Source organism: Burkholderia sp. MSMB2157WGS, from assembly GCF_001532755.1.
Classification (GTDB): Bacteria; Pseudomonadota; Gammaproteobacteria; order Burkholderiales; family Burkholderiaceae; genus Burkholderia.
The window spans coordinates 629,815-687,485 of sequence record NZ_LPJG01000030.1 but is presented as its reverse complement, the minus strand read 5'-3'; the positions used below and the strand labels follow the sequence as shown (position 1 = coordinate 687,485).

At 67.1% G+C, this 57,671-nt stretch carries 49 protein-coding genes (1 of these 49 running past the window's edge); 35 read left to right on the top strand and 14 right to left on the bottom strand.

Annotation, left to right across the window (positions count from 1 at the left end):
- From gsiC to WT53_RS21595, 5 genes are all read left to right on the top strand, one after another.
- Window positions 1-670, top strand: the 3' portion of a protein-coding gene (gene gsiC, locus WT53_RS21615; RefSeq protein ID WP_034205011.1) for a glutathione ABC transporter permease GsiC. Its footprint begins 251 nt before the window's first position; only the last 670 of its 921 coding nucleotides appear in the window; the start codon falls outside the window, past its left edge; its stop codon occupies window positions 668-670.
- Window positions 671-677: 7 nt separating this feature from the next.
- A complete protein-coding gene (gsiD, locus tag WT53_RS21610; RefSeq protein ID WP_034205010.1) occupies window positions 678-1,571 on the top strand; it encodes a glutathione ABC transporter permease GsiD in 894 nt (297 codons plus the stop codon).
- A complete protein-coding gene (locus WT53_RS21605; protein WP_034205009.1) occupies window positions 1,571-2,653 on the top strand; it encodes a P1 family peptidase in 1,083 nt (360 codons plus the stop codon). The genes gsiD and WT53_RS21605 overlap by 1 nt, the downstream gene beginning before the upstream one ends.
- A complete protein-coding gene (locus WT53_RS21600) occupies window positions 2,650-3,477 on the top strand; it encodes a M55 family metallopeptidase (RefSeq protein ID WP_034205008.1) in 828 nt (275 codons plus the stop codon). Before WT53_RS21605 ends, WT53_RS21600 begins: the two co-directional genes overlap by 4 nt.
- 97 nt (window positions 3,478-3,574) lie before the next feature.
- Entirely contained in the window at window positions 3,575-4,354 is a 780-nt protein-coding gene (locus tag WT53_RS21595) for a helix-turn-helix domain-containing protein (RefSeq protein ID WP_034205007.1), read from the top strand.
- Between the two features lie 460 nt (window positions 4,355-4,814).
- Here the strand turns inward: WT53_RS21595 and pcaG are convergent, their stop codons facing one another.
- The 3 genes from pcaG to WT53_RS21575 all read right to left on the bottom strand — a co-directional run bounded on the left by pcaG (window position 4,815) and on the right by WT53_RS21575 (window position 6,974).
- Window positions 4,815-5,408 carry a protocatechuate 3,4-dioxygenase subunit alpha gene (pcaG, locus tag WT53_RS21585; protein ID WP_034205006.1) on the bottom strand — a complete coding sequence of 198 codons (594 nt, stop codon included), beginning with the start codon at window positions 5,406-5,408 and terminating at the stop codon, window positions 4,815-4,817.
- A gap of 3 nt (window positions 5,409-5,411) precedes the next feature.
- Window positions 5,412-6,119, bottom strand: a complete 708-nt coding sequence (pcaH, locus tag WT53_RS21580; RefSeq protein ID WP_034205005.1) for a protocatechuate 3,4-dioxygenase subunit beta — start codon at window positions 6,117-6,119, stop codon at window positions 5,412-5,414.
- A 279-nt stretch (window positions 6,120-6,398) separates the two neighbouring features.
- On the bottom strand, window positions 6,399-6,974 hold the full coding sequence (locus tag WT53_RS21575) for a YiiX/YebB-like N1pC/P60 family cysteine hydrolase (protein ID WP_034205004.1): 576 nt from the start codon (window positions 6,972-6,974) through the stop codon (window positions 6,399-6,401).
- Window positions 6,975-7,094: 120 nt separating this feature from the next.
- Here WT53_RS21575 and WT53_RS21570 point away from each other — a divergent pair, with 120 nt between their 5' ends.
- The 4 genes from WT53_RS21570 to WT53_RS21555 all read left to right on the top strand — a co-directional run bounded on the left by WT53_RS21570 (window position 7,095) and on the right by WT53_RS21555 (window position 9,754).
- Window positions 7,095-7,832: a helix-turn-helix domain-containing protein gene (locus WT53_RS21570; RefSeq protein ID WP_034205003.1), complete on the top strand. Its 738-nt coding sequence runs from the start codon at window positions 7,095-7,097 to the stop codon at window positions 7,830-7,832.
- Window positions 7,833-7,909: 77 nt separating this feature from the next.
- A complete protein-coding gene (pcaQ, locus tag WT53_RS21565; protein WP_034205002.1) occupies window positions 7,910-8,896 on the top strand; it encodes a pca operon transcription factor PcaQ in 987 nt (328 codons plus the stop codon).
- A gap of 127 nt (window positions 8,897-9,023) precedes the next feature.
- The gene (locus WT53_RS21560; protein WP_034206211.1) at window positions 9,024-9,383 is read left to right on the top strand and encodes a type II toxin-antitoxin system RelE/ParE family toxin; all 360 of its coding nucleotides are present in this window, start codon (window positions 9,024-9,026) and stop codon (window positions 9,381-9,383) included.
- Between the two features lie 74 nt (window positions 9,384-9,457).
- Window positions 9,458-9,754 carry an XRE family transcriptional regulator gene (locus WT53_RS21555; RefSeq protein WP_012338300.1) on the top strand — a complete coding sequence of 99 codons (297 nt, stop codon included), beginning with the start codon at window positions 9,458-9,460 and terminating at the stop codon, window positions 9,752-9,754.
- 96 nt (window positions 9,755-9,850) lie between these two features.
- On the opposite strand, the gene WT53_RS21550 is transcribed toward WT53_RS21555, so the two are convergent.
- The 3 genes from WT53_RS21550 to WT53_RS21540 form a co-directional block, all read right to left on the bottom strand.
- Window positions 9,851-11,125 (bottom strand): APC family permease, encoded by a 1,275-nt coding sequence (locus tag WT53_RS21550; protein ID WP_034205001.1) that lies wholly within the window; start codon window positions 11,123-11,125, stop codon window positions 9,851-9,853.
- Window positions 11,126-11,265: 140 nt separating this feature from the next.
- The gene (locus WT53_RS21545) at window positions 11,266-15,768 is read right to left on the bottom strand and encodes a DEAD/DEAH box helicase (protein ID WP_034205000.1); all 4,503 of its coding nucleotides are present in this window, start codon (window positions 15,766-15,768) and stop codon (window positions 11,266-11,268) included.
- Window positions 15,769-15,969: 201 nt separating this feature from the next.
- Window positions 15,970-16,494, bottom strand: coding sequence for a metal-dependent hydrolase (locus WT53_RS21540; protein ID WP_034204999.1), 525 nt, complete (start codon window positions 16,492-16,494; stop codon window positions 15,970-15,972).
- A 396-nt stretch (window positions 16,495-16,890) separates the two neighbouring features.
- Here WT53_RS21540 and ggt point away from each other — a divergent pair, with 396 nt between their 5' ends.
- Window positions 16,891-18,612, top strand: coding sequence for a gamma-glutamyltransferase (gene ggt, locus WT53_RS21535; protein ID WP_060261377.1), 1,722 nt, complete (start codon window positions 16,891-16,893; stop codon window positions 18,610-18,612).
- Between the two features lie 90 nt (window positions 18,613-18,702).
- Here ggt and WT53_RS21530 read toward each other — a convergent pair whose 3' ends face one another.
- Complete coding sequence (locus tag WT53_RS21530) at window positions 18,703-19,626, bottom strand: alpha/beta fold hydrolase (protein ID WP_060261374.1); 924 nt, start codon at window positions 19,624-19,626, stop codon at window positions 18,703-18,705.
- 350 nt (window positions 19,627-19,976) lie between these two features.
- Here WT53_RS21530 and WT53_RS21525 point away from each other — a divergent pair, with 350 nt between their 5' ends.
- Window positions 19,977-20,426, top strand: coding sequence for a helix-turn-helix domain-containing protein (locus WT53_RS21525; RefSeq protein WP_060261370.1), 450 nt, complete (start codon window positions 19,977-19,979; stop codon window positions 20,424-20,426).
- Window positions 20,427-20,610: 184 nt separating this feature from the next.
- Here WT53_RS21525 and WT53_RS21520 read toward each other — a convergent pair whose 3' ends face one another.
- Entirely contained in the window at window positions 20,611-22,026 is a 1,416-nt protein-coding gene (locus tag WT53_RS21520; RefSeq protein WP_060261367.1) for a TolC family protein, read from the bottom strand.
- Window positions 22,027-22,304: 278 nt separating this feature from the next.
- Here WT53_RS21520 and WT53_RS33610 point away from each other — a divergent pair, with 278 nt between their 5' ends.
- From WT53_RS33610 to ppk2, 7 genes are all read left to right on the top strand, one after another.
- Window positions 22,305-22,481 (top strand): hypothetical protein, encoded by a 177-nt coding sequence (locus tag WT53_RS33610; protein ID WP_006479216.1) that lies wholly within the window; start codon window positions 22,305-22,307, stop codon window positions 22,479-22,481.
- A 224-nt stretch (window positions 22,482-22,705) separates the two neighbouring features.
- Entirely contained in the window at window positions 22,706-22,891 is a 186-nt protein-coding gene (locus WT53_RS21515; RefSeq protein WP_034204995.1) for a hypothetical protein, read from the top strand.
- A gap of 142 nt (window positions 22,892-23,033) precedes the next feature.
- Window positions 23,034-25,154, top strand: a complete 2,121-nt coding sequence (locus WT53_RS21510) for a peptidase domain-containing ABC transporter (protein WP_060261364.1) — start codon at window positions 23,034-23,036, stop codon at window positions 25,152-25,154.
- The gene (locus tag WT53_RS21505; protein ID WP_060262108.1) at window positions 25,151-26,155 is read left to right on the top strand and encodes a hypothetical protein; all 1,005 of its coding nucleotides are present in this window, start codon (window positions 25,151-25,153) and stop codon (window positions 26,153-26,155) included. The genes WT53_RS21510 and WT53_RS21505 overlap by 4 nt, the downstream gene beginning before the upstream one ends.
- Before the next feature lie 12 nt (window positions 26,156-26,167).
- On the top strand, window positions 26,168-27,463 hold the full coding sequence (locus WT53_RS21500; protein ID WP_059783727.1) for an HlyD family secretion protein: 1,296 nt from the start codon (window positions 26,168-26,170) through the stop codon (window positions 27,461-27,463).
- A gap of 4 nt (window positions 27,464-27,467) precedes the next feature.
- The gene (locus WT53_RS21495; protein WP_060261360.1) at window positions 27,468-28,862 is read left to right on the top strand and encodes an OmpW family protein; all 1,395 of its coding nucleotides are present in this window, start codon (window positions 27,468-27,470) and stop codon (window positions 28,860-28,862) included.
- Window positions 28,863-28,949: 87 nt separating this feature from the next.
- Entirely contained in the window at window positions 28,950-29,900 is a 951-nt protein-coding gene (ppk2, locus tag WT53_RS21490; RefSeq protein ID WP_034204991.1) for a polyphosphate kinase 2, read from the top strand.
- A 269-nt stretch (window positions 29,901-30,169) separates the two neighbouring features.
- On the opposite strand, the gene WT53_RS21485 is transcribed toward ppk2, so the two are convergent.
- Complete coding sequence (locus WT53_RS21485; RefSeq protein ID WP_034204990.1) at window positions 30,170-30,757, bottom strand: YigZ family protein; 588 nt, start codon at window positions 30,755-30,757, stop codon at window positions 30,170-30,172.
- A gap of 356 nt (window positions 30,758-31,113) precedes the next feature.
- Here WT53_RS21485 and WT53_RS21480 point away from each other — a divergent pair, with 356 nt between their 5' ends.
- Window positions 31,114-31,911, top strand: a complete 798-nt coding sequence (locus WT53_RS21480; protein ID WP_156447897.1) for a hypothetical protein — start codon at window positions 31,114-31,116, stop codon at window positions 31,909-31,911.
- Complete coding sequence (locus WT53_RS21475) at window positions 31,887-32,339, top strand: hypothetical protein (protein WP_060261355.1); 453 nt, start codon at window positions 31,887-31,889, stop codon at window positions 32,337-32,339. The genes WT53_RS21480 and WT53_RS21475 overlap by 25 nt, the downstream gene beginning before the upstream one ends.
- Window positions 32,340-32,595: 256 nt before the next feature.
- Here the strand turns inward: WT53_RS21475 and WT53_RS21470 are convergent, their stop codons facing one another.
- Window positions 32,596-33,453: a LysR family transcriptional regulator gene (locus WT53_RS21470; protein WP_060262105.1), complete on the bottom strand. Its 858-nt coding sequence runs from the start codon at window positions 33,451-33,453 to the stop codon at window positions 32,596-32,598.
- A 130-nt stretch (window positions 33,454-33,583) separates the two neighbouring features.
- Between WT53_RS21470 and WT53_RS21465 the strand changes: the two genes are divergently transcribed.
- Both WT53_RS21465 and WT53_RS34185 read left to right on the top strand, forming a co-directional pair.
- A complete protein-coding gene (locus WT53_RS21465; protein ID WP_179949043.1) occupies window positions 33,584-34,162 on the top strand; it encodes a DUF4865 family protein in 579 nt (192 codons plus the stop codon).
- Window positions 34,162-34,284, top strand: a complete 123-nt coding sequence (locus WT53_RS34185; RefSeq protein ID WP_257127856.1) for a hypothetical protein — start codon at window positions 34,162-34,164, stop codon at window positions 34,282-34,284. The genes WT53_RS21465 and WT53_RS34185 overlap by 1 nt, the downstream gene beginning before the upstream one ends.
- Window positions 34,285-34,367: 83 nt before the next feature.
- Here WT53_RS34185 and WT53_RS21460 read toward each other — a convergent pair whose 3' ends face one another.
- Both WT53_RS21460 and WT53_RS21455 read right to left on the bottom strand, forming a co-directional pair.
- A complete protein-coding gene (locus WT53_RS21460) occupies window positions 34,368-36,569 on the bottom strand; it encodes a glycoside hydrolase family 3 C-terminal domain-containing protein (RefSeq protein ID WP_059785044.1) in 2,202 nt (733 codons plus the stop codon).
- Window positions 36,570-37,052: 483 nt separating this feature from the next.
- Window positions 37,053-38,159 (bottom strand): polysaccharide biosynthesis/export family protein, encoded by a 1,107-nt coding sequence (locus tag WT53_RS21455; protein WP_257127855.1) that lies wholly within the window; start codon window positions 38,157-38,159, stop codon window positions 37,053-37,055.
- Between the two features lie 520 nt (window positions 38,160-38,679).
- Between WT53_RS21455 and WT53_RS21450 the strand changes: the two genes are divergently transcribed.
- The 13 genes from WT53_RS21450 to WT53_RS21390 all read left to right on the top strand — a co-directional run bounded on the left by WT53_RS21450 (window position 38,680) and on the right by WT53_RS21390 (window position 55,329).
- Window positions 38,680-39,726: a dehydrogenase gene (locus WT53_RS21450; protein WP_034206207.1), complete on the top strand. Its 1,047-nt coding sequence runs from the start codon at window positions 38,680-38,682 to the stop codon at window positions 39,724-39,726.
- Window positions 39,723-40,304 carry a D-sedoheptulose 7-phosphate isomerase gene (locus WT53_RS21445; RefSeq protein ID WP_059783715.1) on the top strand — a complete coding sequence of 194 codons (582 nt, stop codon included), beginning with the start codon at window positions 39,723-39,725 and terminating at the stop codon, window positions 40,302-40,304. Before WT53_RS21450 ends, WT53_RS21445 begins: the two co-directional genes overlap by 4 nt.
- Window positions 40,301-41,032 (top strand): nucleotidyltransferase family protein, encoded by a 732-nt coding sequence (locus WT53_RS21440; protein ID WP_236872761.1) that lies wholly within the window; start codon window positions 40,301-40,303, stop codon window positions 41,030-41,032. Before WT53_RS21445 ends, WT53_RS21440 begins: the two co-directional genes overlap by 4 nt.
- Window positions 41,022-41,594: a D-glycero-beta-D-manno-heptose 1,7-bisphosphate 7-phosphatase gene (gmhB, locus tag WT53_RS21435; protein ID WP_034204984.1), complete on the top strand. Its 573-nt coding sequence runs from the start codon at window positions 41,022-41,024 to the stop codon at window positions 41,592-41,594. The genes WT53_RS21440 and gmhB overlap by 11 nt, the downstream gene beginning before the upstream one ends.
- 227 nt (window positions 41,595-41,821) lie before the next feature.
- A complete protein-coding gene (locus WT53_RS21430) occupies window positions 41,822-44,044 on the top strand; it encodes a GNVR domain-containing protein (RefSeq protein ID WP_257127854.1) in 2,223 nt (740 codons plus the stop codon).
- A 44-nt stretch (window positions 44,045-44,088) separates the two neighbouring features.
- Entirely contained in the window at window positions 44,089-45,270 is a 1,182-nt protein-coding gene (locus tag WT53_RS21425; RefSeq protein WP_179949042.1) for a glycosyltransferase, read from the top strand.
- An 11-nt stretch (window positions 45,271-45,281) separates the two neighbouring features.
- Window positions 45,282-46,715 (top strand): DUF6418 domain-containing protein, encoded by a 1,434-nt coding sequence (locus WT53_RS21420; RefSeq protein ID WP_060261337.1) that lies wholly within the window; start codon window positions 45,282-45,284, stop codon window positions 46,713-46,715.
- A complete protein-coding gene (locus WT53_RS21415) occupies window positions 46,712-47,950 on the top strand; it encodes a hypothetical protein (RefSeq protein ID WP_060261333.1) in 1,239 nt (412 codons plus the stop codon). The genes WT53_RS21420 and WT53_RS21415 overlap by 4 nt, the downstream gene beginning before the upstream one ends.
- An 88-nt stretch (window positions 47,951-48,038) precedes the next feature.
- Window positions 48,039-49,247 carry a glycosyltransferase gene (locus tag WT53_RS21410; protein ID WP_179949041.1) on the top strand — a complete coding sequence of 403 codons (1,209 nt, stop codon included), beginning with the start codon at window positions 48,039-48,041 and terminating at the stop codon, window positions 49,245-49,247.
- A 200-nt stretch (window positions 49,248-49,447) separates the two neighbouring features.
- A complete protein-coding gene (locus WT53_RS21405) occupies window positions 49,448-51,259 on the top strand; it encodes an alpha/beta fold hydrolase (protein WP_082727515.1) in 1,812 nt (603 codons plus the stop codon).
- A gap of 105 nt (window positions 51,260-51,364) precedes the next feature.
- Window positions 51,365-52,558: an acyltransferase gene (locus WT53_RS21400; RefSeq protein WP_060261327.1), complete on the top strand. Its 1,194-nt coding sequence runs from the start codon at window positions 51,365-51,367 to the stop codon at window positions 52,556-52,558.
- A gap of 166 nt (window positions 52,559-52,724) precedes the next feature.
- Window positions 52,725-53,939: a glycosyltransferase gene (locus WT53_RS21395; RefSeq protein WP_082727514.1), complete on the top strand. Its 1,215-nt coding sequence runs from the start codon at window positions 52,725-52,727 to the stop codon at window positions 53,937-53,939.
- A 100-nt stretch (window positions 53,940-54,039) separates the two neighbouring features.
- Window positions 54,040-55,329 (top strand): hypothetical protein, encoded by a 1,290-nt coding sequence (locus tag WT53_RS21390; protein WP_060261322.1) that lies wholly within the window; start codon window positions 54,040-54,042, stop codon window positions 55,327-55,329.
- A 24-nt stretch (window positions 55,330-55,353) separates the two neighbouring features.
- Here WT53_RS21390 and WT53_RS21385 read toward each other — a convergent pair whose 3' ends face one another.
- Complete coding sequence (locus WT53_RS21385; protein WP_060261319.1) at window positions 55,354-56,919, bottom strand: mannose-1-phosphate guanylyltransferase/mannose-6-phosphate isomerase; 1,566 nt, start codon at window positions 56,917-56,919, stop codon at window positions 55,354-55,356.
- Window positions 56,916-57,494: a drug:proton antiporter gene (locus WT53_RS21380; protein ID WP_034206202.1), complete on the bottom strand. Its 579-nt coding sequence runs from the start codon at window positions 57,492-57,494 to the stop codon at window positions 56,916-56,918. The genes WT53_RS21385 and WT53_RS21380 overlap by 4 nt, the downstream gene beginning before the upstream one ends.
- Window positions 57,495-57,671 lie beyond the last annotated feature (177 nt).

Below are 57,671 nucleotides of genomic sequence, written 5' to 3'. Positions count from 1 at the left end.
GCGGCCGGTCTCGACCGAGATCGGCGAACGCTTCATGCCGACGCTGATGCTGACGCTCGTCAGCATGGTGTGGTCGACGCTGTTCGGGATGGCGATCGGGATTGCGTCGGCGGTCTGGCGCAATCGCTGGCCCGACCGTCTCGGGATGACGCTCGCGGTGTCGGGCATCTCGTTTCCCGCGTTCGCGCTCGGCATGCTGCTGATGGAAGTCTTCTCGGTGAAGCTCGGCTGGCTGCCGGTCGTGCCGGACGGCTCGTGGAAGAGCTACGTGCTGCCGTCGCTGACGCTCGGCGCCGCGGTCGCGGCCGTGATGGCGCGTTTCACGCGCGCGTCGTTCGTCGAGGTGCTGAACGAGGACTTCGTGCGCACCGCGCGCGCGAAGGGCGTGCACGAGCCGATGGTCGTGCTCAAGCACTGCCTGCGCAATGCGATGATCCCGGTCGTCACGATGATGGGGCTGCAGTTCGGCTTCCTGCTCGGCGGCTCGATCGTCGTCGAGGTCGTGTTCAACTGGCCGGGGCTCGGGCGCCTGCTCGTCGACGCGGTGACGATGCGCGACTACCCGGTGATCCAGGCGATCGTGCTGCTGTTCTCGCTGGAATTCATCCTGATCAACCTGACCGTCGACGTGCTGTACGCGGTCATCAACCCGACCATCCGGTTCAAGTGAGGCGCGAATGAACGCGACTGCCCAGCCCGCGGCGCCGGCCGCACCGACCGCGATCCGCACGCCGTGGCGCGAATTCTGGCGCAAGTTCCGCAAGCAGACCGTCGCGCTCGTCGCCGGCGGCTTCGTGCTGGCGCTCGTGGTGCTCGCCTTCGTCGGCCCGCACGTCGTGCCGTTCGATCCGGAGAACTATTTCGACTACGACGCGCTGAACGCGGGGCCGTCGGCCGTGCACTGGTTCGGCGTCGATTCGCTCGGCCGCGACATCTTCAGCCGGATCGTCGCGGGCACGCGCATTTCGCTCGCAGCCGGCTTCTTCTCGGTTGCGCTCGGCGCGGCGATCGGCACGTTGTTCGGGTTGCTCGCCGGCTATTACGAAGGCTGGTGGGACCGCATCACGATGCGCATCGCCGACGTGCTGTTCGCGTTCCCGGGCATCCTGCTCGCGATCGGCGTGGTCGCGATCCTCGGCAACGGGATGGTCAACGTGATCTGCGCGGTCGCGATCTTCAGCATCCCGGCGTTCGCGCGGCTCGTGCGCGGCAACACGCTGATGCTCAAGCACATGACCTATGTCGAGGCCGCGCGCAGCATCGGCGCGTCCGACTGGACGATCATCATGCGGCACATCCTGCCGGGCACCGTGTCGTCCGTCGTCGTCTACTTCACGATGCGCATCGGCACGTCGATCATCACCGCCGCGAGCCTGTCGTTCCTCGGGCTCGGCGCGCAACCGCCGACGCCGGAGTGGGGCGCGATGCTCAACGAGGCGCGCGCGGACATGGTGACGGCGCCGCACATCGCGGTGTTCCCGAGCCTCGCGATCTTCCTGACCGTGCTCGCGTTCAACCTGCTCGGCGACGGGCTGCGCGACGCGCTCGATCCGAAGCTGGAGCGCCGTTGATGCGCGCCGCACCGATGTGGGCGGCGACGCTGACGGCCGGGCCGCGCGGCACGATCGCCGACGTGCCGGGCGTGACGGTCGGCCATTGCACGCTCGATGCCGGCAACGTGCAGACGGGCGTGACCGTCGTGAAGCCGCATCCGGGCGACGTGTACCGCAGCAAGGTGCCGGCCGGGGCGGCCGTGATCAACGGTTTCGGCAAGAGCGTCGGGCTCGTGCAGGTCGACGAGCTCGGCACGCTCGATACGCCGATCGCGCTGACCAATACGTTCGGCGTCGGCGCGGTTGCCCACGCGCAGATCCGTGCGGCGATCGCGGCGAATCCGCAGGTCGGTCGCGACTGGCCGACCGTCAATCCGCTCGTGTTCGAGTGCAACGACGGTTACCTGAACGATCTCCAGGCATGCGCGGTCACCGCCGCGCATTACGACGACGCATGCCGCGCGGCGTCTCGCGACGTCGCACGCGGCGCGGTGGGCGCCGGGCGCGGGATGTCGTGCTTCGACCTGAAAGGCGGGATCGGCTCCGCGTCGCGCGTGGCTATCGCGGCCGGCCGGCCCTATACGGTCGGCGCGCTCGTGCTCGCGAATTTCGGCCGGCTGCCGATGCTGACGCTCGGCGGCGTGCTGCTCGGGCGCATCGTCGCGCAACGGCGCGCGGCCGAAGCCGCCCACGCGGCGGCGCCCGAGCAGGGCTCGATCATCCTGTTGCTGGCCACCGATGCGCCGCTCGACGCCCGGCAGTTGTCGCGGCTCGCGCGCCGCGCGGCGGCGGGGCTGGCCCGCACGGGCTCCGTCTACGGACATGGCAGCGGCGATATCGCGCTCGCCTTCTCGACCGCCTACACGATCGCGCACGACGCATCGACGATCGCGCTGCCGGCCCTCGTGGCCGATGCGGCGCTCGATCCGCTGTTCATGGCCGCGGCCGAAAGCGTCGAGCATGCGATCGCCGACGCGTTGCTGCAGGCCGTGACGGTCGCCGGGCGCGACGGCCACGTGCGGCCATCGCTGCGCGACGCGGTGCCCGATCTCGACCGGTTGTTCAACGAAGACAACGAAGGACGTTCGATCCCGTCATGAAGATCCTGATCTCGACCGACATCGAGGGTGTCGCCGGCGTATTTGCCGTCGAGCAAACGCGCGCCGGCAATCCGGAATACGAGCGGGCGCGCCGCTGGATGACCGCCGAGGCGAACGCGGCGATCGAAGGCGCATTCGCCGGCGGTGCGCAGGCCGTCTGGGTCAACGATTCGCACGGCGGCTTTCGCAACCTGCTGCCCGACGGGCTCGATGCGCGGGCGCGCGTCGTGCTCGGCAAGCCGCGTACGCTCGGGATGATGGCGGGCCTCGAACAGCAGCCCGACCTCGTATTCATGATCGGCTATCACGCGAAATCGCAGACGCGCGGCGTGCTCGCGCACACGATCAACAGCTTCGCGTTCACGCAGGTGTGGCTGAACGGCGTCGAGCTCGGCGAAGCCGGGCTGTACGGCGCGCTGGCGCATGAATACGGCGCGCACGTCGCACTCGCGACGGGCGACGACGTATTCGCCGAGGAAACGCAGCCGCTGTTCCCGGATGCGCGTTTCGAGACGGTCAAGACCGCCGGCGGCGCATCGAGCGGCGAGACGCTCACGCCGTCCGCGTCGTGCGCGCGCATCGCGACCGCCGCACGGGAGACGGTCGCGCACGCGCTGTCGTCCGGCCGGCGCGCGGGCGCCCATCGGCCCGCGCCGGCCGCTTGCACGCTGCGCGTGCAGACGGCCGCGCAGGCCGACCTGTTCTGCGTGCTGCCGTCGCTCGAGCGTGTCGATGCGGTGACGCTGCGTTTCGACGGGCCGTCGGTCGAGCACGCGGTGCGCACGCTGAACAGCCTGTCGGCGATGTCGTTCATGTTGCGGTGACGTGTGCCGCGCGATGCCGCCGGCGCATGGCCGGCCGGCCGATCGCGGCGGGGCGGACCGCCTTCGATAGCGAGTCATTGATGATGGAATTCGGGCCGTGAGAAATACGCTGCTAGATCCCTACGAACACATTCCCCGGAGCGTGGTCGTGCTCGCCAACGAATTCGCGGCGGGTACGACGTTTCCGGATCATGTGCACGTGCGCGGGCAATTCGCATTCGCGTCGCGCGGCACGATCAGCGTGTCCACGCCGCACGGCCGCTGGCTGGTGCCGCCGCAGCGCGCGTGCTGGGTGCCGGCCGGCGTGCGGCACGAATTGACGATGACGGGGCCGGTCACGATGCTCACCGCGTTCGTGTCCGCCGACGCCGCGCAGGCGGCCGGGCTGCCCACCCAGTGCGGCGTGTATGGCGTGTCGCCGCTGCTGCGGCAACTGATCGACGATGCGATCGACTTGCCGGCCATGTACGACGTCGACGGCCGCGCGGGCAAGCTGATGGATCTGCTGATCGCCGAAATCGCGACGATGCCGCGTCTGTCGCTGCATGCGCCGTTACCGGCCGATGCACGACTGGCGAAAGTCTGCCGGCATCTGTTCGCGGCGCCGTCGATCGCGGCCGATCTCGACCGGGTCGCGGCCGACGCGGGCGTGAGCCGGCGTACCTTCACGCGGCAGTTCCGTGCGCAGACGGGCGTGAGTTTCGCCGCCTGGCGCCAGCAGGTGTGCATGCTCGCGGCGATTGCGCGCCTGACCGACGGGCAGCCGGTGACGCGCGTCGCGCTCGATCTTGGCTACGCGAGTGCGAGCGCATTCACGTCGGCGTTTCGCCGCATTCTGGGCGACACGCCGAGCCGGTATCTGGAGATTCGTCGCTAGGCGCAGGGACGCCGCGCGGGTCACGCCGGTGCGCGGGCCGCGACGCCAAAAAAATACGCGTCCGCCAACTTCGACCGGACGCGTTCAAAGGCACTCTGTCTGACAAATGCGCGGACCGCTTGTCCGGCAGCGTCGCACGTGACGCCTGTCATTGTTGCTTCACAAGATTCAATTCTGCCGACTCGTTGCGGATAACGAAGAATACGCCGCATAACGCGCAAACGATATCGGGTCGACCCGACGATTGATGTGCTGTCGCAGCATGCGCTTCAATGGCGCGTTCGATATCGGAGCGGGAAGCCGATGACGGCAGGATCCGCAGCCGTCACCGGGTACGACGCGGCGCACCATCGAATGACGACGACGCGTGCCCCAAAACGCCGTGTGGCGCGATGCCTGCCGGTATCGCGCCACACGGTGGTACGGTTGCACACGAAGCCGGCGAGCGCCGGCGCATGCGTCAAACGTCGAAGAACACGGTTTCTTCCGGTCCCTGCATGCGGATGTCGAAGCGGTAGACGACCGGGCGGCCCGGCTGCGCGTCGCGTTTCGCGACGAGCGTCGCACGTCGCTCGGCCGGCACCGCGTTCAGCACGGGGTCGACCGCGTTCGCGGCGGCTTCGTCGTCGAAGTACACGCGCGTGAACGCGTGGGTGAGGATGCCGCGCATCATCACGGTCACGTTGATGTGCGGCGCCTCGTCGGCGGCGATGCGGCCCGGCTTCACCGTCTCGACGACGAAGCGCTGCTGCGGATCGGTGCCCGTGCCGACCCGCGCGAAGCCCGTGAAGCCGGATTTCGCGATGTCGTCGCGCGACGCGGGATAGCGGCCCGCGGCGTCCACTTGCGTGAATTCGAGCACCGCGTCGCCCACGACGTTGCCGTCGCCGTCGAACACCTGCCCGACCAGCAGCACATGCTCGCCTTCGGCGTGCGCGGCGGCGATCGTCGGCGTGAACAGGCTTTTCAGGTCGTAGTCGTATTGCTGCGGGCACAGGCCGTACGCGAAGTACGGGCCGACCGTTTGCGAAGGGGTTTGCTTCAGCGTCGTCATGGTTCAGCGCTCCATCGGGGTGGCGTCGCGGCCGCGCAGCACGATGTCGAATTCGTAGCCGAGCGCATAGCCTTCTTCGGTGATGTCCATCGAGAAGCGCGAGATCAGGCGATCGCGCGCGGTTTCGGGCGTGCCCTGGAAGATCGGGTCGTACGCGAGCAGCGGATCGCCGGGGAAGTACATCTGCGTGACCAGACGCGAGCCGAAGTAATCGCCGAACAGCGAGAAGTGGATGTGATTCGGGCGCCACGCGTTCGGGTGGTTGCCCCACGGATACGCGCCGGGCTTGATCGTCAGGAAGCGGTAGCGGCCTTCGTCGTCGGTCAGGCAGCGGCCCGCGCCGAGGAAGTTCGGATCGAGCGGTGCGTCGTGCTGGTCGACCTTGTGCACGTAGCGGCCGGCCGCGTTGGCCTGCCACACTTCGACGAGCGTGTTGCGCACGGGCTTGCCGCCTTCGTCGAGCACGCGGCCGGTGACGACGATCCGCTCGCCGAGCGGCTCGCCGTTCTTCACGGCGTTCTTCGTCAGGTCGTGGTCGAGTGCGCCGAGATCTTCCGCGCCGTAAACGGGTGCGTACTGGTCGCGCAGCTTCTCCTTCAGCGGGATCAGCGGACGGGTCGGGCCGCGCTTCACGGACGAACGGTACTCGGGGTGAACATAAGCCGGATGCGACGGCCAGTCGCGCGGCGTGAGGATCGTGGGGGAATCCATCGGGGCGTCTCCTGATAGGTGTATTTCGCGAAGTGGACGACACGACTTTAGCCAATCCGGAAAGTTATGAAAAATGACCTTTTTTCGCGAATTGCATAACCGTTCGTTATGTTCGTCCCGCCCATGAAAATTCCGCCGGACAGGAACCCTGTCCGGCGGAAAAAGCGATCGGGCTTCGCGTCGTCGGCGACGACCCCGTGCACGGCCCTCCAGCCAGCCCGTCGCTGTTTTTTGTCTTTCGTTCTCGTTGTTATTCGGACTCCCCGAGCGTGCCCGTCGTCACGGATGGCGTGGATCGAACACGATTCCGTCGAATTCGAGCGCCAGCGTGCCGCTGCGCAGCAGGGCCGACGGTGTCGACGCGTGGCCGGCGCCGAGCACGTCGTTCACGTACTGCGCGCAGAAGCCGCGCCGCGCGCGCAGGTTGAAGCGACTGCCGAGCAGCGCGTCGATTCGCCGTTCAGCCAGCGCATGGACGTGGCGCTGCGCGTCGACCGATGCTGCCGCGATGCGGCGCGCCAGCGCGATGCGTCCGCCGTCGGCACGGGCGACGAAGCGCGACAGCGGCGTGAGCTTCGTCCACGCGAACGCCGTGGCCTCGGCGAGCACCGGTTCGTCGCCCGACGTATCGACGACGATGCCGAAGCGGTTGGCCCAGACCCCCGCCGAGCCCGCCGAGCCGGTCGCGGCATCCGGCGCACCGGCCGGCTCGCGGATGAACACGAGATCGCCGACGTGCGCGCCGGCGGCCAGCGTGCGCACGGTGGCGAGCGGCATCGTGCGATCAGTGTCGCGTGCATCGCGCGGGGCGGCGTGGCGCGGTTCGCTGGCGGCTGTGTCGATTCGGGCGGTCACTTCGGCTCCGTCGTTGCGTGACAGGACGGAGCGGATTATGCAGACAAGTAACCTGAATTGCTGATATGGATGCGCGAGTAGCCTAATATCCGACCACGAGCATCATTTTTCGATACCGACATGACCGAGATCGCCCAACTCATCGAAACGCTGAAGCGCCAGTTGAAGGCGCAGGGAATGACTTATCGGGACGTCGCGCGTGCGCTCGACGTCTCCGAAACGAGCGTGAAGCGGTTGTTCGCGAGCGGCCGCTTCACGCTGGAGCGCGTCGCGGAGATCGCGCAACTGCTCGGCTATACGCTTGCCGAGCTCGTGCAGGAAGCGTCCGCGTCCGCGCCGCGCTTGCGCGTGCTGACCGAGCAGCAGGAGGCGCTGCTCGTGTCGGACGAGAAGCTGCTGCTGGTCGCCGTGTGCGCGATCAATTACTGGACCGTGCAGGACATCGTGTCGGCCTATCGCGTCACGCAGGCCGAGTGCGTGAAGTATCTCCTGATGCTCGACCGGATGAACGTGATCGCGCTGCTGCCCGGCGACCGGATTCGCGTACGCGTCGCGCGCGATTTCGACTGGCTGCCGGGCGGCCCGATCCGCCGCTACTTCCATGCGCACGTGCTCGACGACTTTCTCGGCAGCCGCTTCGACGGCCCGGGCGAGACGATGACGTTCCTGCAAGGGATGCTGACGGACGCGGCCGCCGCGGAGCTCGAACAAGAGCTGCGGCGGCTGAGCAGCAAGGCGGCGGCGCTGCATGCGGAGTCGTCGTCCGCGCCGCTCGGGCAGAAGCACGGCACGGCCTTGCTGATCGCGAAACGGATCTGGGAGCCGACGGGATTCCACGCGCTGCGGCGCCATGCATGACGCCGTGCCGAACGCTTGGGCCTTTCCGGAAAGTTATGCAAAATGGCGATTCATCGTCATTCGCATAACCGCCCGTTATGAATAACCGTATCGCCGACGGTCGCGTCAAATTCCGGCACCTGCAGTGTTTCCTCGCGGTCGCCCAACTGGGCGGCGTGCAGAAGGCGGCCGAAAGCCTGTCGATCACGCAGCCGGCCGTGTCGAAGACGATCGCCGAGCTGGAGGCGATCCTCGGCGTGAAGCTGTTCGAGCGCGGCCGGCACGGCGCACAGCCCACCCGCGAAGCGCAACTGTTCATGCCGCACGCGAATGCGTGCGTGCTGGCGCTGCGGCAGGGCGTCGGGCTGCTGGCGCGCGAGGGCGGGGCCGCTGCCGCGACGCTGGAAATGGGCATGCTGCCGACCGTCGCGGCTTCGCTCGCACCGGCGTTGATGAAGGCGTTGACCGCACGCTGGCCGCGCATCGTCGTGCGGATCGCGACGGCCGCGAACGCCGAGTTGCTCGAGCGTCTGAAATCCGGGGCGATCGAATGCGCGATCGGCCGGCTGTCGGAGCCGGAGCGGATGATCGGGCTCGCGTTCGAACAGCTGTACAACGAGCCGCTCGTCGCGGTCGTGCGCGCCGGGCATCCGCTGCTCGCGAGCGCGGCGCCGGCCGTCGAGCTGGCGCGCTACCCGGTCGTGCTCCCGCCGTTCGGCACGTTGATCCGTCAGTCCGCCGAGCAACTCCTCGGCGCATGCGGCGCGCCGCCGCTGGATTCGTTCATCGAGGTGCTGTCGATATCGGTCGCGCGCGCACTGGCGCTCGAGAACGACGCGGTCTGGTTCGTGCCGCTCTATGCAGCCGAATACGATCTGTCGGCCGGCGCGCTGGCGCGCCTGCCGCTGCCGTCGGCGGGCACCGACGAGCCGGTCGGGCTCGTGCTGCGTACCGATGCGCAGCCGTCGCCGGTCGCGCGGACGCTGATCGATGCGGTGCGCGACATCGCGCGATCGCGGTTCGGTGCGGCGCGCCCGCACCAGGCGCCGCGCGCGTCGCGCAAGCCCACTCGCGGCAAGCGGTGATCCACCGGGCCTGGCGGATGCGCCGGGTCCGATCTGCGTCTTGCCGAAGCATTGGCCATCCGGTCAGTAGCCGCCATCGGGGTGCTTGGCATATCGTACCGTTTTTGATACGATGGACGACAAGACGATGGCGAGACAGCAGATTCAGGTCACGCTCGGCGTGCGATTCTTCCGGACGGCCCGCGGCCACGAGCCGGTGCGCGAATGGCTCAATGCGCTCGGGCAAGCAGAGCGAAGGGCGATCGGCGAAGAGATCAAGACCGTTCAACTCGGCTGGCCGCTCGGCATGCCGCTGGTCCGGAAGATGGCGAAGGATCTGTGGGAGATTCGCGTGACGGTGCCGGGGCGAAGCGCGCGCGTGCTGTTCACGGTCGTCGGCGACACGATGGTGCTGCTGCACGGCTTCTTCAAGCAGTCGCGGGCCACGCCGTCGGACGATCTCGACGTCACCGTCGCGCGCCTGAAAGCGCTGACGCACGCCATCTGAATTCCCCGGTTGCGCCGGAACGCACCGTCTCCGACGGTCGGGCAGCCGGCAACGCCATGCACCTGGAGTACGACATGACGACCACGAACAATCCGCATATCGGCAGCGATTTCGACGCCTTCCTCGAAGCGGACGGCAATCTCGAAGCGGCCACCGCCACCGCGATCAAGCGCGTGATCGCGTGGCAGATCGGGCAGGAAATGAAGGCGCAGCACATCACGAAAACCGCGATGGCCGCGCGGATGAAGACGAGCCGCGCCGCACTCAACCGTCTGCTCGACGAAACCGACACGAGCCTCACGCTGGCGACGCTCGCGAGCGCGGCCGCCGCGCTCGGCAAACGGCTCAGCTTCGAGCTGGTGCCGGCCTGACGGGCGCGAACCCACGGCGCACGGCCGGATCGACGCGAGTGTTCGCGCGATCGGTGCGGCGAGTCGGCGGGCGTCGGCCCGCGGGCGCCTGCCGCGTCATCGGCGCGGGCCGGTGAGCTGCAGATAAAGCAGTGCGCCGCCCGCGAGCAGCAGCGGGCACAGGAAATACCATCCGGTCGTCACGAACAGCCCGGCGACTGCAATCAGCGAAATCCACGCGCAACGATATGCGATGCCGCCACGCGGCAGCAGCTTCAGCGCAGCCGCCGCGCCGAGCCCGTACACCATCACGAAACATCCGGACGTCACGAGCACGAGCGGCTTCGGCCCGACGTCCGACAGCGCCGTGGCGGCCAGCGCGATGGCCGCGAGCACCGCGATCACGCCGAGGCTGCGGCGCGGCACGCCGCCGACCTGGCTGCCTTGCGCGAGCCATGCTGGCAGTGCGCCGTCGCGCCCGAGCGCCGCGCCGAGCTTGGCCGCGCCGGCGAAATACGCGTTCATCGTGCCGAGCGTGAGCAGCAGCGCGGCGGCCGCCGCCAGCACCTGCGCATGGCCGCCGATGCCGCCCGCGATCAGTTCGGCGAGCGGCGCGCCCGATGCACCCGCGGAAGGCCCGAGCACCGTCACGCTCGCGGCGGCCACCGACAGATACAGGAACCCGACGACCACGACCGCGATGCCGGCCGAGCGCGGTATGTCGTGCGCGGGCCGGCGGAACTCGGCCGCGAGATGCGTGATCGCTTCCCAGCCGGCGAAGCTCCACACGAGCAACGCGGCGGCCTGGCCGACCGCGAGCCAGCCGTGCGGGGCGAACGGATGGAGGTTCGCGGCGCGGGCATGCGGCGCGGACGCAAGCACCGCGGCAAGCAGCAGCGCGACGAGCAGCGCCGACAACACCAGTTGCATGCGGCCCGACACGGTGACGCCGAACGCGTTCGCGGCCGACACGGTCGCGATCAGCGCGGCGGCCGTGACGACGACCGTCGTGTGTCCGCCGCCCGTGACGGCCGCGACGTATGCGCCGCCGAACATCGCGGCGGCCGGTGCGCCGGCCGGCACCGCGAAGTAGAAGCACCAGCCGACGATCGCCGCCGCCTTCGGGCCGAATGCGCGCCGCGCGTAGGTCGACACGCCGCCCGCATCGGGATAGCGGGCGCCGAGTGCGGCGAAGGTGGCCGCGAGCGGCCCGGACAGTACGACGAGCGCGGCCCATGCGAGTAGCGAGGCCGGCCCGGCGACTTCGGCGGCGAGCGCGGGCAGCGCGATCACGCCGGTGCCGAGCACCGCGCCGATATAGAGCGCGGCGCCCTGGAAAATGGTCAGCGAACCCGCGTGATGGGCAACGGGCGAATCGGCATGCGAAGGCATGAGCGGCAGTCTCCGGAAGTCTTGTCTTGTGTAGGCGACGCGCGCAAGCTCGCGCGGTCGATCGTCCGATGCTACCCGAACGATGGCGACCGCGCGGCCCGGCGATCAGTAGTCGTGTGCCGCGTGCGTGTCAGCCGATGTCAGCAGGACCGCGCGAGCCGCAGGCGCGCGTCCTCGCGCGCGGCGGCCGACAGCTCGGGCGCGTAATGAAACGTACCCGATACCAGCGATGCGACGGGCACGCCGTCGCGGAACAGCACGCGGTTGCCGGCCAGCGCCGGCACCTTGTCGCCGGGCAGCAGCGTGCCGGCGAGATTCAGCGGGTCGGCGCCCGTCACGCATACATACTGCCCATCGCCCGGTTGCCGGCGCAGTTCGCGCAGGATCGGGATGGCCTCGGGCAGCGCGAACTGCTCGCCCGCGAGCCCGGCGACGAAGCGACCGCCGCGAATCTCGCCGCGTGCTTCGAGGCGCTGCAGCACGCGCACGAGTTCGCGCCAGCTCGGCAGCCAGTCGGCTTCGCGTTCGAGCAACCGCCAGAACACGACGCCGTAGCGGCGCAGCAGCGTCCACACGATGTGTTCGAGTGCGTCGGGATCGGTCGTGGCGGGGCCGCGTTTCGGTGCGGGCGCGTCGTCGTCCGGCGGTGCCCGACGCTGCACGAGCGCCCAGCGGCCGGCGTCGTCCATTCCGCCGATCAGCGCGCCGCCGCGTCGTGTACGCGGTGCATAGGTCGCACTGCGCTTGACGGCCGGCTTCAGCAGCGCGCGCAGGCCCGCGTAACTGTCCGCGTTCACGAGGCCGGCCGACACGAGTTCGCCGAGCGCCTGTTCGAGTTCGACGGGCAGCATGTGCAGGTCGTCGAGCAATGCGTCGAAGAACATCGCGCCGTGCGCGGCGAGCGCGTCGCGCACCTGTGTGGCGCGTGCGGACAGCGCCGGCTGCGCATCGGGATCGCGCAGCGCCTGCCACGCGGAAAGATGGCGGCGCGGCAGCAGCACGATCGGCGTCGTCTTCACGGGCGTGCCGGCTGCGCGCGCCGGCGCGCCGATGCGGGTCCACACCAGCTTGCCCGAGCGGCACAGCTCGTCGAGGCCGCCCGCCGTGTAGTCGGTGAGCCGCGCGGGCAGCAGCGCGTCTTCCCAGGCGCTCGCCGCGGCCTCGTAGCCTTCGAGCTGTTCGACCACGGCTGCCAGCGCGTCGCGACCGGTGCCGCGCGTGTCGGGCGTCAGGTGCTGCCAGTGGAACAGGAAGCGCATGAAGTCGGCGCGTTCGACCGGCTCGATCTCGCGGCGCAGCCGCTTCACCGTATAGCGATGAATGCGCGCGAGCAGGTGACGTTCGCACCATTCGTCGGTCGTCGCGCCCGGCGTGAAGCGGCCGCGCATCACGTAGCCTTCGCGCTCCAGCGCCGCGAGCGCCGTCGCGATCGATGCGGGCGGCAGGCCGAGCGGCGCGGCGATCGCATCGACCGTGAGCGGCCCGAAGCCGGTGAGTCGCGCGCGGATCACGTCGACGAGCGCCGCATCGGTTTCCCACGGCTGCGCGCACGCGGCCGGCACCTTGAGCGCCGGTGTCGTGCGGGCGTCGGGATGCAGCGCGCGCACGCACACGAGCCGCTCGACCGGCACCCACAGCACGGCGCCGCCCGGCGTCGCGAGTCGCGTCGCGCGGCGGCGTTCCGCGAGTTCCGCGAGTCGCTCGGGCCAGCCAGCGTGCGCGTGCGCCTCGCTGTCGGCGACGCAGGCGAGCGTGAGCAGCGCATCGTGCATCTCGTCGGCGTCGCGCGCGAGCGGCCACGCTTCGTCGCGCACGGCGGCGATCGCATCGGCGTCGAGCGCGCCGAGATCGTCGGCCGATTCGGGATCGCTCCAGCGGCGCGACTGCACGGCCTGCGTGCGGCGCTCCTCCAGCGGCGCATCGTCGAGGAACGCGTAGGGCTTCGCGTTCAGGATCTCGGCGGCGAGCGGCGACGGCGCGGGCAAGTCGCGCGCGACGAGTTCGATCGCGCCGCTCTCGATCCGGCGCAGCAGCGCAAGCCAGCCGTCGGTGTCCATCGCGTCGTGCAGGCAATCGTCGAGCGTCTGGTCGACGAGCGGATGATGCGGAATCTCGCGTTCGCCGACGACGTTCTCGAGGCATGCGACCTGATCGGGGAACACCGTCGCGAGCAGATCGTCGCTCTTCATCCGCTGCAGTTGCGGCGCGGTGCGCCGGCCGCCGGTGAAACGCGGCAGCGCGAGCGCGGTGGTCGCGTTCCAGCGCCAGCGCACGCCGAACATCGGCGCGTCGAGCAGCGCCTGGATCAGCACGTGCTCGGCGCTGGCCGAACGCAGATAGCGCCACACTTCGTCGAGCGCGAAGCTGTGCGCGAGCGACAGCGACAGGATGATCGCGTCGTCGGTCGCGGCGGCCTGCAGCTCGAAGTTGAAGGTGCGACAGAAGCGCTTGCGCAGCGCGAGCCCCCATGCACGGTTGATCCGGCTGCCGAACGGCGAATGGATCACGAGCTGCGTGCCGCCCGATTCGTCGAAGAAACGCTCCATCACGAGCGTGTCCTGCGTCGGCAATGCGCCGAGCGCCGCGCGAGTGCGCGCGAGGTAGTCGGCGATCTGGCGCGCGGCGTCGGGCGACACGCGCAGATCGTCGACGAGCCAGCGCAACGCGGGCGCGAGGCGGCTTTCGGTGGGCGCGAGCGAGGTGGCGGCGGCAACGGTTCGCGAGTCGGCGACGACGCCGGTCTGGGCCGCTGGTTGGGCGTTGCCGTGCGTCTCGGTCTTGCCGGCCGCGTTGCCGGCCGCGCGCTTGCGTCCGCCGGCGTTCGCCTGCCGGTCGCCTTCCGCGAGCAGGCCGTCGATCCGTGCGCGCAGCCGCCCGACCGCCGCCGACAGCTCGTCGCTGCGTCCGAGCCCCTCGCCGAGCCAGAACGGAATGCTCGGCGATTGACCTTGCGCATCCTCGACGCGCACGCGGCCCGTTTCCACGCGGATGATCCGGTACGACTGGTTGCCGAGCTGGAACACGTCGCCGGCGAGGCTCTCGATCGCGAAATCCTCGTTGACGGTGCCGACCTGGATGCCCTGCGGTTCGAGCAGCACCGCGTAGTCGGCCATGTCGGGGATCGTGCCGCCGGAGGTGGTCGCGGTCATCATCGCGTTGCGGCGGCCGCGCACGGTGCCGCCGACCACGTCGCGGTGCAGGTACGCGCCGCGCACGCCGCGGCGGCTCGTGAATCCCTCGGCGAGCATCTTCATCACTTCGTCGAAGCGTTCGCGCGTCAGCCGCGCGTACGGCGCGGCGCGCGTGAAGCTCGCATACAGCGCGTCTTCGTGCCATTCCGTGCACGCGACTTCGGCGACGATCTGCTGCGCGAGCACGTCGAGCGGCGCTTCGGGAATCCGCAGCGCATCGAGTTCGCCGCGTTGCACGCAGTCGAGCAGCGCCGCGCATTCGACCAGCTCGTCGCGCGACAGCGGAAACAGCCGCCCCTTCGGCACGCCGCCGACATGGTGCCCCGAGCGGCCGACGCGCTGCAGGAACGGTGCGATGCCGCGCGGCGAGCCGACCTGGCAGACGAGATCGATGTCGCCGATGTCGATGCCGAGTTCGAGCGACGCGGTCGCGACGAGCAGCTTCAATTCGCCGCGTTTCAGGCGCTGCTCGGCGTCGAAGCGGTGCTCCTTCGCCAGACTGCCGTGATGCGCGGCGATCGCGTCCTTGCCGAGCCGGTCGGCGAGATGGCGCGCCATGCGCTCGGCGGTGCGCCGCGTGTTGACGAATACCAGCGTCGTGCGATGCGCGGCCGCGAGCCCGGCGATGCGGTCGTACACCTGTTCCCACACGTCGGTCGCCATCACCGGTTCGAGCGGCACGTTCGGCAGTTCGAGCGCGAGATCGCGCTCGCGGGTGTGGCCGGTGTCGACGATCGCGCAGTCGCGCGGCGCGTCGGCCGGCCCGCCGACGAGGAAGCGCGCGACCGCGTCGATCGGCTTTTGCGTGGCCGACAGCCCGATGCGCGGCAGCGCGTGCCCGGCCAGCGCGTCGAGGCGTTCGAGCGACAACGCGAGATGGCTGCCGCGCTTGGACGACGCCAGCGCATGGATTTCGTCGACGATGACCGAGCGCACGGTCGACAGCATCTGCCGTCCCGACGTGGACGACAGCAGCACGTACAGCGATTCGGGCGTCGTGACGAGGATGTGCGGCGCGCGCTTGCGCAGCGCCGCGCGCTCGGCCTGCGTCGTGTCGCCGGTGCGCACCGCGGTGCGAATCGCCGGCACCGGCAGGCCGAGTTGCGCGAGCGATTCGGCGATGCCGGCGAGCGGCGCGTCGAGGTTCACGTGGATGTCGTTCGACAGCGCCTTCAGCGGCGATACGTAGACGACCAGCGTCGCATCGGGCAGCGTGCCGTCGTGCGCGAGCGCATCGCGCACCAGATCGTCGAGCGCGCACAGGAAGGCGGTGAGCGTCTTGCCGGAGCCGGTCGGCGCGGCGACGAGCGTCGAGCGGCCGGCCTTGATGTGCGGCCACGCGAGCGCCTGCGCGCCGGTCGGCGCGGCGAACGTACGCCGGAACCACGCGGCGACGGCCGGGTGGAACACGTCGAGCGCGCGGGCGGCAGGGCGGGTAGCTGTGACGTCCATCGGAGCGTTGAAATGGGGTGCGAGCGTGCGGATTGATCGCACGCGAATCGAATCGTCAGTGTGCCAGACGTCACCGGTGCGTGCCGGCCATGCATGTCGACGATTCCCCCTCAGATGGGGGCCTGCCGTGCGCTTTCAATGGACGGAAAGTTGCGTGCACGTCGGCATGCCGACCGCGTGCCGATTTGTGTCGAATTGCAACTAGACGCGATGCAGCCAGCCGAGCCAGTGTTCGATCAGCGGCGCACGCGACCACAGCGATTGCGCGAGCCACAGCGTGCCGGCCCAGGCGGTAGCCACGACGATCAGATCGCAACGCCCGCTGTTCCACAGGTTGAGCGAGTGGCGCCGCCAGATCCACGGTACGCCGAGCGGGTTGGGCCAGTCGGCGAGCAGATGCATCACGCCGCCGCACGCGAAGCCGAACAGCGGCGCGGCCCACGGCGGATGCGGATGATGGATGAGCCCGTGCCATCCGAGCGCGAGCAGCGCGACCCAGCCGATGCCCCAGTGCGTGATGGTGCGATGCGTGATCCACAGGCGGCGCTTGCGGCTCCACCATGCGACTTCGAGCCAGTCGGGCGCGGTGCCGCCCGCGACGCCCGCCGCGAACGCGGCGAGCATGCCCGAGTGCCACGGGCCGGTTGCGCCGGTTTGCGCGACGAGGACGGCGGCGGCGACGCCGGCCGCGACGCCGGATGCATGATGCGCATTGTGTGATGCCATAGGAGCGAGACGAGAAAGCGTGAAGCGGCGCGTGCACGAAACGACGATGCGGCGCGCAAGCGGGGCGCTATCTTCGCAGATCGGCCTGGGTCGCGGGCAGGTCGTTCGCCGATTTTTTTGTGCCGGCGACGACGGCTGCCGCGCGGTTCGCAACTTTCGGTTTTGTGCATTGCGCGATGGCGCGCACCGTAGAGGAGGTCGACCGATCCCCGTGTGCGTCGCGGCGCAGCAACGTGAGCGCGCGTACACAACCGGCACGCTTTCGCCGCCGCCGTGTGTTCGACCCTTTTTGTCCCCCTATACTACGAAGCCGGCATATGGCCGTCGGCGCGCCAGCGGCCATCCACGGATCAGGTGCTCGTCGCGCCTGAAGGAGATCCACATGGGGGACATGCAATGACTACGCTGAATCGCTTCAAATCATCCGCCGCCGTGCTGGCGACGGTCGCCGGCATCGGTTTCCTGCCGAATGCGCCCGCCTACGCGAAAGGCCCGCAGCCCGCGGTCCTGACGAGCTCCGCGGTGGCGGTGGCCGACAAGTACAGCGCGGATGCGGCGGAGCGGATCTTCAAGGAAGGCGGCAACGCGATCGACGCGGCCGTCGCGATCGCGTTCACGCTCGCCGTCACGTACCCGGAGGCCGGCAACATCGGCGGCGGCGGCTTCATGACGATCTACAAGGACGGCAAGCCGTACTTCATCGACTACCGCGAGCGTGCGCCGCTCGCCGCGACGAAGGACATGTACCTCGACAAGGACGGCAACGTCGTCAAGGGCATGAGCCTGTACGGCCCGCGCGCGGTCGGCGTGCCGGGCACGGTGGCGGGCATGTGGGAAGCGCAGAAGCGTTTCGGCAAGCTGAAGTGGAAGCAGGTGCTCGCGCCGGCGATCCACTATGCGCGCGACGGCTTCGTCGTCGACGAGCAACTGGCGCAGCGCGGCGTCGACGCGTCGAAGGAGTTCGGCGGCAAGACCAACTTCGACAAGTACTTCTCCGGGCTGAAGGCCGGCGCGAACTTCAAGCAGCCCGATCTCGCCGACGTGCTGACGCGCATCGCGGACGGCGGCGCGGAAGGTTTCTACAAGGGCAAGACGGCCGAGCTGATCGCCGCGTCGATGAAGACCGGCGACGGCAACGGGCTGATCACGACCGAGGATCTCGCGCAGTACCGCGCGGTGTGGCGCCAGCCGGTGCAGGCGAAGTGGAACGGCTATGACGTGATCACCGCGCCGCCGCCGAGCTCCGGCGGCATCGGCCTCGTGCAGTTGCTGAAGATGAAGGCCGACCTGAAGCAGGACTTCGAGGGCGTGAAGCTCAATTCGCCGCAGTACGTCCACCTCGTCGCCGAAATCGAGAAACGCGTGTTCGCCGATCGGGCGCAGTATCTCGGCGATCCCGACTTCTACAAGGTGCCGATCGCGCAGCTGACCGACGATGCGTACATCGCGAAGCGCGCGGCCGAGGTCAACCCGAAGGAGCCGTCGGACACGAAGAGCGTGCAGCCGGGCCTCGGCACGACGATGCCGGAGAAGGCCGAAACGACGCACTTCTCGGTGGTCGACAAGTGGGGCAACGCGGTGTCGAACACGTACACGATCAACGGCTACTTCGGCTCGGGCGTGATCGCCGACGGCACCGGGATCGTGCTGAACGACGAGATGGACGATTTCTCCGCGAAGCCGGGCGTCGCGAACATGTTCGGCGTGGTCGGCAGCGACGCGAATGCGATCGAACCGAAGAAGCGCCCGCTGTCGTCGATGTCGCCGACGATCATGACGAAGGACGGCAAGGTGTCGCTCGTGATCGGCACGCCGGGCGGCTCGCGCATCTTCACGTCGATCTTCCAGGTGATCAACAACATCTACGACTTCAAGATGCCGTTGAAGGAAGCCGTCGGTGCGATGCGTTTCCATCACCAGCTGCTGCCGCCGAACACGATCTTCTGGGAGCCGTACCACCCGATCGAAGGCGAACTCGCGAAGCAGATCGAGGCGCGCGGCTATACGCTGAAGGGGCAGGATTTCAGCGGCGACATCCAGGTCATCAAGATCGACGGCAAGACGCCGGAGGCGATGGCCGATCCGCGCGGGCGGGGCGTGACGCGGATCATTCGTTGACGTCGACATGAAGCGATGCGTGCGCGTCGCCGACGGCGGTCGCGCGCGCCGTTCGGCAGCCGGTGTATCGATCCGGCTGCCGAATTTTTTTCAGCCGGTCGTGCGGATGAAGCCCGCGATCCGCGCGCCAATGGCATCGGGCGCATCCTCGAAGCAGTAGTGTCCGACACCCGCCAGCCGCTCGATCGGCGCGGATGGAAACAGGGCGGTAAAGAGCGGCAGGAAATGTTCGGCGCCGAGCGTTCGGTCGGCGTCTCCCCAGATCGCGAGCGCGGGTTTGCCGCGTATCGCGCGCAGCGCCGCCGCGTCGGGTTCCTCGAACCGGTGCATGCCGGCCGCGAACCCCCGAGCCCATCCGATTGCGCCGAGACAGTCGGCCGGTTGCGCGAACGGCGCGCCGTATGCGGCGATCCACGTATCGGTGATGATCGCGTGGTTCTCGAAGCCGTTCAGCTTCAGCGTGCTCAGGATATTGAAACCGAGCTGCCCGAGCACCGTTTCGAGCGTGTCGTCGGTCGCCGCGTGCATGATCCACCGGAACCACGGCGCATCGCGGCCATTCGCCGTCAGGCGCTCGACGAGATCGGATTGCCCGAACGGCGTCGGTCCGTTGGCCGATACGATGCGCCGAATTCGGTCCGGATGCCGCGCGGCGAGCCCCATGCCGACCGGGCCGCCGAAGTCGTGCATCACCAGCGTGATGCGATCGAGGTCGAGCGCGAGCACGAAACGCTCGAGATTGTCGATGTGATCCTGCAGCCAGTAGCTGCGGCCCCGCGGCGTCGCGCTTTTGCCGAAGCCCATGTGATCGGGCACGACGACGCGGTATGTCGGGCTCAGCGCCGTCACGAGGTGGCGGAACAGATATCCCCAGGTGGGTTCGCCATGCAGACACAGGACGATTTCACCGTCGCGCGGACCTTCGTCCACGTAGTGCATCCGGAAGCCGGATGCATCGTCGAAATGCGGGGCGAACGGAAAGGTGCCGTCGAACGTGGCATCGGACCGGATCATCGAATGCTCCTTCGGTAGTCGAGCAGAGTGGTTTCAAATTGAAACCTGATGGAAGCGTAGATCATGCGGTTTCAAGTTGCAACCGAGTAAATCGCGGGAGCGGTTGTCGGATGCGGGACGATGACGCGGGACGATGCGATGAAGTACCGAAATTTGCGGTTTTATTGGTTAGAAATCGTGAATCCGTGTACCAATCTGGAGTGGCGAGAACGTTCCGTTCACGTATCCCGAACAGTCGGTTCCTCGGCATTGATCTTTTTCTGACAAGGTTTTATATTGAAACTATTCATTTCAACGAGAACGACCGCCGTTCAGCCCGTATCCCGGGCACGGCATCGCCGTACGCACCGATGAACAGACGCACCACGCACGAAGATTCCCTTTGCGGTATCGCCCGCCCGCTGGACGCGATCGGCGACTGGTGGTCGCTGCTGATCGTCCGCGACGCGTTCGACGGGCTGCGCCGCTTCGGCGAATTCCAGAAGAATCTCGGCCTCGCGAAGAACATCCTGGCTGCCCGCCTGCGCAACCTGGTCGCGCACGGGATCATGGACGTCGTGCCGGCCGCCGACGGCGGCGCGCATCGCGAATACGTGCTGACCGAAAAAGGACGCGGGCTGTTTCCGCTGCTGGTCGCGCTGCGGCAGTGGGGCGAGGATTTCTTCTTCGAACCGGACGAGGCGCACGTGCTGTTGGTCGACCGGAAGACCGGGCTGCCGGTCAGGAAGCTGGAGTTGCGTTCTCAGGACGGCCGCGTGCTCGGCCCGGAGGACACGGTCGTGCTGCCGCCGCCCGACTGATGCATCTCGAATCGGCAGGTATCGCCGCTTCAGCCACGCATGCGGCTGCGCGCGGCTGAGGTAAGCGACGAGAGGGAGTCGCGATGTGCCGTCGTTGAACATCCGACCGGTCGGCACATCGACGTTGTTCTTGAAAGTTGTGCACGCAACGTTGCCCGGGATGCCGGTATGGATGAAATCGCGTTCAACTTCGATCGCTCGCCGCGTTGCTTTCGAGGAAACTATCCACCGCGATCAGCGATTGTTCGTCGAGCGTGCCGAGCACGCTTTTCAGCTTCAACTGCAACTTCAGCGCATCGAGATAGCTGTCGAACAGCTTCTGCCGGATGCCCGAGATGTCACGCCGCAGGTTCAGCGTTTCGTACGTCGTGCTGTAGCCGACCTGATGCGCCTTCATCGACGACTCGTACGCGAGCCGCGCGGCCTGCAGCGACTGCTGCAGCGCGCGAATGCGCTTGCCGGCCGACTCGAGCGCGGCCAACGCCTCGCGACGATCGGTGCCCAGTTGCTCCTCGACCTCGCGCAGCCGGTTGCGGTACTGCTCGGTCACGTGCTCGGCCTCGACCTGCCGGTAGTACACGCTGCCGCCGGAGAAGATCGGAATCGTCACCTGTACGCCGACCGCGCTTTGATGGAAATCCGAGCGATCGGTGAGCCCGCGCAGGTTCGGATTGAGTCCGCGCGAATACGACGCGAAAAGGTCGACGGTCGGCAAGTGTTCGGCACCGACACGCTTCGCGGCGAGCCGCGCGACCTGGACGTCGCGATAGGCCTGCCGGTACGCGGGGTTGTCCTGCGGCGCATAGTCGCCCGACGGAATGCGCGGGGACGACCCGCGCATCGCGAGCCGCGGCCAGCGAGAGAAGTCGATCGTCGAACCGAGCAACGTCTCGTAGCGGGCGCGCCGCGCATCCACGTCGCTCTGCGCGAGCGCTTCGTCGGATTGCGCGAGGCTGCGACGCGCCTCGATCTCGGCGGTATCGCCGATCGTCTTCATCCCGAGTTGCGCCATGCGCCGCGTATCGCTCTCGAGTCGCGTGAGCGCGCTGACTTCGTCGTCGGCCGATTGCAGTTTCTCGCGCGCGCTCAGCAGATCGAAGCATGCATTCGCGACCCGCAGGATCAGGTCCTGCTTCGCGACCTCGAGCTTCTGTTTCGCCGCTTCCTCGTACTCGGTCGCGCGCCGCATGTCGTACAGGTAGGGCACGTTGAACAGCGCCTGCGTGACCTGCGCGGAACCATATGCCGCGTTGCTCGAGCCGCTGACGTCGATGCCGAACAGGTTCGCGTGCGTGCCGTAGCGCCCCCACTCGAGCTGCGCGGCAGCCTGCGGCAGCATCTGCGCACGAGCCTCGGGAAATTTCTGACGGGCCGCATCGTATTCGCTGCGGGCCTGCAGGTAGCGCGGATCGTGCACGGACGCGTACTGGTAGGCGGTATCGAGGCAGAACGCACGGGCGTGTGCCGGCAGGCCGATTATCGTTACAGCGAACAATGTCATGGTTGCAAGCCGGGGATTCCACCTAGTCGAAAATCTTGATAGGGAAATACCCGCATCCGGTGTCGCCGACCCGCGATTCGTGCGCATCGTTTCAAACATGGCCGTCTCCGTCTCCTGTCCGTGCCGCAATGCATTGCGGCGGGATTTAAACGTATTGAAATTGGAATTCAAACAGCATGAATGCCTGATGATCGTCGTGCATCGGAAAACACGGCTGTAAGAGTGTGTCCTCCATTGAATTCCGATGCGCCCGCATGATAGCCTGATTTCGGCTGGTAATCGCAGTGATTATTGAATTAACGAGTCGCTCGGGATTAAAAGCCGTTTGTCTTTCAATGAAGGTTCTTTGCATCGTCTTTATTTTTTACGAGGAGAGAATGATGAAGGTCATGACGACGGAACAGGTCAGGAATGTGCATGGCGGCGGTGCGATCAGCTCGCTGGGTAGCCTCGCCGTCGACGCTGCGCCGGTGGTGACCGCGCTCGGCCAGTTCCTGCCGAGCCTCGGCAATTACCTGCAGAACCCGAAGACGTTCAATAACACCGGCAAGTAACCTCCGTGCGCGGGGAGGCGCCCCCCGCGTCAGATGCTGCGAAACAGAAGGACAAGAATCGATCGCCGCAGTGGAAGTAAGGAGACTTCGAAATGCATTATTTCGAAATCGGGCGATTATCGGAAGACTGGGGTGCCGGATTATCACGTAATAGAGTGAACGGCCATTTGGCTTGCGATTGGCTGACGGCTGTTGGTATTCCGAAAATATAAAGGCCACAACAAATGCGAGACATCACGGAAGAACAGGCCCGCCAGATTCGCGGCGGCGCGTCGCTTTACTCCAATTCGGCCGCCTATACGGTCGATCTCGTCAATCAGTCGATCGGGACCACGCTGCAGGGCCTGATGACCCAGTACCAGGCCCACGCCGTCGAACAGTTCCGGATGTCGCTCGGCTCGTCGCACTGAGCGGCCCGCCGAGCGGCCGGCAACACCGATCTTCCGTCGCAGCCGGACGCGCCGGCTGCGCCCATGCGTATCGCGCACGACCCGTCGCGGGCCCGCACCGGCTGGCCCGGGCGGCGCGTCGTCGCGCCCCGGGTGCCCGACCATGCTCTTCAATACGCGTAAAGTCCGTCCGGTCCTGCAGGACGAAGTGACGGAGTGCGGCCTGGCCTGCCTCGCGATGATCGCGTCATGGCACGGGCGCGACACGACGCTGCGTACGCTGCGCAACCGCTATCCGGTGCGGATCGACTCCGGCCTGTCGTTTTTCGACCTGATGGAGATCTCGAACGATCTCGGCCTGCGCGCACGCGGGCTGCAGTTCGATGCGGGCGAGCTCGACGCGCTCAAGACGCCGTGCATCCTGCACTGGGGGATGAACCACTATGTCGTGCTGACGAAGGTCGGCTACGGCAGCGTGCACATCGTCGACCCCGCGCTCGGCGAGATGAAGCTGCCGCTCGCGCAGGCGCTCACGCACATCACCGGCTATGCGCTCGAACTGAATCCGGACATCGGTTTCACGCGGGCCGGGCAGGCCGACCGGATCCGGTTGCGCGACTACCTCGAAGGACTGACCGGCATCCGCAAGAGCCTCGCGATCGGCATCGCGGGCGGCGTCGCCGCGCAGCTCCTGCTGCTGCTCGGCCCGTCGTACGTACAACTGACGATCGACGAGGCGCTGAAGAAGACCGACGTCGACATTCTGTACCTGCTGACGATCCTGTTCGCGATCGTGTTCCTGTTCGACACGCTCTACGCGAACCTCGTCGGCAACATCAAGAGCTACCTGCGCAACATCGTGTCGCAGCAGTTGTCGGCGAACATGGTCGGCCATCTCGCGCGGCTGCCGATCGGCTATTTCCTGTTTCACAACACCGGCGATTCGATCTCGCGCGTGTCGTCGGTGTCGGAGGTCGGGCGGTTTCTCGTCGACGGGCTGATCGGCGGGCTGCTGAACATCGTCACCTGCACGCTGACACTCGTGCTGATGCTGTATTACAGCCCCGTGCTGGCCGGTATCAGCCTCGCCGGGATGGTGCTGTTCGCGTTGAGCCGGCTCGCGATCCAGCCGCAACTGCAGGACGCGATGTCGCAGATCCTCACGCGCGGCGCCGAGGCCGATGCGCTGCTGATCGAGAACATCCGGTCCGCGCATTCGATCAAGCTGCTGTCGGCCGAGACCGCGCGCAGCAGCCTGTGGGTCAACGCGTTCACGCAGAAACTGCAGGCGATGCGCCAGCAGGAGCGGCTGCAACTGCTGTTCGATGCGATCTCGAAGGGAATCGTGCACGTCGAGCAACTCGTGATCGTCACGTACGGCGCGTGGCTCGTGATGCACGGGCAAAGCACGATCGGCGTGATCTACGCGTTCATCCAGTACAAGAACCTGTTCGCGGACAAGTTCACCGATGCGATCCAGCTCTACGTGCGGCGCAAGGTGCTGCAGGTGCACATGGATCGCGTCGCGGACGTGCTGCAGACCGAAACCGAGGAACCCGCGCCGGATGCGGTCGTGCGGCCGGTCGACGGGTTCGACGGCGCGCTGTCGATCCGCGCGCTGTCGTACACGCCGAAGGGCGGCCGTCGCCCGATCCTGAGCGATGTCGCACTCGACGTGCCGGCCGGCGGCAAGATCGCGATCGTCGGCCGTACCGGTAGTGGCAAGACGACGCTGCTGAACCTGATCTGCGGGCTCGTGCGGCCCGAGCCCGGCACGCTGTTCGTCGGCGGCGTCGATCTCGCGGAAGTGAACCTGCGGCAATACCGCAAGCATCTCGCCGCCGTCACGCAGTCCGACCAGCTGTTTCGCGGGACGATCCGCGACAACATCACGAACTTCGCGCCCGCGCCGCGGATCGGCGCGATGTACGACGCGGCGAAGCTCGCGTGCATCCACGACGAGATCGAGCGGCTCGACCATCGCTATGACACGCCGCTCGGCGATACGCAGAAATTCCTGTCGGCCGGCCAGATGCAGCGGTTGCTGATCGCGCGGGCGCTGTATTGCGAGCCGCGCCTGCTGATCCTCGACGAATTTTCGTCGAATCTCGACCAGGCGACCACGCACGAGATCTGCCGCAACGTGCTGACGCTGCCGTGCACGATCGTGCTCGTCACGCACGATGCGTCGATCCTGTCGATGGTCGACCGGGTCTACCGGATGCACGACGGCGTCCTGACCGACGCGACGGACGCATGGCGCGCGAGCGAGGAGGTGCGGTGATGCTCGGGCGACTCTTCCTGCTCAATCCGTTCTCGTATGCGTTCATGGTGCGTCGCGCGGTGCGCGCCGTCGCGCTGCGCACGTCGCCTGCGCGCGGGCTGCGACTGATGCGCTGGTGCTCGGGCGCGTGCCTGCGCTGCTTTCCGTGCATTCGCGAGTCGATCGAACGCGCGGTCGCTTACATGCTGGGCGCGCACCTGAACGACGATCCGCGGCGCGTGCGGGAAGTGTCGACCGCGATCGTGCGCGAGTTGTTCGAGGCCGAATTCGCGGGGCTCAAGCTGCGCACGCACAGCCTCGAATCGATGAAGACGATGATCGACGGGATGGCGTGCGAAGGCGACGACCAGTTGCGCGCGGCACTCGCACGCGGCGGCCCGCTGATGCTCGCGGGGCTGCATTTCGGCAACCTGATGCTGTTCGTCACGAAGCTGCGCTTCATGATTCCCGACGACCGCAAGCTGATGGTGATCCTGCACCGGGATGCGCCTGGCGCGTTCTTCGACGATGCGCTGCGGCTCGTCGCCGAGTACGGCGCCGGCGAAGTCGAATTCATCGACATCGAGGAGCGCGTGCACCTGCGGCGGTTGATCGCGAGCCTGCGGCGCGAGGCGCCGGTGTTCCTGCTGTTTTCCGACCTGCACGGCAAATTCGGCAAGACCAATCGCTGCCGGCTCGGCGGGCGTTGGGTGCGGATGGCCGGCGGCGGCGTGAAGCTCGCGGTCGAGCAGGGCATTCCGCTGCTCGTCGCGTATGCGACCGGCGTGCCGTTCCGCGATCGCTGCGCGGTGCATTTCACCGAGCTCGCGGCCAGCCCGCTCGTGCCGATGCTGGGTAGCGACGACGACGCGTCGCCCGTGCGCGCGACGCACCAGCGCATCGTCGACCGTCTCGATCAGGCGCTCGTGCGCCAGCCCGAGCAATGGCACTTCTGGGAACACTTCACGCCTTACCTGATGCCGACGCCGCTGCTCGATGCGGCCCCGCGGCGTCGCGCCTGACGAGCCCGCCCCATGCCGACCTGGAATTCCGCCCTCCGAGAACAGAAGCCGTCGCGCAAGCTCGCGCGCGGCACGACCTTCGGCACCGTGATTCACGGCGTCGTCGACGTGCCGGTGTCGATGCGGTTCTTCTGCTACCTGTCGCTGACGATGTTCGCGATGTTCGTGACAGCGCTCGTCGAACTGAGCTATGCGAATACCGAAAGCGTGTCGGGGATGCTGACGCCGCGCTCGGGGCTGATCGGCGTCGGTGCGCCGCCAGGGTGGGCGGTACGCGACGTCTACGTCGGCAAGGACCAGCACGTGAAAGCCGGCCAGCGGCTGCTCGCGGTGACGCGCGACACGAGCTTCGTCAGCCAGGCGAACAACGTGCAGGGAATGCGCGCGGCGCTCGACCGGCAGCGCGTCGAGGTGGCGCAGCAGATCGATGCGGCGCGGCTGGAATACCGGTCGTCGGTGCAGCAGATCAATCAGCAGATCGCCGCGCAGGGCGAGAGCCGCGGGCTGATCGACCGGCAGATCCAGGACCAGAAGCGCATCGTCGACGAGTACGGCGAACGGCGCGCACGCGTGAAGCAGTTGCTCGACGAACAGGTCGTGACGCTCGAACAGTACAACCAGGTCAACACGCAATACCTGCAGGCCGGGCAGGCGTACCAGGACCTGCTGCTGCGCCGGGCCGAACTCGCGAAGAACGCGATGAAGCTGCGCGGCGATCTCGACACGATGCAAAGCAAGTACGACGGCGCGAACGCGGAACTGAAGATCAAGCAGGAGGAGCTCAACGCGAAGGAATACAACATCGACGAGAACGTGAACCAGGTGCTGTACGCGCCGGCCGACGGGCAGATCGTGCGGCTCGACGTCGTGCAGGGCGGTGTGATCGACCCGCCCGGCACGCGCGTCGTCGAGATCCTGCCCGCGAAGGCGGACGGGTTGATTGCCGAGGTCTACATTCCGTCGTCGAAGGCCGGCTTCGTGAAGAAGGGCCAGGAGGTGAAGGTTGCGTACGCAAGCTATCCGGTAGAGAAATTCGGCACGTATCGCGGCAAGGTGTTGTCGATCTCGCCGGTCGCGTTCTCGGCGAAGGAGCTGAACCTGCCCGGCGATGCGGCCGTGCCGCAGACCTACTTCAAGACCTGGGTCGAACTCGCCGACCGCACGCCGTCGTTCGACGGCCGGCCGTTGTCGCTGCGGGCCGGGATGATGCTGAAGGCGGACATCGTGCTCGAGCGGCGCAGCCTGCTCGAATGGCTGTTCGAGCCGTTGTACCGGATCCGGCAGCGCCTGTTCGGCGTGCCGGCCTGAGTCGATGGCGAATCGCGACATCCGTCGCCGCCGCGCGCGGCCGGGCACCGTGCGTCCGCTGTCGCGCTGGCTCGGCGCGACGCTGTTCGCCTGCGCGGCGGCCGCGCAGGCCGCGCCGCCGCCCGACGGCGACGCCGCACCGCGCTGGCAGGCCGGCGCCGACGGGATCGGCTTCTGGCCGGGCGGCGATGCGGACGGCTTCGACGCGCGCGCCTGGACGACCGATCCCGGGCCGGCGCGCGGCGGACGTACCGAAGCTTCGGTCGACGGACGGCAAGCGAACACCATCCCGCTGACCGCCCGCAAGATCACGCTCGGGCAGCGAACCGGCGAAGCAGGGCGCGCCTGCGCGGCCGCAGGCGGCGAGGGCGCGGACGGCATCGGCTTCGACGAGGGCCGTGCCGGCGGCGGTTGCGATCCGGCCGCCACGCCCGATGCACCGGCGGACGACGCAGCGGCGCGCGGCGTCGTCCACGCCGACCGGATGCCGTACGAACTGCATCCGGTCGATCCGTCGCGGCTGCCCGATCTGCCGGCCGCGCAGGCGCCGCCTTTGCTCGAGCAACTGATGGGCGACGACCGCAACATGGTCGGGCTCGGCTGGCACTTCGTCGGTACGACCGGCCGCTCGACGCCCGTGACGACGCGCACCGACGCGCTCGGCCTGAACAGTTTCCAGAACGCGGGTTCGAGCCTGTCGCTCAGCAATACGAACACGCTGGCGTTCACGTTCACGCATTTTGTCTCGGAGCACTGGGCGGCCGAACTTGGCGCGGGCATTCCGCCGGTGCTGACGCTGCGCGGGCACGGCAGCATCGCGCTGCCGCTCGACCGCATCTTTGCCGGCGTCCACGGGCGCTTTCCGCTGATCGATCTCGGGAACACCCAAAGCAACCCGCTCGCGACCACGCGGGCCTGGCTCGGCTCGGTCGTGTTCAAGTACTACCTCGGCGAGCGCGACGACCGTTTTCGCCCGTTCGCGGGCCTCGGCGTCAGCTACACGCGCTTCACGAACACGAACCTGAACCCCGTGTTCCAGCGCAAGCTCGCGTCGCTCGGCGGGCTGCTCGCGGCCGGCGCGGACATCGGCAGCCTGCAGTCGCTGCTGCTCGATCCGACGTTGTTCCAGCGGATCTGGGATGCCGGCGGCGACCTGCTGCTGTCGGGGCGGACCAATGTGTCGGCGAAGGTGAAGAGCGTGTGGGAGCCGGTGTTCACCGTTGGCGCGAGCTACCAGATCACGCGTCGGTTCTGGGTCACCGGGATGGTGACCTACATCCCGCTGCGCACCAGGATCACGCTCGACATCAGCCAGCCGAACCGTACGCTTGCATCGAATACGTTCGATATTTCGGCGAACCCGGTGCTGGCCACCGTACTGCTGAACTTCCGCTTCTGACGGCGTAGCCGGCCATTTTCATGAATTTGACGCGCGACGCTGGGATAATGGTCGAGTTTGGCCGCGTCAATGATGGAAGGAGGCCCCATGGGCGACAACGATACCCGCACCGAGACCGACAACCGCACCGATACGCGCTCGATGGAGGCGCGCCAGCGCCGTTTCGAGGAGGATCTCGTCGATGCCTACGACGAAGAGCTCGAGATGGAACTCGACGACCGCCGTTTCGACAATGGTGAGGACCTGCTGTTCTCGCCCGAGCGTCGCGAGGCGCGCAAGGAGTATTTCCGCGAGCTGTTCCGCCTGCAGGGCGAGCTCGTGAAGCTGCAGGACTGGGTCGTGCATACCGGGCACCGGCTCGTCGTCATTTTCGAAGGGCGCGATGCGGCCGGCAAGGGCGGTGCAATCAAGCGCATCACGCAGCGCCTGAACCCGCGCGTGTGCCGGGTCGCTGCGCTGCCGGCGCCGAACAACCGCGAGCGCACGCAATGGTATTTCCAGCGCTATGTCGCGCATCTGCCGGCCGGCGGCGAGATCGTGCTGTTCGACCGCAGCTGGTACAACCGCGCGGGTGTCGAGCGCGTGATGAATTTCTGTACCGACGACGAGTACGAGGAGTTTTTCCGCTCGGTGCCCGAGTTCGAGAAGATGCTCGTGCGCAGCGGGATCCAGATCGTCAAGTACTGGTTCTCGATTACCGACCACGAGCAGGAACTGCGCTTCCAGAGCCGGATCGAGGATCCGCTGAAGCAATGGAAGCTGAGCCCGATGGACCTCGAAAGCCGCCGCCGCTGGGAGGCTTATACGGCCGCGAAGGAAGAGATGCTGCAACGCACGCATATTCCGGAGGCGCCGTGGTGGGTCGTGCAGGCCGTCGACAAGAAGCGCGCGCGGCTGAACTGCATTCACCATCTGCTCGGCCAGGTGCCGTATCACGAGGTGCCGCGCCCGACGATCGATCTGCCGCAGCGCGAGCATCACGAGGATTACATTCGTCGGCCGGTGCCCGACAGCATGATCGTGCCGGAGATTTATTGATCGGTTCGCGCCGGTCGATCGCGATGCGATGAAGCGCGCCGCTCGATGCGGCGCGTTTTTTTTCGGGCGGCCGGTCGACGGCGGGCGATTCGGTTCGACAGGTTTCACCGTCTTTCAGAATGTCGGACGGACAGCCTCGACGGCATGCCTGTAGGGGGGGCGTCGATATGCGGCGACGCCTTCGAAACGGGGCGATTCCGACGCCCTGGGGAAACGACGAGCGCCGAGCGCGCCGGGCGTGCGCCGCTCGGGGCTGTCGCCGCAACGGCTCAAATCTCCGGAAAACCCGAGCGCCCCTGCGTCAGATCGAACAGTTCGACTCTTGCCGCGGCTTCGGCGGTTTCGGGCAGCTTGATCACGAGCTTCACCGTCATCCCGTACGCGCTGTCCACCAGCGCGTAGCCGGCCTGTTCGATCCAGCGACGCACGCGCGCTTCTTCCGGGTAGCCGATCTCGATCGCGAGCCGTGTGTGCCGAATGCGCTCGACGCGCTCGGCATCGAGCAGCGCCGATGCGATCGCGTCCGTATACGCCCGCACCAGCCCGCCCGCACCGAGCTTCACGCCGCCGTAGTAACGCACGACCGCGCCGAGCACGCCGTCGAGGTCGTGATGGCGCAGCACTTCGAGGATCGGCCGGCCCGCGGTGCCCGACGGCTCGCCGTCGTCCGACATGCCCGACTGGCCGCCCGCCAGCAGCGCCCAGCACACGTGGGTGGCCGCCGGATGCTCGTCGCGCAAGCGTTGCAGTACCTGCATCGCGGCATCGCGATCCTCGACGGGAACGGCATACGCGATGAAGCGGCTCTTGCGGATGTCGAGTTCGCGGGTGTAGGCGGTGGCGAGCGAGTAACTCATGCGTCGCGACGCGGAAAGCGTAGGGAAATCAAGGCAATGATGGCTGGTGGATGCGTTTGGCGTTGGCCCCGGGGGCGGATGGACATCGTCTGCCGGTGCGCGGGGCGAAGACGCAATTTTACCGTGGCGCGCGTCGAGAGGACCGGGTTTGGCTGGCGACTTCGGTCTGGACGGCGGAGGCCGGCGCGCGACATGCGCTGCTTTCGCGCCCGAAACCGGATTGAAAAAGCGCCGGAGATGGTTCGGTATTGCGGATGTCTCGATAGCCGAATCGCCGATACAACCGCGCACTCGGAAGGAAATTCGCACGCTGATATCATGCGTTTTCTTTCGGAAACTGCGTCGAGCGATTGATCGTGACAGCGAAGAAGCCATTCAAAACGATTGCGATACGGGTCGTTCTCGTCGTCGTATTCGCCATGGCCGGCTATGGATGGTTCAAGTCGTCGAATCTGTCTTCGGCCGCCTTCCCGAGTCCACCGTCCCGATCCGAGGCAGAAGCATTTGCGCGTCAGGATGCATTGCGCTACACGGCCCGCGAAGTTTGCGACGATTATCGCCACTGGCCTGTCGTCTACGATTTCGATGCGCCGGTGTATACGGAAACGAAATATACGCTGGCGTTGATGGAGGCATTGGCTGGCGTGGGATTCGTCACCCGGACGGTCGTGAAGAACCCGCATGGCGGGCCGGTTCAGTTTTATCCGCACGAGAAGCGGATTTACGACATTGCTCCGCGAGCGAAGCCGTACGTGCGCGAACAGGCCGGAACGCCCGCTGCCGGCGGATCGCCAAAGGCGCTTTGCTTCGGCCGCTATGTATTCGATGGCTTCACTTCGGTCGAGGCGGATTTTTTCGTCGGCGATTCGTCGGACCGGTCGAAAATCAACGGGAGCGTCTACAAGGATCTTGACGGCGCGTACAGGACGGATGTCAGGTATTCGATACGGGCCGCGTCGAGTTTCGACGATTGGGCAAATGCCATCGATATGAAGTTGCACGGGCACACCATCCGTGACGAACATGAATATCGTCCGTATCGCAAGCTTGGGAATCTGATGTTCTTTGGCGGCTATGACGAATCCAACGGGCTGGAAAAATACGTGTCGCTGGAATACGGCGACGGTAAATGGAAGTTCGCGCCGAAATCCTGATCGAGATCGCAATGAACGACACCAGGTGGAAGTGGGTTTTCCGTATGCGGAAATGGATCGCGGTATCGTGTTCGGCGCTCGTGTCGATGGGCCCGATTCATGCTGACGCGTCCGGAGATCGATGCGGTTGGCTCGACCTGTCGCAGAGTACGATCAAGCGCGACGCGATCGAATTTCACGACAGCGAGCGGATCTGGCTCGTCAACCGGGATGCAGGGCAGTGGCCGCTCATTCGTCAGTCGGATATGTATCCGAACGGGGCGGCATCGTATGCGCATTCCGACGTGCGCGAAGAGGACCAATTGACCTGCGCGTGCATGGCGTTCGAGTCCGTCGACGGTGGCGTGGTCAGCAAAATGCGTCGGGCGCGCCTCATTCCGATCGAACGTTGCCTGAACGACCGGAATTTGTGGCAGCCGCCGGCGTAGTTTGCAGCGAATATCCGTTGGTACGAAACGCGTCAGGCAATTGTGTCCGGCGTCGAGCGGGCCGCCCGTCGAAGGGCTGAAAGCGTCGCGCCATTCCGGTCCGACGGCGGCAATATCCCGCAACGACGACTCGCCGCCGTCGCCTGCTCGATCAAGAACGCAAGCGCGGAGTCACGTTCGTTTACTGGTTCGTCCGGCGCATGCATGCCGTTTTCAGCGAGGAGTTCAAGCCGGTTCGTCGAACCCGCGCGCGGCATCAACGCACGCCAACCGACGACCGTAGCGCCGCGCCCAGCGTGCGCAGTGCCTGCCTGGCGCGTGCATCGGTCAAATTCGAGTGGAGCACCACCTCGCGCGCGGGCAGCGGCGGCAGCCCGTACCGCGTACCCACGTCGACGGTGCCGGCGGGCGCCACGCGATGCCCGAGCGCCGCGACGGCAAGCCCTGCGGACACCGCTGCGCCGATCGTCGCCACGCCGCCGCCGACAAAGACTTCCGTCCATGCGACACCGGCTTGGTCCAGCGCGTCGACCGCCATGCGGCGCACGCTGCATGGTTCGGCCTGCGTGGCGAGCCGCAGCGGTTGCGGCGGACGGTGCTCGAAATCGGCCGCCGCCATCCAGCCGAACGACTCCGACAGAATGGTTTCGCCGTCGAGCCGCCGGCTGTCGTGCTGCAGCGCGACGGCCGCATCGAGCTGGCCGCGATCGAACGCATCGAGTACGTCGCGCGACGCGGCGACGCGGATCTCCAGCACGAGCGCCGGCTCCGCTTCGCTCATCCGCCGCAGCAGCATCGGGAGATCGGCGCCGACGACATGGTGGCTGACGCCGATCACCAGCCGTCGCTGGCGCGTGCCGAATGCGCTGATCGCGCCGTGGTGAGCGGCCACCAGCTCACGCGCCGGTTCCAGGAACGCGGTGCCGTCGGCCGACAGGCGAACCTGCCGCGGCGTGCGCTCCAGCAGGCGGTGGCCGAGCCCGTCTTCCAGCCGCTTGATCTTCAGGCTCACCGCGGACTGCGTCGTGTCCAGCGCTTCCGCAGCCCGCGTGAAGCTCTTGAGATCGGCGGTCAGCACGAACGCCTGCACGGCTTCGATGTCGAGCGTTTTCATCGAACCCTCATTCATTTCCGAATCGAATCATTGAAATATTCTGCCATCGTCTTTTCAAATGATTCAAGGCCTTCTACGCTGCTTTCATGTCGTCCGGAATTCCGTCCGTTTCTTTCGCCAGGAGTCGATCATGCTGACCGCGTACTACGTGCACCGCCTGCCGGCGGACTACGACCTCGACATCATCCGCAATCGCGTGCGCGAGCGCGGCCGGCTGTGGGACGACACGCCTGACCTGCTGTTCAAGGGCTTCCTGCTGCGCGAGGCCGGTCGTCACGGCGCGACGGAAAACGGCTATGCGTCGTTTTACCTGTGGCGCAACGAACAGGCGTTCGCGCGGTTCGTGACGGACGGCCGCTTTCGGGTCGTGGCGGACAGCTTCGGCCGCGCGCCGATCGACACGCAGGTTGCGCTCGACGCGCGCAAGGGCAGTGCGTCGACGGGACGTTTCGCGCGTCTGGAAACGATCGAGATTCCGGCGGACGCCGATCTCGACGCGACGCTGGCGCGGGAGATCGCACGCAATCGCGACGCGGCGGCTCGGCAGGGCGTGGTTGCGGCGGTCGTCAGTGTCGATCCGCTGCGCTGGCGGCTGACGCGTGCGCTCGTGACGGAACGCGAACCGGACGACGGCGGCGCGGGCACGGTGTACCAGGTCCTGCATCTGGCGAAGCCGTTGCTCGACACGCTGGAAGCGGGCGGCGCGTGATGGCCGGCATCGCGTCGCGATTGCCGGCCGGCGTGGTGATTGCCGCGCATCTGGCGGGGGTGGTGGTGGGGATCGCCGCGATTGCGGCGCTGGCGACGGTGCTGGCGCTGTCGCTCAGGTGAGCGAACTCCAGCACGGTGACGATTGACGCGGGAGCGCCGCGCGTGCGATGCATGGCGCTCCCGGTCGCTTCATCGTCGCCCGGTCAGTGGCCCTGCAAGCGGATATCGCGCGACGACGCGCCGACGTACACGGTCCCGCCCGGGACGACCCGCCAGCCGTTGCGCGACGTATCCCAGACGCTCTGCATCCGCGGCGATACCGTCACACGCACACGCCGCGCTTCGCCCGGATTCAGCCGGATCTTTTCCCAGCCGACCAGCCGCTTCGGCGGCTCGTCCTTGTACGGCACGCCGAGATAGACCTGCGGCGTCTCCGCGCCGGCAACGCGTCCGTCGTTGCGCACGGTAAACGCCACGCTCAGCGAGCCGTCCCATTGCTTCGACACCGACAGACCCGAATACGCGAAGTGCGTATACGACAGGCCGTAGCCGAACTCGAACATCGGCTTGATGTTGCGCGCGTCATACCAGCGGTAGCCCATGTTCAGCTTTTCCGCGTACACCGGGTCGGTCTCGAACGTGCCGTTTTGCCCCCACGTCGGCGAATCCTGATCGCGCGCCGGGAACGTCACGGGCAGTTTGCCGGACGGGTTGACCGCACCGAACAGCACGTTCGCGATCGCCTTGCCGCCGGCTTCGCCCGGATACCACGCCTCGACGATGGCCGACACGTTGTCCTTCCACGGCATCAGCACCGGGTTGCCGCTCTGGACGACGACGATCGTATGCGGATTCGCGCGCGCGACGGCTTCGACGAGCGCATCCTGGTTCGACGGGTTCGCGAGGCTCAGGCTCTGCAGATCGCCGAAATCCTCGCCGGCCGGCTGCGCGACCACGACGATCGCGACGTCCGAGCGGCCCGCGAGCGCCGCGGCCTGGTCGATCTCCTGCTGCGTGTACGCGCGGAACGGCGACTGCTGGTCGCTGTTGCCCGCATACGTGACTTGCGCGGCCGGCGCCAACGCACGGATTGCGGCGACGATCGGCACGTCGACCTTGAGCCACGGATTGCGCCACCAGCTGCACCCGGTCGACGACCCGAACGTCAGGCCGCCGCAGCCTGCGAACGAACCCGATACGGGATCGCGCGTGTTGCCCGAACCGCCGCCGGACAGCACGGCCGCATCCGCATGGCCGCCGATCACGGCGATGCGCGACAGCGCCGACGCGACGAGCGGCAACTGGTTGCCGTCGTTCTTCAGCAGAACGATCGATTGCTCGGAGGCTGCCTGCGCGAACCGGTTGCCGGCCGCGAAATCGATCGTGCCGCCGCCTTTGGCCGGATCGTCCATCACGCCGACGCGGATCATCACGGCGAGCTTGCGGCGCACCATGTCGTCGAGGCGTGCGGTCGACACCGAGCCGTTTGCGATCGCCTGCTTGACGGCCGCAGGCGTCAGGTAGACGCTCGGCCCGACGTCCTCTTCTTCGTCGAGCCCGGCGTTGATCGCGGCGGCGGTGCTGTGCGTCGCGCCCCAGTCGGATTGCACCTGTCCCTGGAAGCCCCATTCGTTCTTCAGCACGTCGTTCAGCAGATGCGGGTTCTCGCACGCATAGGTGCCGTTCAGGCGGTTGTAGCTGCACATCACGCTGCCGGGCCGGCCGCGCTTCGCGGCGATCTCGAACGGCAACAGATACAGCTCGCGCAGCGTGCGTTCGTCGATCTGCGTATTGCCGCCCATCCGGCCGTGCTCCTGTTCGTTGCCCGCGTAGTGCTTGATCGTGGCGATGACCTTCTGTCGCTGCGTGGCGAGCGTGCGTTCGGCGAGCAGGTCGCCGGCCAGCAGCGGATCCTCGCCGAGATACTCGAACAGGCGGCCGCCGCGCGGCTCGCGCGCGAGGTTGGTGCCGCCGCCGAGGCCCATGCCGAATCCTTGCGCGCGCAACTGGATCGCGACCTGCTTGCCGAATTCGTACGACAGCCGGCGATCCCAGCTCGCGGCGACCGCGATCGTCGCCGGGAACGTCGTGCTGGCCTGCGACGTGCTGCCGGAGCCGGTCGCCGAATCGACCATGTTCAGATCGGGAATGCCGAGTCGCGGCACGCCCTGGATGTAGCCGGCGCCGCCGCCCGGCACCTTGGACATTTCGTATTGCGAATGAATGAATTGAAGTTTCTCGTCGAGCGTCATCTTGCGCACGAGCAGGTCGGCGCGCCGTTGCGCGGCGGCCGATGCGAACGCGTCGGTGGCGTCTCCCTGCGCATTGAAATCGGCGTCGCCGGCGTAGGCGGTGGTGCAGAGGGTCGCTGCCAGCACGACGGCCGGCCAGAGGGTGTCCCGCATGTTGCTCTCCATGATCGTATTGCCGGTTGTTCGGATGATGTCTGGAGCTGCGCGCGCCCGGTGGATTCGCACCGGACGCATTCGGCTGGCGATGCAGGGTGGTTGCGCGTCGGCATGCCAGGCCAGGCGGGGAATCGTTACGGCCGGTTGGGCTCGACCGGTCAATGCGGGCGGCGACGCGCTGGCCGCCCGACACTGTCGAATCGGATGTAGCGATTCTCTGCAACGACAAATGGTATGAATGTAGTTTGACTACAGCATCGGTGTTTCTACCGATACGTGCGATCTTTATTTCGTAGGGGCGCGCGGCGGGTCGGAAAGGCGGTCACCCTTCCCGATCGTCGGGATGAGGCGGGTAAGAAGTACTGAGTAGCAAGCGGTTTTGCGGCGTAGTGCGGCGGGATGGCGGTCGACTCGTTGCGTGCGCATCGAACGCGGGGAGGCGCGTCATGCGAACCCGCTCCCCGCGTGCGGCCGGCCCGGCTATTTCGTCACGAGTGCGCCGGTCAACCCCGCGCTGATCGCCGGCAGCAGCAGGTTCAGCACGCGACTCGCGCGGACGAGCCCGGTGTTGTCGACATACACGATGTCTTTCGACGCGAGCGGGAACTGGTTCGCGAGCAGCATCGACACCGGCGACTGCATGTCGAGGTGATAGATGACGGGTTCGCTGTCGGCGGCCTTGCGCAGCACGAACACCTGCTTGGCATTCGACGTTTGCTGGTTGAGCTGACCGGCCTGCGTGAGCGCTTCGCTCAGCGTGAGCGAACCGTCGCGCAGCGGCGCGACGGCTTGCGGCCTGACCACTTCGCCCATCACGTACACGGGGTTGTCGTCGCGCGCGCTCACATGCAGCATGTCGCCGGGCTTCAGCATGATGTCCGCCGGGTTTTTCCCCGTCTTCATCATCTGCGCGACGTTCAGCGGATAGATCGCGCCGTTGCGGGTGAGCGTGATGCGGCTCTGATCCGCGGTCGGCGCAAAGCCGCCCGCGCGGCTGACGGCTTCGATCAGCGTCATCGGAATGTCGTTGATCGGCTGTGCGCCGGGGTTACGCACCTCGCCGTCGACGTAGACCTGCGTGGCGCGGAACGACGCGACGCGAACCGTGACCTGCGGCTTCACGAACACCTTGGCGAGTTCGGTCCTGACTTCGTGCTGGAGCTGCGCGACGGTTTTCCCGACCGCGTGGATCGGCCGCGGGATATACGGAAACTGCACGTTGCCGTTGCCGTCGACGACGAAGCCGGGCGCGGCGTCCGCGGCCTTCGTGTTCTGCACCGGCTGGCCGGCGGCCGTCGCGAATTCGGGGTGATCCCACACCGTGATCTGCAGCACGTCGCCGGCGCCGATCCGGTACATGTCCGCCTTCGCGAACAGGTTCGGCGCAATGGTCGCGCCGGGTGCACGTTTCTGTGCGGCGCGCATCTGCTCGATCTGCGTCAGGTCGATCTGCTTGACCGGCACCTGCACGTCGCTGGTGACGTCGCCGTTCTCGGCGGTCGTGACCGGCAACGCGGTCGAATTCATGTGCTGCCCCGGCACCGTGCAGGCGGACAGCGTCGCGAGGGTCGCGAACGAGAACGCCATGCACATGCGGCGCATGACTGTGCGAGTGTGGCCCGGCGCCACGGAGTCCAGCGGTTGAGCGATTTTCATTTTTGTGTCCAGCATCGTTGAATCGATTGTTACGTTATCCGGATCGAAGCGAAGGCGCCCGTCGCGCCTTCGCTTCGTTCTGCACATCGTGACGACACGCGCGGACGGCATTCGGGCGCACGGCGACACGCGCGTCGTTCACGGCGAGGCGGCTCCCGGCATCGATTGTCAAACATTGCCAATGACGCAAGGTAGTCGTCATGCGCGGCTGGGACGTGACGGCGATTTCGACGCCGGTTCGCACGTCGCCGTGCCGATCGCGAACAGAGCGTAACGCAGGTTGAACGCCCTGGATCGAGCGGTGGCGGCTTAATGTAAGCCATCGCACGCAGCGTGCCGGACATCTATCGCATAGTGGCGCCAACGAACATGGTCGTGCATTTCCGACCGAATGTGCGGAGGCGCGAACGGCATCGTGCCGGCGTCCGACTCACTGTCTGCGAGAGATTTCATGACACGCTTCATTGCCCGTTCGAGGGCGCCTTTGCGGTTGGGTCTGGGCGGCGGCGGAACCGACGTGCCGCCTTATTCGGACCGGTTCGGCGGTCTGGCGCTCAATGTCACGATCGAGAAGTTCGCGTATGCGTCGATCGCGCCGCGCGACGACGCGAAGGTCGAACTGGTGGCGGCGGATACGGATACGCGCTGGATCGGCCCGGTGTCGCCGGTGCTCGACGTGCAGAAGGGCCTCGGGCTGCATGTCGGCGTCTACAACCGGATCGTGCGCGATTTCCACGGCGGTCATCCGTTGGCCGTCACGATCACGACGTGCTCCGAAGCGCCGCCGGGATCCGGGCTCGGCTCGTCGTCGACGATCGTCGTCGCGCTGGTCAGGGCGTTCTGCGAACTGCTGTCGCTGCCGCTCGGCGAATACGACATCGCGCACCTCGCGCACGACATCGAGCGAGAGGATCTCGGGCTCGCCGGCGGCAAGCAGGATCAATACGCGGCGACGTTCGGCGGACTGAACTTCATGGAGTTCTACGGCGATCGCGTGATCGTCAATCCGCTGCGAATCAAGCAGGAAATCAAGGCCGAGATGGAGGCGTCGCTCGTGCTGTATTACACCGGCGTATCGCGCGAGTCGGCCAACATCATCAAGGAACAGAGCAGCAACGTGACGGAAGGCGTCGTCGATTCGCTGGCCGCGTTGCACGAGGTCAAGGACGAAGCGGTACGCATGAAGGAAGCCGTGCTGCGCGCCGATTTCGAAGCGTTCGCCGCGTCGATGCGCGACGCGTGGGAATCGAAGAAGCGGATGGCGAAGAACATCTCGAACTCGATGATCGACGATCTGTACCGGGTCGCGGTCCGGGCCGGCGCGAAGGCCGGCAAGGTGTCCGGCGCGGGCGGCGGCGGCTTCATGATGTTCTTCGTCGATCCGGTCGAACGGTCGGCCGTGATGCGCGCGCTGGACGCGTACAACGGGATCAACGGCCAGGTGCTCAACTGTACGTTCACCGACATCGGTGCGCAGTCGTGGAGAAAGAATCAATGACGATCGGCGTGGAGAGCGAAATTCGCCAGACGCTGTCGGTGCTGACGGCGCTCGTATCCGACCGTGAGCAACTGGCGCGGATCGAACAGGTGGCCGAACGCGTGACGGAAGCGCTGCGGACAGGCAACAAGATCCTGCTCGCGGGCAACGGCGGCAGCGCCGCGGACGCGCAGCATATCGCCGGCGAATTCGTCAGTCGTTTCAACTTCGATCGGCCGGGGCTCGCGGCGTTCGCGCTGACCGTGGACAGCTCGGTCATGACCGCGATCGGCAACGACTACGGTTACGAGAAGCTGTTCGAGCGTCAGATTCAGGCGACCGGGCGCCCCGGCGACGTCTTCTGGGCGTATTCGACGTCGGGGCGTTCGCCGAACATTCTCCGCGCGCTGGAAGTGGCCAGGACGGCCGGCATGGTTTGCGTCGGCTTCACGGGCAACGGACCCGGCGCCGCCGAGATGCGCACGCGTGCCGACATCTGCATCGAGATTCCGTCCGCGTCGACCCCGAAGATCCAGGAAGGGCATCTCGTATGCGGCCACATCATTTGCGGCATCGTCGAAGAGCGGATCTTCGCATGAACGCGATGCTGCCCTGCCTGATCCTGGCCGGCGGCCTCGGCACGCGGCTGCGCCCGGTGTTGGGCGACGCACTGCCGAAGGCGCTCGCGTCGATCGACGGCGAGCCGTTTCTGGGCTGGATGCTGCGCGGGCTCCAGCAGCAGGGCGTGACGGAGGTCGTGCTGTCGCTCGGTTACGGCAGCGGCCCGATCAAGTCGTTCGTGACGTCGCGCGACTTCGGCATCGCGATTTCCGTGATCGAGGAAGACGAGCCGCTCGGTACCGGCGGCGCGATCGTTCACGCGCTGAAGGCTCACGGCGCGCGCGACATGATCGTGATGAACGGCGATACGTGGTCGGACCTGGATCTGCGCGCGCTGTCGGCTTTCCATCACGCGACGCGCCCCGATCTCGTCGTGGCGGCCACGTGCGTCGACGATGCGTCGCGCTACGGCACGCTCGAATTCGATGCGACGTCGCGCAGGCTGTCGGCGTTCCGCGAGAAGCGGCCGGCACGGGGCTACATCAATGCGGGCACGTATGTCGTCGACGCGAGCAAGCTGCTCGGCTTCGCGCTGCCGGAGAAATTTTCGTTCGAGCAGGATTTCCTGGCCGAACGGGTAGACGCGCTCGACATCCGCGTATTCCCCGAGGTCACGTCGTTCATCGACATCGGCGTGCCGGCGGACTACCGGCGCGCGCAGACCGCGATTCCGCCGATGCTGGAGACCGGAACCAGTGAAGCGTAGAGCCCTGTTCCTGGATCGCGACGGCGTGATCAATGTCGACTACGGCTACGTCCACCGGCAGCAGGACTGCGTGTTCGTGGACGGCATCTTCGATCTCGTGCGGCTGGCCAATGCGAACGGTTACCAGGTGATCGTCGTGACGAATCAGGCCGGGATCGGCCGCGGATATTTTTCGGAGTTGCAGTTCGCCGCATTCATGGACTGGATGCGCCGCAGGTTCGACGAGCGTGGCGCAAGAATCGACCGCGTCTATTTTTGCCCGCATCACCCGGTGGCCGGGATGGGCCGCTACCGGCAGGCATGTGCATGCCGGAAGCCGCAACCCGGGATGCTGCACGACGCGCGGCGCGAGCTCGACCTCGACCTGTCGGCGTCGATCCTGGTCGGCGACAAGCCGTCCGATCTCGAGGCCGGTGCGCGCGCCGGCGTCGGGCGCCGTTTCCTGTTCGTGGGCGACCGGCCCGGCCCGGTGCAAGCCGATCAGGCGGCCGACGTCGTCGCGCGGCTGTCCGACATCGGTGCGGCGCTGCAACCCACGGGCGTCGTCGCGGCGGGTGCGTAGCGGGTCGCAGCCTCGACGGCTGCATGCCGAGATGAAACGAACGAGGACTCGACGACGGCTTGCCGGCCGTTGCCCCGATCGGGCAAGCGCGGGGCATCCAGGCTCCCGACGCAGTGCATTCCGGCCGGCACCGAAGGGCTTCCAGCCGGATTTTCAAAGACATGAACGTGAATCACAACGCGCGTAAGGCGGCGAAGCCAGCCGGATCTTCCATTCTGGAGTTCAGCATGAAGATGGACCGACCTGCATTGACCGGGCATCAGAACGAACCGAAACAGACCGCCGGACATGCGACGCGGTTGTCGCCGATCGATTTGCTGGAGAACGTGCTCGACAACGGTCGCCTGTTTGCGGCCGTGTTCGCGGCCTGCCTGCTGCTGGCGATCGTCTATGCGATCGCGGCGACGCCCGTGTATTCGGCCGACATGTTGATCCAGATCGAGGAGAACAAGCCCAGCGCACTGGGGTCGCTGTCGTCGATCTCCAAGGCGCTCGATATCCAGAATTCGGCGGTGGTCGGCGAAATCGACATCGTCCGTTCGCGTTCGGTCGTTCTGGAAGCGATGAACGCGACGGCCGCGCAGGCCGAGGTGTCGGTCGAGAACCGGTTTCCGATCGTCGGCGGGCTGATCGGTTCGTTCCTGCCGAAGGACGCGAACGGCCTCGTCGACGCGCCGCTCGGGATGTCGTCGTGGGCCTGGGGCGGCGAGCGTCTGGAGTTCAGGACGTTCGAGGTGCCGGCCGCGCAGATCGGCAAGGCGCTGACGTTCGACTATCTCGACGGCAACCGCTTCCGGCTGACGGACCGCGGCGGCCAGGTGGTGCTGAGCGGCGTGGTCGGCGAGCCGAGCGCGAGCGACGGCTATCGCGTGGACGTCGCACGGATCGTCGCGCACCCCGGTGCGCAATTCCGCGTGCGGCGCGTCGCTACCGACGTGCGTCTCGACGCGATCCTGAAGAAACTCGGCGTGATCGAGACGAAGCGCCAGTCGGGCATCATGCAACTGAATTTCGAGGATCCGGATCCCGTCTTTGCCGCGCGCATGCTCAATGCGATCGCCGCGGCCTACCTGAACTTCAACGCGAGACGCCGCGCCGACGATGCGGAGCGCAGCCTCAAGATCCTCAACGCGCAGATGCCGATCGTCAAGGCCCGGCTGCAACAGGCCGAGCAGGCGCTGAACACGTTTCGCAACCAGCAGGGGTCGATCGACGCGCAGGGCGATATCCGGCTGCTGGTCGAGCAACTGGCGCTCGTCGACAAGTCGCGGCTCGAAACCCGGCTCGAGTACCAGGATCTGCTGTCGAAATACGTGCCGGGGCAGCCGCAGGTCGTTGCGGCGGCCAACAAGCTGAAGGAGCTCGACAAGCAGGCTGCGATGTTGAAGGACAAGGCCGCGCGCCTGCCGTCGCAGCAGCAGACGTACTTGCGTCTCGCGCGCGACGTCGAGGTCAACAACCAGCTCTATGTCGGATTGCTGAACAATACGCAGCAGTTGCAGATCGCGGAGGCCGGCACGGTCGGCAACGCGTCGATCGTCGACAAGGCGGTCGCGAGCGACAAGCCGATCCGGCCGAAGCGCCTGATCGCGATCCTCGCCGGTGCGGTGATCGGGCTGATGCTCGGGTTTCTCGCGGCGCAGGGCCGTGCACTGCTGGCCGGCCGCATTCGCGATCCGCATGACCTGGAAGCGGCGCTCGGCATCCCGATGCTCGGCATCCTGCCGAATTCGCGCCGCCTGGCCGATGCGGATGCGAACCGCACGCCGGCCTTCATCGCGACGCAGGAGTCGGCCGACGAGCCGCTGGCCGATGCGATGGACAGCCTGGCGCTGACGTTGCGACACCGGCTGACGGCCTATGGCGGCGACGCGAAGGTCGTGCTGGTGTCGTCCGCCGCGCCCGCGCAGGGCAAGTCGATGATTGCCGCCAACCTCGCCTATCTGTTCGCCGAGCAGGGGCTCGAGACGGTGATCGTCGATGCCAACGTGCGCGCGCCGGCGCTGCATCGCTATCTGCCGGTCGCCGCGACGCCGGGCTTGTCCGACGTACTCAAGGGCGCGCTGCCGGCCGACGAGGCGATCACGCACGTGGCCGGGAAACTCGATGCGCTGTCCGCCGGCACCCAGCGCGCGTCGACGCGCAACCCGTTCGACGTCGCGCGTCTCGACAAGCTGTTCGTGTCGTTGCGCAGCGGCTACGACATGGTCATCGTCGATGCGCCGTCCGTGCTGCCGGTGGCCGACATCGCGGCCTTGTCGCGCGTGGCCGACATGACGTTGCTGGTCGCGCGCCAGGGTTCGGCGAATTCGGTCGGCATCGCGGACGCACTCGAGAGCCTGCGCAAGATCGGTGTGCGCATCGACGGGCTGGTGTTCAACGGGTTCGAGCCGTCGCCGTTGCACGGCGTTCGCCGGATCGGCTCCGGCTTCGCCGCGGCGCGCGCGTGATCGCTCGGGAGGCGTCGATGCAATCGGGCGAGGAGGTGCAACGCATGAGCGATTCGATGGCGGGCAACGACGGGCTGCGGCGCGAGTCGCCCGCGGTGCGGGTCGTGTGGTTTCTCGGCCCGCGGCCGGTGAGCTGGAACGGCGTCATGCGATACAGCCTCAAATGTATCGACTTCATCCCGGCATTGGCGGGATTCGACGTGGAGCCGGTCGACATTCCGGCCGAGCCGCGTTCGTTCCGGCGCTACTGGACGCAGTTCGTGCTGTATCCGCTGCGTGCGATCGCGGCGGCGCGCGCCGGACATTTCGTGATGCTGTACCAGGAAGACCTGGCCTTCATGATTCCGCTGATCCGGCGGGCGGGCGGCCGCGTCGGCATCGTGCTGCATCACGTGCAGCGTCCCGGGCAGGTGCGCGGCGTCGTCGAGCAGTTGAAGAATGCGTACATGCGATTGACGCAGTCGCTGATCGCGACCGCGGACGTGGTGCTCGCGCCGTCGGACGTGACCGCGCAGGAAGCGCTGGCGGCGCTGCGCATCCGCGCCGACCGGATCCAGGTCGTTCCCAATGCGTTCGACGACCGCTATGCGCCGATCGACGCCGCGGTGCGCGAACGGGCGCGCGCGATGCTGCTCGCGCGCTTCGGCATCGACATCGGCGACGCGCTGGTGGTGCTGAACGTCGGCTCGGACGAAACGCGCAAGAACAATGCGACGCTGTTTCGCGCGCTGGCGTCGCTCGGACGCAAGGACGTGATGGTGCTGCGGGTAGGCAGCGCGCACAACCAGGCCAACCGCGACGAATGCCGCGGCATTGCCGCGCAGGCGGGCATCGCCGCCCATTTCGTCGAGAACGTCGACGACGAGGATCTCGGCTACTTTTTCCAGGCGGCGGATCTGTACGTATCGCCGACGTTGCACGAAGGCTTCGGTCGCACGGTAATCGAGGCGCAATTCGTCGGCGTGCCGGTCGTCGCGTCCGATTTGCCGGTGTACCGCTACACGATGGGCGAGTCGTTCGTGGCCGTCGCCGATGCAATGGATGCCGCCGAATGGGGCCGGCAGATCGAACGCGTCGCCGGCGACCCGTCGCTGCGCGCCGGGCTGGTGAGCGCCGGGCGGGCGAACGCGCGGCGCTTTTCGTCCGGCGCGGTCAGCGCGCAACTGCACGATGCGCTGGCGCGCGCCGTGCATGGCCGGCCGCGCGCCGGCCGGGCACAAGCGTGAAAGAGGCGGCGATGCGAACGATTCCGGCCGACGGCCGAACCGCGGCGCTCACGGGCGTGGCCGTATCGACGCTGTTCGTGCTCGCGTTGAGCGTCAATGCGATGCTGCCGGCGCTCGGCGCGATGGAACCGAGCGCGACCTGCACGTTGCTGGTCGCGGTCGCGGGCGTGATCGCGCTGATCGTCGCGCGGCCGGTGTTCGCCGTGTCGATCCTGTACACGCTGGTGATCGGACTGACCGCGTTCGTTGCCGGCGTGGGGATCGAGTCCGGCGGATTCCTGCGGGAAACGGACATCTTCGGCGTCGCGAACGGCGCGTTCAGCCGGCTGCTGTCGTTCTATGTCGTTTTCATCGCGTGCGCATCGTTCGCGTTCGAGCGGATCCTGAACGCACGCTCCGTCCATCCGCCGATCCGCGCGCGGATGACGCTTCAGCCGGTGAGCGTGGCGCTCGGGCTGGGGCTGGTCGGCGCGATCCTCGCGACGGGCGTGCTGGCCGGCCTGACCGGCGGCTTCGCGGTGCTGAGCGGCATGAATCGCTACGCGCTGCGCAACGACGCGTCGAACGGCACGCTGTTCAACCTGTTCCTGAACAACCAGACCTTCGTCGCAGTGCTGCTCGGCACCTTCTGCACGAGTTCGACGCGGGTCGTGCGCTGGACGTCCGTGTGCCTGCTCGTCGTCGATCTGGTGCTGGAGGCGTTGCACGGCGAACAGTTCATGGCCGTGCTGCACGTATGCCTGACCGTCCTGATCCCGTTCATCGCGATCCATGCGATGAACGGCAAGCCGGTGATGCGCTACCTCGGCATCGGCTCGCTCATCGCGCTCGTGATCGGCAGCGTGTCGGTGTTCTACGCGTACCGGGGGCAGGGGCTCGACGTCGCGGAGACGGTGGTGTCGCGGTTTCTCGAACAGGGGCAGGCGTGGTACGTGGTGGACGGCGACGCCCACCTGTTCGGCGCGCCGACGTTCGGGGGCATGGCCGCGTTCGGGCGCTTCGTCGATTCATTGGGCTCGTTCACCGAGCCGACGTTCTTCAGCGATGCGCCGGTGAGCGGGCTGCGCGACCTGATGCTGTCGTACGGCACGCCCGAGATCCTGAAGGCCTACGTGTTCGACGACGTGACGTTCACGATGGGCAACATGGCGGTGCCGGTCTACTGGTTCGGCTATGCGGGCGGCGCGCTGTTCATTGCGCTGACGGGCGCGATCTACGGCGTGGCGAGCGCGATGCTGATCCTGGTCGCGATGCGCGGCGGCGTCGTGATGCTGTGGCTGGCCACGAAGATCTTCGCCTACGCGACCTATGCGATGCAGCAGGGCGATTACTGGACCTTGTTCGGCGCGCGCACGCTGTTCTATCTGGCGATCGCGCTGATCTGGTGGCATTGCGTCGACGCGCGGCGCGTGCATGCCGATGCGATGCGGACGGGGACATCTTGAACGCGTTCGTCAGGCTTCTGTTTTCGTCGTTCGCGGGTGTGGTGTGCGAAAAGATCATCGGTGCGCTCGCGGCGATCGCGAGCAATCACCTGTTTGCGAACATCTACGGCGCGCGGCTGTTCGGCGAGCTGCAGTTCGCGTTGTCGCTGGCCTACGTGATCGGCAGCGTCGCGCTGATTTTCGGCGCACAGGTGATCCAGCCGATCCTCGGCAAGCACCCGCGCCTGCGGCACATGGTCGTCTACCGTGCGTTCCGCCTGCGGCTCACGCTGACGCTGGCCGTCATGCTGCTGTTCATGGGCGTCGTGGTGATCGTCATGCGGCCGTCGAGCGTATCCGAGCTCACGTTGATCGCGGCCTTCGCGCTGATCGTGGAGCCGATCGCGCTCGGTTCGCTGATGGCCTATGCCGAATCGAAGCCGTGGGTGATCACGCGGGCGCGTGCGTACGCCAGCTGTGTGCGGGTGCTGTGGCTGTACGTCGCGGCGCACGCGTCGCTCGGCGTGATCGTCGCCGCGTTCGCATGGCCGCTGGAGGCTTGCGTGGCGGCCGCGGCGCCGTTCAGCCGCTATCGCGAACTGGCGTTGAAGACGCCGAAATCGTTTCGCGGCAGCGCGGCCGTCACGAAAGCGCTGGTCGTGCGCGGGCTGCGGATCTGGCCGGCCATTGCGGCCAGCGTGCTGGTGCTGCGCATGGATCGGCTGCTGCTCGGCGTGCTGGTGTCCAAGGCCGATCTCGGCATCTATGCGTCCGCCGCGTCGCTGGTCGAGCAATGGAATTCGGTCGGCACGACGCTGGCGCTGGCCTTGGCGCCGAGCATGGTCTTTTCGGCGCGGACCGAGTCGCTCGTGCGCGCCAAGGCGTTGAAGCTCGGCCTCTATCTCGGCCTCGTCGGCTGTGTCGCGTGGGTCGGCAGCTACGTCGTCGGCCGCAAGGTGTTCCTGATGATCTACGGGCCCGCGTTCGTGCAGGGCGTGCCGGTGATGATCTACGCGACCGGCTGCGCGATCGCGACGTTCGTCGATGCGGGACTGAGCACGTGGCTCCTGGCCGTGCGGCGCTACCGGCTCATCATGATCAAGCAGGTGCTGATCGTCGCGGCGATCGTCGCCGCGCCGTTCGTCATGCCGCGCACGCTGGTGATGTATGCGCCTTCGACGGGCATTGCGGTATCGCTCGTGGTGTTCTGGTGCGTGGTGCTCGGGAATCTCGCGTTTGCCCGGGAGCGGCCATGAGCTGGCGTGCAGGCGGTCGTTCGCCGCGCCGGCGCGGGCTGGCGGGACAGGGAATCGGGAAGGTATCGGATCGCAGGGGAGGTCGCTCGTGAAAAACCGGGTGCTGATGGTGATGACGCGGGACATTCCGCAGGACGTATCGAACGGACGGGAGCGCACGCTGAGCTTCATCCGGAAGGCAATCGGCGACCACATGGACGTGACCGAATTCAAGATCCGCTCGGTGTTCGAGGACGGCGGCTGGCGCGCGAAGATCGGCGCGGCGGTGCGGGTCGGATGGAGCGTGTTGCGCGGCGCGCCGTGCGCGCTTCAGGTGGCGATGTTCTCGCATCCGCGCAAGCGCACGGCGCTGCTGCGCGCCGTCGAGGCGATCAGGCCGGACGTGATTTATTTCGACGGCATCCGGCTCGTCGATTACGCGATCCTGGTGCGGCGCAGCGTGCCCGGCTGCCGGATCGTCGTGGATTTCGACGATCTCATGTCGCGCCGCGCGAACATCCTGCGCGAGCAGGATTTACCGTTGTCGGCCGGGTATCTGGAGAAGTCGATTCCGGGGCCGTTCGTCAGGCTCGCCAACGCGAAGCTGGTCCGCAATGCATTCCTCGGCTATGAAGCATTCGCGCTGAGACGGCAGGAGCGCGCGGCGATCGGCTCGTCGCACGCCGTTACGCTCGTTTCGACGGAGGACGCGCAGTCGCTGCGGCGGTCCCTCACGAACGACGAGGCCGTGAAGACGCACGTGATCGCGCCGCCGATGCATGCACTGGTGCCGATGCGGCGTCCGGCGGCACCGTTCCGGTTCGTCTTCATCGGTTCGGACCGGCAGTTGCAGAACCGGCTCGCGATCGAATTCCTCGTGGCGTTGTGGGCGCGTATCCGGCCGGCAACGCCGCTGGTGATCTACGGGCGCATGGCCGGCCGGTACGCGCCCGTGCCGAACGTCGAGTTCGCCGGCTTCGCGCCGACGCAGGCGGAGGTCTACACCGTGTGCTCGATCGCGTTGTGTCCTGCTTTTCTGCGCGGCGGCATCAAATCGAAGGTGCTGGAGGCGGTTTCGTACGGTTGCGTGCCGGTCGGCAACGAAGCCGCGTTCGAAGGGCTTGGATTTCACGACGATGCGCTTGCGATGAGCGACGCGCGACTGGAGCGGTTCGTCGCCGATCCGGCCGCGGATCTGGATCGCGTCGTGGCGGCGGCCATGCGCTTCGCCGCGTATTGCGAGCAGCATTTCAGCATGCCGGTATTCGATCGTCGGTGGCGCGAGCTGATCGCGCCGCCGGCAGGCAGCCCGTCGTGACGGGCGCCGCAACGAAGAGGAGGGCCCCGATGGCGTAATCCGAACGGCTCGCGGCCGGCTGGCTTCCGGACCTTGCATGTGCAGCATGGATACCGGAAAGGGGAAGGCCGGGCGCGGGAGATTTGCCGTCCTGCGGCCGATCGATTCAGCAGTCGGGCCGAAGGGCGCCGTATCCATTCTTCACCGATACCTAATAGAAAATGAGACCGATCATATTTGGCGGACGGTTCGGATGGCTGCATCCGGGCAACGGGACGCGGGGCGTCGTCCTGTGCAACGCGTACGGACACGAATCCGTCTGGAGTCGCGATGGCATGCGGAATCTGGCGGATCGCCTGTCCGCGCGCGGGATACCGGTGCTGCGTTTCGATTACCGCGGCACCGGCGATTCCGCCGGGGCCGATGGCGCGAACGACCAGTTCGAAACGGCCGTCGACGACGTGTGCGCGGCCATCGCGCGATTGCGCGAGGAAACCGGCGTGACCCGCGTGACGCTGTGCGGCCTGCGGCTGGGCGCGGCATTCGCGTTGCTCGCGGCGGACCGGGACGACGTCGACCGGCTGGTGCTGCTGGCGCCGGTGGCGAGCGGGCGCAGCTACGTGCGCGAGCTGTCGATCATGCGCAACATCTGGCTCGACCAGTTGCCGGCGCCGCTGCGCGCGGCCCAGCCGCAAGACGCGCCGCTCAACGTGCTCGGGCAGATCTACAGTGCGGCGTTCCGTACGCGGCTCAATGCCTTCGACGCGATCGACGCGTTGAAGGACCGCACGGGTGCGCCGGCATCGGAAACGCTGATCGTCGACATGAGCGCCGGCGGCACCGAAGCGCTGCGCAAGCGGCTCGACGCGCTGGGCGGCAAGGTCGAGCAAAGGCCGTTCGAAGGCTATGCGGCGTTCATGCAGGAAACGACGTTCTCGCGCTTGCCGACGCGCGTGTTCGACGCCGTCGTCGACTGGATCGCGGCCGCCGATGGCCCGCAGCGACCGGCGGCGCGCACCGCGCAGAAAACGGACTGGGATCCCGACCTGATGCTGCGCACGCCGGAAGCCTGCGAGCAGCCGGTTCGATTCGGGGCGGCCGGCCGCCTGTTCGGCATCCTGTGCACGCCGCACGAGATGCACGACCGGGGGCCGGTGGTGCTGATCACGAACACGTCGGCCAGTCCGCACGTCGGCGACAGCCGGCTGTCGGTGCGGATCGCCCGCGAGCTCGCGCGCCGCGGCATCGCGTCGCTGCGATTCGACGGACGCGGCATCGGCGACAGTTCGCCGGCGCAGGGCGGCGGCGCGCCGCTCGATGCGCCCCCGCCGGTCTATTCGAGCGCCGTCGTCGAGGACGTCGCGACGGCAGCCCACTGGTTGAAGGAGCAGGGGTATCGGCAGGTCGTATCGTTCGGCATCTGCTCGGGCGCATACAGCGCATTGCGCGCGGCGCTGGCGGGACGCGCACTGTCGGGCGTCATCTCGGTGAACCTGCAGCGTTTCCACATGCCCGACGGCATCTCGACCGACGCGCTGCGCGAGCATCGGCCCAATTCGATGGCCGGCTACCGGTCGTCGTTCTTCGAGCTGAAGAAGTGGAAGCAGGTGCTGAGCGGCGATCGAAAGATCATGCCGTTCGTCCGGCTCGTGCTGAAGCGCTCGACGACGACGCTGGCCGTGCGGATCGGCGCATGGCGACGCCGGATCGCCGGCTGGTCGTGCGCGGACACGACCCCGGTCGATCCGCACGAGATCCTGCGTGCGCTGCAGCGCAAGGAGGTGAGCACGTTGTTCGTCTGCGGCGCATACGACAGCAGCCTCGATCTGGTGACGATGTATTTCGGCCCGCGCGGAAAGCGGCTGTCGCGATTTGCCGGCGCGCGCGCCGTCGTGCTCGACGATCTCGATCACAGCGTGTTCGGTTCGCATGCCGCCGACGCGGTGGTCGGGCTGTGCAGCGAATTCGTCAAGGGGCTCGAATCGCGTCGCGCGACGGCGGCGACGATCATCAACGCGGAGTCGCCGGCATGACCGGACCGACGCGGGGCTGTGTCACATGTCGCACAGTCGCTGCGCCGGTGCGGTGATACGGTAACGCGTCTGTTCCCCGGCGACACCGCCGACCTCTACGCGACCATGACGATGCATGCCGAACCTTCCGGACGTCTGGACCATATCGATGCGATGCGCGCCGTCGCGGTCCTGCTCGTCATCTGGACGCACTATGCCGAGCGGTTCGTCGCGCTGGCGGGTGCTCAGCAGTGGCTCGACACGCTGCAGCGCTCCGTCAATTTCGGGCGGATCGGCGTGGTGGTCTTTTTCGGCATCAGCGGCTTGCTGATTCCGGTCAGTTTGCGCGGCCCCGCCGGAGCGGGCACGCGGCGCTTCCTGATCCGCCGTTTCCTGCGGCTGTATCCGGCGTTCTGGTTGTCCATTCCGATCGGCTGCGTCGTCTTCTGGACGCTGTTCGGCAAACCGGTGAGCGCGGCGCTGCTGATCGCCAATGCGACGATGATCCCGACCGCGTTCGGCCAGGAGCCGGTCATGGGGCATTACTGGACGCTCGAAACGGAACTGTATTTCTACGGGCTTTGCCTCGTGCTGTTCTGGTGGGGCGGGCTGCACCGGATGCGCGACCTGTCGCTCGCCTGCATCGGGCTGTGCGCGGTGTTCGTGACGACCGTCGCGCTGCACGTCTTTCCGGACGACACGCTGGGCCAGTACAAGGCCATGCCGTACCACCTCGCGATCATGTTCTGGGGCGCATGTTTTCGTCAGGCCTACGACCGGCCGCGCGACACGCTGCGGGTGGGATGGGGGCGGGGCGAACACGCCGGCATTGCGCTGACGTACCGATGCGTGGCGGGGCTGCTGACCGCGATGATCGTCGGCGTGGCGCTCGTCGGCGCGGCCAACGACTGGCGTCATCACAACGTCGATCATCTGCCGTCGTCGCTGGCTTATGTGGTCGGCGTCGCGATCTTCGTGGCGATGGCGACGGTCTTGAAAGTCCGCGCACGCGCGATGGCGAAGCTCGGCGAGGTCAGCTACTCGATTTACCTGTTTCACGCGATCCCGCTGTTCGGGTTCTACTGGCTGTGCGAACACTATCGATGGACCGGATGGCCGCTGGGCGTCTACATGATCGTTCCGGTCGTGCCGTTGATTGCGTTGTCGTATCTGAGCTACCGGTATTGCGAGGCGCCCTGTGTGCGGCTCGCGCATCGCCTGACCGCATCGCGGCGGCGCGGCGGCGATCTGCCGGTCGGCAATCGGTCGGTCGATGCGACGCCGGATCCGGTGCGGAGCGGCTGGCGCGCGGACGGGTAATGGCGTGGAACGGCTTGGAACGGCTTGGAACGGCGATCCCGCGTTGCCGATACGAATGGAATGGACGATACGGAGCGCAGACGATGCTGACGAGTACGGCGGTGCATGACGATGGCGGCGGCATGCCGCGATACCGGGTGGTTCGATGCACGTTCGGGATGGCGAATTGAACGGGTGGTCGTCGATCGGCGCCCGCGCGGAGGCGACGCGCGTCGTCGTCGTCAACGACTACGCGCGCAAGGGCGGCGCGGAGGAGGTTTACCAGACGTCCATCGAGGTGCTGCGCAATATCCCGGACGTGGACGTGTACTCGTTCGACGAGACGAATTTCGCGGCGGGCGAAGGCGCGTTCGCGCGCGGCTGGAACCGCGCCGCGGCAGGCGCACTGGCGACGTTGCTCGACGACGTGCGTCCGCATCGCGTGCTCGTGCACAACTATCACAATCTGCTGACGCAATCGATCCTGCCGGTACTCGCGCGGCGGCGCCGCGAGCAGGGATTCCGCACGTATCTCACGTGTCACGATTACCATCTGGTGTTCTACAACCCGAACCTGCTCGCCTATCGCAACGGGCAGCCGGTGCCGGTTCCGGTCGATGCGCTGTCGAATCCGGCGCGCCTGTTCGCGCTGGCGAGCCCGCGCGGGCGGCTGCACGACACGGTGAAGAAACTGCACTGGCACGCGGTGTACGCGTATTGCAATCCGCGGAACGTGTTCGACCTCTTCCTGTGCCCGAGTCCGTACATGCGCACGGCGCTGGCGCAACGCGGCATCACGCGCACCGCGCTGCTGCCGAATCCGGTGAGCACGCTGGCGGAGCCGTTCCCGCCGCGCGTGTGCGATCGCGAGCAGTTCGATCTCGCCTATGTGGGGCGGCTCGATGCGGAGAAAGGCATTCACGAGTTCATCGAACTGGCGCGCCGGATTGCGTTCCGCCGTATCGGCAGTCTGACGCTGTACGGCGACGGCACACTGCGCGCGCAGCTCGAAACGCGCCACCAGGATCTGGTTCAGGCCGGCCGGCTGCGTTTCGCCGGCCGGCTCGGCCACGGCGAGCTGTTTCATGCACTGCGCGCGCACGATGCACTGGTGCTGCCGTCGGTCTGGGCCGAAAACGCGCCGCTCGTGGTGGTCGAGGCTGCCACGCTGGGGCTGCCGGTGCTCGCGCACGAGATCGGCAGCCTGTCGACGTTCGGTAGCGAGATCGGCAACAAGATCCTGTACCGGAATTCGCCGGCCGGCCTGACGAGCGCGTTCGATGAACTGGGGCGTCACCTGCGCATCGCCGATCGGCACTACGATTGTTCGGCGTACACGCCGTCGCGTTACGCGGCGCAGCTTGCGTCGTGGATGGGGCTCGGCGGGCAGCAGGGCGGTTAGCGGCGCGCAACGGGTGCGTCGACGTGGGCCGGGTTCGGCCAGGATCCATCCCGGCCGCGCGTTCGTCCCGCGGCCGAGATACTCGAACGAGAGGAACGTTATGCGGGCATTGCGACGCATCGTGGCGGTCGCGCTTGGCGCACTGGCGTTGTCGGCCGTCTACGGTCATTGCCAGGGCGGCGAGCGCGTGATGGCGCTCGCGCCGGCCAATACGTCCGGCAGCCCCGATTTCAAGGGCTCGTCGAACGGGCTGCTCGCCGGCACGGCGTCGATATCGAAAATCGACGTGCACATGTTGTTGTACCCGGGCAGCACGACGCAGGTGCTCGCGCACTATCTTCCATGGTGGGGCCCGGACCCGCGCGGCGTGAACGTCGGCTATCGATCCGACGATCCCCGCCAGGCATTTCGCACCTTCGCCGACATGCGTTCGAGAGGCATCGACGGCGTGATCGTCGACTGGTACGGCGCGGGCCATTTCGTCGACACCGCGTGGCAGGCATCGCTGCCCGAACTGGCGAAGTTTCCCGGTATGACGTTCTCGATCATGATCGACAGCGGTTCCTTCAAGTTCAATGCGTGCCGCGGCTGCGACTTGACCGAGACGATCCTGCACAACCTCGCGTACATCAGCCGCGAATACTTCACGTCGAGCCAGTATCTGCGCTACGACGGCCATCCGGTCGTGTCGGAGTTCGGGATGGACGCGGTCGGCAAGGCCGACTGGGCACGGATTCACGCCGCGTACCCCGACATCTACTGGATTCACACGTTGGCGCAGGGCTTCGATCTTCCGTACAGCAAGGGCGCGTACGTGTGGGCGCAACCGTCGCCGCGAGCCGCACCGCAAGCGGCCGGCATACGGCGCGACCTGCTGTATCGCGAGCGCTTCTACGACATCGCACGGAATCAGCCGCCTGGGACGATCACGGTCGGCGGCGTATGGAGCGGCTTCGACGATACGAAGGCATCATGGGGCGCCGCGGCACCGCGCTTTCTTGCGCCGTCGTGCGGCCGGACCTGGCTGGACACGTTCAAGACCATCAACGAGCGCTACAACGTGCGGCGGCAATTGCCGTTCGTTCAGCTGATCACCTGGAACGACTACGAGGAGGGCAGCGCGCTCGAAACCGGCATCGCCAGTTGCACGGCCATCGACGCGCAGCCCGTGGGTTCGAGCTTGACCGTCAGGATCACCCATCCGGAGACCGTCGATCATCTCGAGCTGTACGAGCAGCTCGGCGGCGGCGCGTTCGCGCTGGCCGGCCGCTATCCGGCCGATACGACGAGCATTTCGCTGCCGGGCGCCCGGGCGGGCACCTACTTCATCAAGGCTGTCGGCAAGCCGTTCATCCAGAACGTCGTGTCGACGGCGATCGTCGTGCGTTGACGCGCGGGCGTCATGCCCGTGCGGTCAGCACGCGTCGCCCGTCGACGGCGCGGCCAGCACGGCCGCTTTCCGCGTAGCCGGTTCCGGCGGTACGCAAGTCTCCCGGCCATACTGATCGTCGAAGCGGACGATGTCGTCCTCGCCGAGATAGTCGCCCGATTGCACCTCGATGATTTCGAGCGGAATCCGGCCGGGATTCTCGAGTCGATGGACCTCGCCGACGGCGATGTACGTCGATTCGTTCTCGCACAGCAGGAACGTCTCGGCGCCGCGCGTCACCTTCGCGGTGCCGCGCACGACGATCCAGTGCTCGGCGCGGTGATAGTGCATCTGCAGCGACAGCCGCCTGCCGGGTTCGACGACGATCCGCTTCACCTGGAAACGCTCGCCGAGATCGATCGAATCGTAATGGCCCCACGGCCGCTGCACCTTGCGGTGCTCGCTCGCCTGCGGGCGCCGGTCGGTCTTCAGGCGGGCGACGATGTTCTTCACGCGTTGCACGTCGTGCTTGTTCGCCACCAGCACCGCATCGGCCGTCTCGATCACGACGACGTCCTTCATCCCGACGCACGCGACGAGGCGGCCTTCCGAGCGCACGAGGCTGTCCTGCGTATCCTCGAACACGATTGGGCCGCGCGCGACGTTGCCGTGATCGTCCTTCGGCATGATTTCCCAGATCGCGTCCCACGTGCCGACGTCCGACCAGCCGGCCGCGAGCGGCACCACGATGCCTTCGATGCCGAGCTCGCCGTGTTCCGCGAGGCGCTCCATCACCGCATAGTCGATCGAATCCGACGGACACGCGTCGAAGGCCGCCGCATCGATCCTGAAGAACGGATCGTCGGCGACGCCCGCGCGCCACGCGCTCTCGCAGGCTGTGTGAATGTCGGGCGCGAGCGCGCCGATCGCCTTCAGCCAGACCGATGCGCGCGTGACGAAGATCCCGCTGTTCCACCAGTAATCGCCCGATTGCAGATAGCGTTCGGCGAGCGTCGCGTCGGGTTTTTCGACGAAACGCCCGATCGCGTAACCACCCTGGCTGCCGTGGCGGCCCGAGCGCGGCTCGCCGACCTGGATGTAGCCGTAGCCCGTCTCCGCGCGGCGCGGCAGCACGCCGAGCGTGACGATCGCGCCTTCCTGCGCATAGCGCGCCGCACGTGCGATCGCGTCCTGAAACGCGCCGACATCGACGATCACGTGATCGGCCGGCATCACGGCGAGCACGGGATCGTCCGCGAGCGCACTCGCGTCGAGCGCGGCAAGCGTCAGTGCGGGCGCGGTGTTGCGCGCGGCCGGTTCCAGCAGGATGCGGGCGGGCGCCGAGCGGCCGTGCACCTGCTCGGCGCTCATGAAGCGATGCTGTTCGCCGCATACGAGCAGCAGCGTGTCGCCGAGCGACGCATTCGCGATACCGTTCAGGCGGCGCGCCGTCGCCGACAGCGGCGACTCGTTCGATACCAGCTCGATCAGTTGTTTCGGATACTGCTCGCGCGACAGCGGCCACAGCCGCGTGCCGGAGCCGCCGGCGAGAATCACCGGCAGGATGCTCGGCAGATCGGGTTCGGGAACCGGACGAAGGGTGCGGGTCATCGGTTCGCTCCGGTATCGGCGGGGAGCAGGGTGCGCGCGCGGCCGTCGGCGCGTGCGTCGTCGTGGCGCGAGACCGAAACGGCTCGCGACAGCAGGTGACGCAGCGCGCCGGCCGCACGGTCGGCCGACCGTATCAGGCCGACGAACGGTGCGCCCTGTTCGAGATACGGCCCGTAGGCCTTGCGGAATCCGAACCGTTTGTAGAACGCCTGGCGCGCCGCGGGGACGTGCGTGCGCACCGCTGCCTCCGGCCATGCGGCCTGCGCGGCGGTGAGAGCGCGCCCGATCAGGCGTTCGAGCGTGTCGTCGTCGCGGCAGCTTTCGCTCGTCAGCACCTTGTCGATCACGACGTCCGGATCGATGTCGTCGCCGGGCAGGATGCGTGCGTAGGCCGCGACTTCCATCGCGTCGCCGTCGCGCACGCTCGCATAGACGTGCAACGCGCCCGCGTCCTTGCCGTCGATGTCGAGGTGCGTGTGCGCGTCCTCGACCACCAGCACGGCGTTGCGCGCGCGCAGGATTGCATAGAGATCGACGGCGCTCAGATGTTCGAATTCACAACAATGCCATTCCATGATGCTGTCCTCGCGTGATGCCTTCGGCACGCCGCGCCGCGCGGATGCGGTCGATCCGTGCGGCGCGGCGATCTTCATCATCCCGATGCATGGTGCAGCGGTCTGTTCGAAAGCGCACTCACGCTCCGGATTCGCAGGCGCGGCGCGGGATACCGGGCGATGCGCGCGTCACGGGAG

Excerpts from the sequence above, each read along its gene's own strand:
- WT53_RS21560 (WP_034206211.1), top strand. The coding sequence starts at position 9,024 with ATGGCGAGACAGCAGATTCAGGTCACGCTCGGCGTGCGATTCTTCCGG.
- WT53_RS21500 (WP_059783727.1), top strand. The coding sequence starts at position 26,168 with ATGCCGACCTGGAATTCCGCCCTCCGAGAACAGAAGCCGTCGCGCAAG.
- WT53_RS21420 (WP_060261337.1), top strand. The coding sequence starts at position 45,282 with ATGCGAACGATTCCGGCCGACGGCCGAACCGCGGCGCTCACGGGCGTG.
- WT53_RS21470 (WP_060262105.1), bottom strand. The coding sequence starts at position 33,453 with ATGAAAACGCTCGACATCGAAGCCGTGCAGGCGTTCGTGCTGACCGCC.
- pcaH (WP_034205005.1), bottom strand. The coding sequence starts at position 6,119 with ATGGATTCCCCCACGATCCTCACGCCGCGCGACTGGCCGTCGCATCCG.
- WT53_RS21600 (WP_034205008.1), top strand. The coding sequence starts at position 2,650 with ATGAAGATCCTGATCTCGACCGACATCGAGGGTGTCGCCGGCGTATTT.
- ggt (WP_060261377.1), top strand. The coding sequence starts at position 16,891 with ATGACTACGCTGAATCGCTTCAAATCATCCGCCGCCGTGCTGGCGACG.
- WT53_RS21425 (WP_179949042.1), top strand. The coding sequence starts at position 44,089 with ATGAGCGATTCGATGGCGGGCAACGACGGGCTGCGGCGCGAGTCGCCC.
- WT53_RS21385 (WP_060261319.1), bottom strand. The coding sequence starts at position 56,919 with ATGACCCGCACCCTTCGTCCGGTTCCCGAACCCGATCTGCCGAGCATC.
- WT53_RS21455 (WP_257127855.1), bottom strand. The coding sequence starts at position 38,159 with ATGGCGTTCTCGTTCGCGACCCTCGCGACGCTGTCCGCCTGCACGGTG.
- WT53_RS21540 (WP_034204999.1), bottom strand. The coding sequence starts at position 16,494 with ATGGCATCACACAATGCGCATCATGCATCCGGCGTCGCGGCCGGCGTC.
- WT53_RS21440 (WP_236872761.1), top strand. The coding sequence starts at position 40,301 with ATGAACGCGATGCTGCCCTGCCTGATCCTGGCCGGCGGCCTCGGCACG.
- WT53_RS21405 (WP_082727515.1), top strand. The coding sequence starts at position 49,448 with ATGAGACCGATCATATTTGGCGGACGGTTCGGATGGCTGCATCCGGGC.
- WT53_RS34185 (WP_257127856.1), top strand. The coding sequence starts at position 34,162 with ATGGCCGGCATCGCGTCGCGATTGCCGGCCGGCGTGGTGATTGCCGCG.
- WT53_RS21550 (WP_034205001.1), bottom strand. The coding sequence starts at position 11,125 with ATGCCTTCGCATGCCGATTCGCCCGTTGCCCATCACGCGGGTTCGCTG.
- WT53_RS21485 (WP_034204990.1), bottom strand. The coding sequence starts at position 30,757 with ATGAGTTACTCGCTCGCCACCGCCTACACCCGCGAACTCGACATCCGC.
- WT53_RS33610 (WP_006479216.1), top strand. The coding sequence starts at position 22,305 with ATGATGAAGGTCATGACGACGGAACAGGTCAGGAATGTGCATGGCGGC.
- WT53_RS21445 (WP_059783715.1), top strand. The coding sequence starts at position 39,723 with ATGACGATCGGCGTGGAGAGCGAAATTCGCCAGACGCTGTCGGTGCTG.
- WT53_RS21460 (WP_059785044.1), bottom strand. The coding sequence starts at position 36,569 with ATGCGGGACACCCTCTGGCCGGCCGTCGTGCTGGCAGCGACCCTCTGC.
- WT53_RS21450 (WP_034206207.1), top strand. The coding sequence starts at position 38,680 with ATGACACGCTTCATTGCCCGTTCGAGGGCGCCTTTGCGGTTGGGTCTG.
- WT53_RS21525 (WP_060261370.1), top strand. The coding sequence starts at position 19,977 with ATGAACAGACGCACCACGCACGAAGATTCCCTTTGCGGTATCGCCCGC.
- WT53_RS21530 (WP_060261374.1), bottom strand. The coding sequence starts at position 19,626 with ATGATCCGGTCCGATGCCACGTTCGACGGCACCTTTCCGTTCGCCCCG.
- WT53_RS21495 (WP_060261360.1), top strand. The coding sequence starts at position 27,468 with ATGGCGAATCGCGACATCCGTCGCCGCCGCGCGCGGCCGGGCACCGTG.
- pcaQ (WP_034205002.1), top strand. The coding sequence starts at position 7,910 with ATGAATAACCGTATCGCCGACGGTCGCGTCAAATTCCGGCACCTGCAG.
- ppk2 (WP_034204991.1), top strand. The coding sequence starts at position 28,950 with ATGGGCGACAACGATACCCGCACCGAGACCGACAACCGCACCGATACG.
- gsiD (WP_034205010.1), top strand. The coding sequence starts at position 678 with ATGAACGCGACTGCCCAGCCCGCGGCGCCGGCCGCACCGACCGCGATC.
- WT53_RS21475 (WP_060261355.1), top strand. The coding sequence starts at position 31,887 with ATGGAAGTTCGCGCCGAAATCCTGATCGAGATCGCAATGAACGACACC.
- WT53_RS21465 (WP_179949043.1), top strand. The coding sequence starts at position 33,584 with ATGCTGACCGCGTACTACGTGCACCGCCTGCCGGCGGACTACGACCTC.
- pcaG (WP_034205006.1), bottom strand. The coding sequence starts at position 5,408 with ATGACGACGCTGAAGCAAACCCCTTCGCAAACGGTCGGCCCGTACTTC.
- WT53_RS21380 (WP_034206202.1), bottom strand. The coding sequence starts at position 57,494 with ATGGAATGGCATTGTTGTGAATTCGAACATCTGAGCGCCGTCGATCTC.
- WT53_RS21605 (WP_034205009.1), top strand. The coding sequence starts at position 1,571 with ATGCGCGCCGCACCGATGTGGGCGGCGACGCTGACGGCCGGGCCGCGC.
- WT53_RS21545 (WP_034205000.1), bottom strand. The coding sequence starts at position 15,768 with ATGGACGTCACAGCTACCCGCCCTGCCGCCCGCGCGCTCGACGTGTTC.
- WT53_RS21515 (WP_034204995.1), top strand. The coding sequence starts at position 22,706 with ATGCGAGACATCACGGAAGAACAGGCCCGCCAGATTCGCGGCGGCGCG.
- WT53_RS21510 (WP_060261364.1), top strand. The coding sequence starts at position 23,034 with ATGCTCTTCAATACGCGTAAAGTCCGTCCGGTCCTGCAGGACGAAGTG.
- WT53_RS21520 (WP_060261367.1), bottom strand. The coding sequence starts at position 22,026 with ATGTTTGAAACGATGCGCACGAATCGCGGGTCGGCGACACCGGATGCG.
- WT53_RS21555 (WP_012338300.1), top strand. The coding sequence starts at position 9,458 with ATGACGACCACGAACAATCCGCATATCGGCAGCGATTTCGACGCCTTC.
- WT53_RS21570 (WP_034205003.1), top strand. The coding sequence starts at position 7,095 with ATGACCGAGATCGCCCAACTCATCGAAACGCTGAAGCGCCAGTTGAAG.
- WT53_RS21390 (WP_060261322.1), top strand. The coding sequence starts at position 54,040 with ATGCGGGCATTGCGACGCATCGTGGCGGTCGCGCTTGGCGCACTGGCG.
- WT53_RS21430 (WP_257127854.1), top strand. The coding sequence starts at position 41,822 with ATGAAGATGGACCGACCTGCATTGACCGGGCATCAGAACGAACCGAAA.
- WT53_RS21400 (WP_060261327.1), top strand. The coding sequence starts at position 51,365 with ATGACGATGCATGCCGAACCTTCCGGACGTCTGGACCATATCGATGCG.